This window comes from Flavobacterium sp. 103 (assembly GCF_003096795.1).
GTDB lineage: Bacteria > Bacteroidota > Bacteroidia > Flavobacteriales > Flavobacteriaceae > Flavobacterium.
In genome coordinates, this window is sequence record NZ_QENX01000001.1 from 3,724,900 (window position 1) to 3,782,570 (window position 57,671).

Consider the following 57,671-nt stretch of genomic DNA (forward strand, 5'->3'; position numbering starts at 1 on the left):
AAAGAAGCTCTAATAAAGGCTGAAACCGAATTGAACGTAACAGGAATTGTAGCCGATCAAGCGGATTTAAAATCAATTGATAATTTGGTTAGCGAAGTAAAATCTAAATTTGGAAAGTTGGATATTATTTTCTTAAATGCAGGAACAGCTTCTTTTGCTCCGTTAGAATTTGCTTCAGAAGAACATTATGACAGCATTATGAATGTGAATGTAAAAGGAGTATATTTTACGGTTCAAAAATTGCTTCCTATTTTGAATGACGGCGGGTCAATAATTTTTAATACTTCAATTAATGCCAATATAGGTATGCCAAATTCAAGTGTATATGCTGCGAGCAAAGGTGCAGTTTTATCTTTCAATAGAGTATTAGCTACCGAGCTTGCACCTAGAAACATTAGAGTAAATGCCATTTCTCCTGGTCCGGTTGAAACACCACTTTATGGAAAGTTAGGATTAAGTAAAGAAGAAGTTGAAGGTTTTGGATCAGTTTTGGGAGATAAAATTCTTTTAAAACGTTTTGGAAAAGCTTCTGAAATCGCCAAAACAGTTGGCTTTTTAGCTTCAGATGATTCTTCATTCATAACAGGAACTGAAATAGTTGTTGATGGTGGACTTACCGTAAATTCAGTGGTTTAATTTTTTGCTTTAATTTCAGAATGAACGTTCCAATTTGATATCTTTGTACATCTATAAAAATCAAGTTTATGGCAAGATTAAAAGAATTCAATGAAGAAGATGCTTTGGATAAAGCAATAGAAATTTTTTGGAGCAAAGGGTACAACGGGACATCAGCACAAGATTTAGTATCACATTTAGGTCTAAGCAGATCCAGTCTTTACGATACTTTTGGAGACAAACATTCCTTATTCATTAAGGCTTTGCAACGTTATCAGAAAAAATCATATGATGATGTAGCCAGTCTTTTACAAAAATCGACAAATATCAAAGAAACGATCAAAGAAATGTTTGCTCAGGCAATCATTGAAAGTTTTGAAGATAAAATTACAAAAGGATGTTTTATGGTCAACAGCACCGTTGAATTGGCGCTTCACGATGCTGAAATCGAAAAAGTGGTCAATGATAATAGGCTAAAGATGGAAGAAATTTTCTTTCTGGCTGTCAAAAGAGGGCAGGAACTAAATCAAATTTCATCGGCAACGGATGCAAGATTATTAGCCCGTTTTATATTTAATAATTATTCGGGCATAAGAGTTTTGGCTCGTTCAAGCGGAACACCAAAACAGGTTTTCGATGATGTGCTGAAGGTTTTGTTATCCGTGCTATAGTATTCTAATATAATTGTAAGCCACCCATTTTTTGGGTGGCTTTTTTTTTGAGTTAAAGAAAACCATTCGTCAAATAAAATTGTTTAAGATTCGCTAGCGTGTTTTTGATAATGGAAAATCGGGAGAATGCGGAGAAGATACACTTTGCACAGCTTGAGAATTCAAACGTTTGTAAATACTAATTTTATCATAAATCTATAGTGTTCTGGAAGTGTGTTGAGAATAAACGGGTAACAATAGCGTTCTTAAATAAAACGATATTATGGGTTTATTTGATTTTATGATAGTGGAAATCGCTATGGATTTGGGGACGGCCAATACTTTAATAATTCATGATGGAAAGATTGTTGTGGACAGCCCTTCCATTGTGGCAAGGGATATTAGAAACGGTAAGATAATCGCAGTAGGTAAAGAGGCCAGTTTGATGCAAGGTAAGACACACGAGAATATTAGGACGATCCGGCCTCTTAAAGACGGGGTTATCGCAGATTTTGATGCCTCTGAGAAAATGATCAGCTGGTTTATAAAAAATATACCTGATTTAAAGAAAAGCTTTTTTACTCCTGCACTCCGAATGGTGGTATGTATTCCGAGTGGCATTACCACGGTGGAAAAAAGAGCAGTAAAAGAGTCCTGTGAACGAGTAAACGGAAAAGAAGTGTTTTTAATTCATGAGCCAATGGCTGCTGCGATAGGAATTGGTTTAGATGTGATGCTGCCTAAGGGGAATCTCATAGTGGATATTGGTGGAGGGACTACAGAAATAGCTGTTATTGCCCTTGGAGGAATAATTTGTGACAAATCTATAAAAATTGCAGGTGATGTTTTTACCAATGATATATTGTATTTTATGAGAACACATCATAATCTATATATTGGAGAAGCTTCCGCAGAAACGATAAAAATTGAAGTTGGCGCTGCAATGGAAGAACTTGAAGATGCTCCTGCTGATTTAACTGTTCGTGGAAGAGATATGCTTACCGGGAAGCCTAAAGAAGTTTTGGTTACTTTTAGGGAAATAGCAAAAGCTTTGGATAAATCAATACAAAGAATTGAAGATGCCATTATGGTGACGCTTTCTCAGACACCACCTGAACTGGCTGCAGACATTTATCATACGGGTCTGTATCTCGCAGGAGGAGGGGCAATGCTTCGAGGTCTTGACAAAAGGATTTCGCAGAAGACGGATTTACCCGTATATATTGCAGAAGATCCTTTGAGAGCTGTGGTTAGAGGTACAGGAATTGTTTTAAAAGACATGGATAAATATAAAACTGTATTGATAAAATAAGTTCGTTATTACTTCCGTAGCATTGAGTTTTTGGAATTAATCACTTTATTTGTAATAGGATTTACTGCAAATGAGTTATCTATGGGGTCATCTTCTTTTGAACAAGATGCTAGAATAAGGACAGACCAATCGTCAATAGAGTAATTACTTTTTTCATGATTATCTTTACTAATAAGTTTTATTAAGAACAGCTAGATATATGTATATAATTTTTGTTCAGATGTGAAAACCATACTTCCTGTTTTTGTAAACTTAAATTATATGTAAAAATTGCTACTTTACTTCTTTTTTATGCTGGGTTTTAATAGTCATTAGCTAAAAAAATATCTAGAAAGAGGTTTATTTTTTTAGTTTTATTTCATGGATATCTCTTTTCAGTTCTAGAAACATTTCTTTTACTGAATCGGATTCTGTGGTTAGGAGTTTAGCGTCGTCTCTTCCAATATGGCATACATATTCCCAAATCTCCAAAATATCAGAGAGTTTGATTTCGTATGGGCTGTAAATAATATTATCTGAAACGACAGTTACCGAATCATCGTTTTTATTCCCGAGCCGTTTATAGGTAATCCCCTCTCTGGAGGTAATGAATATATAGGTTTTGTTCTGTTTTATTTCCCCCAGATTGTCCACATATTTTCCGACCACAAAGGATTTATTGGTGTGTGGCGGCATAGAATCGCCATTAATAGGGAAAGCTCTCATTTTGCCTGAACCTAAAAACGGAAGTGCTATCTGTTGCAGGTTTTCTATGTATTCGGCATCAGCATAACCACTAAGATAACCAGCTTGTGCTTTGTGTGGAATAATTTCAATGAGGTTGTTGCCGTCTTGATCGACGGTTATGGGCAAAACAATTCGGTTGTCTTCCAATTGCATTAAATTATCAATGGATATTTTACGAAGATCAACTGTTAAAAGCAAATCGATGCTGATATGATAATACCGTGAAATAATCACCAGCGTTTCTGCAGGCGGCGTGTTTTTTCCGTATTCATATTTCTTGTAGCGGTCAAGTGGCAAAGTCATTCCGTTTGCCACTTCTTGTTGGGACAAATTTCGTTTGCTTCTCAGCCATTTTAGATTGTCAGAAATATACAACATACGTTAAAGGGATTTTAAGTCACTACAAATATAAGCAACATAGTGATTTAACGTCCTAATTTTGCTAAATAATTTTGGATCAAAGCAGTTACAAGAACAAGAATAATATTCACGTTAGATACTTTATGAAAAAGCAGGAATATGCCATAGTGGATATAGAAACGACAGGAGGCAATGCCAGAGGGAGCCGTATTACAGAAATAGCGATTGCTATTCATGACGGGACTAAGGTTATTGACCGTTGGGAAACACTTGTCAATCCGCAACAGGAAATACCGCTGGCAATTTTTGCGCTTACCGGAATTAATAACGATATGGTGCGTAATGCTCCCATCTTTGATGATATTTCCGAAAAAGTTTTGGAGATGCTTACCGACCGTATTTTTGTGGCGCATAATGTCAATTTCGATTATTCTTTCGTTCGGCATCAATTGGAAAAGTCTGGATTTAAATGGACAGCCAGAAAATTATGTACCGTTCGTGCCGCAAGAAAAATTAAACCCGGATTAGGCTCTTACAGTTTGGGGAATCTTTGCAATTCGTTAGATATAAGTTTAGAGAATCGGCATCGCGCTGGTGGTGATGCAGATGCGACCGCCATATTATTTTCTAAATTATTGGAATGGGACAGCGAGGGAGTGATGGATAAGATGATTCAGAAAACGGCACAGGATCAGCGCCTGCCTCCTAATTTACCTCCTCAGGACTTTGAGCAATTGCCTGAAAAAATAGGAGTGTATTATTTTTATAATCAACTAAATAAAGTTGTGTATGTTGGAAAAGCGGTTAATTTAAAAAAGCGTGTGGCTTCACATTTTAGCGGTCATAACGTAAATGCACAAAGGCAGAATTTCTTGAAAGATATCTACGGAATTTCCTTTGAGGTCTGCGCTACTGAATTGATGGCGCTGTTGTTGGAATGTGATGAGATTAAAAAGTTGTGGCCTGCTTATAACAGGGCATTAAAACGTTTTGAATCTAAATTTGGATTGTTTCAATATGAAGCCCGAAATGGGTATAAATATTTGGCAATTGGAAAACTAACCAAATTTCAGACCTGTATTCAGGAATTCAATAGCCAATATGATGGAATAGCAGTATTGCAAAACCTTGCTCAAGAGTTTAAAATTGATTACCGATTTTGCCAATACGGTATGTCAATAGTTGGAGAATTTTTTCCAAAAAAAGATTTGACAAATTTGCCGGATGTTACCCATCACAACGAGAAAATCGAAAACGCGATTGAGTTTTTATTAAGTAACAGAGCAAGTTTTGTTATTATAGACAAAGGAAAATCTATAGAAGAAAACAGTTGTATTTGGGTTGAAAATGGGCATTTTTATGGAATGGGATATTTTTCGTCAGATATTGGATTTGCTGAATTGTCGGAGATAAAGGATTATCTAACGCCTTGCCGGAGCAACCAATACATCATGCATCTCATTTATGCTTATGCCGAGAAATACCCAGGAAAAGTAAAACGTCTCTAAATGATAGAAACATAAAAATAAAATGGCACACGTATGATTCTCTTTAACGACACTGAAATGTTTTCACAAGGCACAGCCGGCAAAAAAATATTTGACGCAACTGATGCTGACGTAATGTTGATTGATAGTTTTTTCACCAAAGAAGAATCTGATAATTATTATAACATTTTATTAAACAATACTCCATGGCGTGAATACGAAATGCCGATGTATGATAAAATAGTTACTGCTCCGCGTATGATTGCCTGGTATGATGAAAGTGAGGGCAATTTTGGTAAATCAAATTGGCCTAAGGAATTAATAGCCATTAAAGCCAGGGTTGAAAATGAAACCAAAATAAATTTCAATGCTGTTTTACTGAACTTATATAGAAATGGAAAGGACGGAGTTTCTTGGCATAGCGATAAAACGCAAAGCGAGAATAAAAACATGAATATTGCATCTGTTACTTTTGGTGAAACCCGAATATTTAGGCTGCGTCATAAATTTCTAAAACATATACCACCGCTTGAGATTCCTTTGCACCATGGTTCTTTCCTATTAATGGCAGGAAAAACAAATAGTTTCTGGGAACATCAAGTACCTAAAACAGCAAGAGACGTGCTTCCACGGATTAACCTAACTTTTAGGAAGGTTGGAATATAAAGCAGATAAATACTAATATCATGCCTCTGCAAAATTCCGAAATTTTTAATCCAGACAGATTAGAGAGATTCAACCTTGCAGACTTAATATTTTCTAGAGATACCGCAGTTTTTCTTCTTCAATATCCAAATAATGCATTTGTCTTCGTATAATTGACTCGTCAAGACTTTGATCTTCTCTGTTTTTATTGATGAGCCAATGCCTTTGCTGATTTAATAAATCCAGATAAATAACTTTCAGATCTTCACCAATTGATTCGTCATCGATTCCATTACTGTGCTGTTCCCATTTCAAAATAAGATGTTGTAATGGAGGATTACTTTCTACTTGATCACCATAATTGGTTTTTAAGTAATGTGTTGCAAATTCAGCTAATTCCTGTCGGATGTTATTATAGACTTCATTGCGGGATAAGGTATCGTCATCATTATCGGTTAGAATTTTTTTAATAAAATAGGGTAATGTTAATCCTTGAATTAATAAGGTCAAAAGAATAACAATGAAAGTGATAAACAGGATGAGATTACGCTGTGGGAATCCGTTGCCGTTATTGAGATAAACAGGTATTGATAAAGCTGCAGCCAGTGAAACTACACCGCGCATTCCGGTCCATCCAAGTATAAAAGGCACTTTATAACCCGGATTTTTGCTGTCAGCAACAGTGATAAAATTACGGGCAATGAGTGTTACAATTACAGCACCATAAGAAGACAGAATCCGGCTGATAATCAGAACAACCGTAATCATCACACCATATCCAACTGCAACGGTAATACTAATATTCGCTTCTTCAAGTCCTTTGGTAATTTGAGGCAGATCTAATCCAATCAGCATGAAAACAAATCCATTAAGTATAAAACAAAAACTTTCCCAGACGTTTACTCCCCGAATGCGGGATCTGCTGTTAAGAAAACGATGTCTGTTATTAGACAAAAGCAGTCCGCCACTCACAACTGCCAATACACCAGAACAGTGAACCTCTTCGGCTGCGAGATAGATAATATAAGGAGTTAGCAATGTCAGCACGCTGTCTGCATTTACATCAGTTGGCAGGAATTTATGAGCTTTCATAAAAATCCACCCAATGAGTAAACCAATTGACACCCCGCCAAAAATCATCCAGCTAAAACTCGTCGCAGCTTTGTAAAATATAAACTGCTCGGTTGCTACAGCAATCATCGCAAATCTAAAAATAATTAAGGATGAGGCATCGTTCAGCAGACTTTCGCCTTCTAAAATAGACGAAATGGTTTTAGGGACTTTAACAAATTTTAAAATAGCACCGGCACTTACAGCATCCGGAGGTGAAACAATTCCGCCTAACACAAATCCTAATGCCAATGAAAATCCGGGAATAACATAATTAGCAACTAATGCTACCGAAATCGCTGAGACAAAAACGACCACAAAAGCAAAGCTTGTTATAATGCGTCTCCATCGCCACATTTCTTTCCACGAAACCGTCCATGCAGCTTCATATAGTAACGGAGGCAGGAAAATAAAGAATATCAGATCGGGTTCAATGTTTATTACTGGTATGCCAGGAATAAAACTTATGATCAAACCCGCCAGAACTAATAGTATAGGGTAGGCTACTTTTATTTTATTAGCAAGCATAATCAGCAATAAAATAACGAGCAGTATACCAAGATAAAAAGGGAAATTTTCAAGCATTTGTTTAGGTTTTAAGAACAGTTTCTTGTTTTGGCTTCTGTATTCAATAAAAATGTTGCCGCTATTTAAAATAAGGTTCAAATGCTGTTTGAATAATAGACTTATCCGTATCAAAAAAATCATTCTTCGGCTAAATTAGTCAAATTAAATTGAATGTGGCCTGCAGCAGATGTGCTTGTCTTTATTTTATTAAATCATCATATTTTAAAAGATTGAGTTAAAGAAAACCATTAATCAGATATAATTATTCAAGACTCAAAAATGGATTCTCTTTAGCGTTATATCGCAATTGTTTTATGGGCGAAAACAATCCAAACGGTGTTCCTTTGCACAAGATGTTAAATATTTTGTTATAACTATTAGATACTCTGATAATTGATATTGAGAGGCAAGTTGTTAGTGATTTTGTAAAAATAATTTTATGGAAGTATTAATAAAAGACAAGTTATTTTTTATAAAGCAGATGAATCTATTGTGATAAAAAATGAGCGTTTATAAGGGTTATTTGTTTGTAATAGGCTGAAAATCAAAAAAAATGACTAACTTCGGTTTACTATAGCTGTATATGTTTTAATCAAATTTTCATGAGACTATTTTGAAATATCTTACGGTATTAAATTAGTAAAATATGAAACGAATCTTAATTTGTGCCCCAATCTTAAAGGCGTACTGGAGAAGTTAATTTGTGTAAAAAAAGCATAAAATAATTTTGATGCTTTTGATTTAGGTTGGATGGTACATTGTCTTTTTTTATTATAAAATTTATAAAGCATTTGACCGAATAATTCGGAGAGGTTAGTTATTTAAAATTTTTATTGCTTATTTTTAGAAGCCGATTTGTTTATTTTTAATTGTAGTCACAATGAAAAAGCAATACTTATTAATTATTCTGATCTGTATTTCGGGTTTTCGATCATACGCCCAATTACAGATTTCTGCCAGCGGAACCAATTACCTTATAAATTTTGATACTAACGTGGCGGGAGTTAACAACGGCGCTTTTCAGGGTACGGGTTTCAGTCCTACCCCAGTTGTAGGGCAATTAAATTCGAATGCCTGGTCAACCACAGGTATGTCAGAGGGTTCTTCTGGTTTTGGCGACACAAATACTACGGGTGATTTTTCCAGAGGAGTTAGCGAAGGAGAGATTGTTGTTGGTGGTTTTTATGCCTTTGATGTTGCCGATAAAAATAAAACAAATTACACACTTGGTTTTCAGCCAACCCAAGATGATTTTACTCCCGGATCCATTACTTTAAAAATACAAAACACTACAGGGCAATATATAAATGCCATCAATTTGGCATTTAAGATCTGGGATTTTAATGATTTCGATTATTCTACAAAACTTAGTTTTGCCTATTCGTATGATAATATCACTTTTGTAGATGTACCAGTGCTTAACTACAGTTCACCGGCCGTATTTGTTGCGGATCCTTTTAAAGGTGGACCAAAGTGGGAATCAAATGATATCGGAACAGTCATTAATGATTTGGCGGTTGCCAATAATGGTTTTTTTTATTTGCGTTGGACTTCTGATGATTCTAATACCTTAACAGCCGAACCCCGTGATGAAATAGCGCTTGATGAAATTAATATAGTTGTGTCAACTGTTTCAAATCCGCCTCCATTGATTGAAAATATAGTGTATACTAAGTACCCGACCACTAGTGATGCTATTACGATTACCGCCAATGTGAGCGATGTAAATGGAACCGTCTCCTCAGTGAAACTGAAATACGGAACAAGTACTGGTTTGTATACTGAAACTCCGCTTATGACCAATACTTCGGGGAATCAATATTCATATACCATTCCTGCAAATACTTTTGTTAATAACAGTTCGGTGTTTTTTGCGATTGAAGCGAGTGATAATGCGGCTGCTATTGGAGTTTCAAAAGAATATTCAGTTGCCGTGCGTAATGCAGTGACTACTACTTTGCCCTATACTGAACCCTTTGAAAGCAGCTTAGGTGATTGCTACCCAATTAGTGTTACGGGTTCCAAAAATAGCTGGTACTGGTTCAAAGAAAAAAAGGATAAAGTTGCCGAAGCCTCCGGGTACAATAGCGGCGAAGCAGAAGAAGACTGGCTTGTTTTACCCGGTTTTGATTTAAGTACAGGACTAACCGAAGTGATGGATTTTAAGACTTGGTATAACTATGGACTCGATGATGTAGGTACTTTTGATTTAATGTACTCGATGGATTACCCTGGAACAGGAAGTCCCGAAGGGTACACATGGATTTCACTCCCTTTTCAGAAACCACCGAGTAAAAAAGAATGGTACTATTCAGAATTAGTAGAACTTCCCCCTTTTATTAACGGTAGAGTTTACTTAGCCTTTAAATACACTAACCCGAACTACGAATACCGTACCTGGAGAGTAGATGATATTCACATTAGCAGCTCGAATGTTGCTTATCCGCAACCAACTAATTATCCAACAAATTTTACAGCAACAGCAGTAAGTGCCTCCGAAATTAGTACAACTTGGACAGATGCGTTAGGTCCTGATTTACCTTTTGGCTATCACATACAAGTGAATACAACCGGTGTTTTCACTCCACCTGTCGATGGTACTTCGGTTCCCCCAGATCCCGATTTGAGTGATGGAGAAGGCAGTGTAAATATTTTTCATGGAGGTTTTGAAGAGGCGTCATGGACTGGTTTGCTACCAAATACTACCTATTATTTTATTATATATTCTTATTCCAATTCGGGGGATTTAATCAATTTTAAAACAAATGGTACTCCACCAACAGCCAATGCAATCACCAACGCAGGAAGCAGCGCGCAAGAAGGAGATGTAATTATTACCGAATTTATGGCAGCCCCAGGAAGTGTTGATGATACTTATGGTGAGTGGTTCGAAATTTTTAATACAACCGCTGCAGATATAAATTTAAATGGTTGGCTGATTGAGAGTTTTGACGGTGTGAACAATATACAACACACCATTAGCGATCCAACATTAGTTATTAAGGCTAAAAGTTTTCTGGTACTTGGGATAAACCCAGATCCTATAACTAATGGTGGTGTACCTGTTGACTATACTTTTAAAGATATTTTCTTCGGTAACACGAATGACTACATACATATTCGTTCCGACAGCCGTCTTCTAATTGATCGTATTGATTGGGACTCATCTTTAGGTTGGGATATTAGGACCGGTCAATCGTTGATTTTTGTGGGCAATCCATTAACGGATGATAACAACGACGTGCTCAACTGGATTCCGTCTTTAGTTAGGGAGAAAGGGTACAATAATACTACTCAAAGTGACTTAGGATCTCCTAGAACCAATGGCTTATTTCAGAACCTGATCGATGCGACCACCTGGACAGGAACCGGAAATTGGAGCGAAGGAAATAAACCCGGACAAACAAACTGGAGTAATGGTTCGCCTGGATCGAATGTGCAGGTAACCATTCAGGGAACTGCAACAATTGATTTGCCAAATGTTTTTCCAGCGAAATGCGGGAAATTAATCGTTGATCCCACAGGCACTGTGATTCTTCCACCCAAGAAAGCGCTTACCACTAAATAAAACAATGGAAAAACCAATGGAAAAAGTAACGAAAAAATATATTCTGGTCATTTTGTTGATGGGAATAGTCGTGCAAGGATGGTCGCAAGGAAAAGTAATTATACAATCGGATGCAACGGGTACCGGAAGTTTAATTGTTGGGACACAAAGCAGTGGTTTAAACGTTGTGGTAAACGGATTTATTCCAAGTTCGAATTGGCATATTATTTCGCCATCGGCTACTGGTCAGCCATTGGGAACCTTTGTTAGTAGTAATGGAATAGTTAATAATGCAACTTTTGGGAATTATGATTTGTCTCCTTTAGACGAGGCATCAAATAATTGGACACCCTTTACACAGAGTTCCAATAACAGTTCTATGGTAGTTGGAAAAGGATACGCAATACGAAAAACCGCCACAGGTGCAGTAACTTTCTCAGGAACAATAAATACCGGAACAGTCGCTGTTCCAATCACAAAAAGCAACCTGGGCTGGAATGCAGTTGGTAATCCGTATACTTCAGCATTAAAAATTAAGGGAGCCGATGGGTTTCTAACCAAAAACCAGTCAGCGATGGATCCAAGCTTTTCAGGGGTTTACATCTGGAGTCAGTCGCTGGGACAATATGTTGTTATTACTCAGGCTGGTTATGCTTTTCCTGCACCTGGAGGAGAAACCGAACTTAATGAGAGTGATATCGCAGTAGGGCAGGGATTTGTAGTAAAGGCAATTGCAAATGGAACAGTTACTTTTGATAACTTGATGCAAGAACATTCATCTATAAGTGGAATATCCTATTTATCAGATTCCAGTTCATGGCCTGCAGTTAGAATAACAGTTACTGATGATAAGAAAAAAAGCAGTACCGTTGTTGCATTTAATAATGAGATGACAAAAAATTTGGATCCGGCGTATGATGCAGGTATGTTCAAAATGAATGATGGAATGGATCTTTATACACAGTTGCTGGATGACAATGGTGTTGATTTTGCGGTTCAATGTCTTCCGCTAAAGGATTATCAAAGCTACCGAATTCCGTTGGGGCTTGATTATCCTGAAGGTGGACTAGTCCGGTTTACTGCGGAAACGGTTGATTTGCCCGAAGGAATGGAATTTTATATTGAGGATAAAACGACAGGGGTTCTCTCACGAATCGACAGTGATAAAACGGGATATTCGGTTACCCTTCCAGATAAATTTAAAGGAACCGGACGATTTTACCTGTTGGCACGCCAAAAAGGATTCAGATAACAAATACTAAAAGAATCCATAACAAATCGGGCGTTCAATTATCATTTTTACTACCAGGCTTTTATAAAATTTAATATTTTAAATTAAAACAAAATTGGGTAAGCTACAGGAATATAATCCATTAACATCGGTTTACGAACCATTGCTGCATATCGTGGCGAATATTTCTTTTGCATTATACCTGCTTTTGTTGGAAAACCATCGTGAGCCATTTTTTCAAATAGTTTTGATTTTTGGTGGTTTTAGTATCTTGTTTAATAAGCTAGTCACTTTAAAACCGATAAGCTTATGAAACGAGATAGACTTTCTTTAAAAAATAATTTTGCTTTATTACTTGCAGTTGTGCTGGTTTTTCTGATTCAGCAAACTGCAATGGGACAAATTCAAGGCTTGACTTCTACAACTCCTGTATGCTTAGGAGAATCTTCTACTATAACAGTTTCCTCTGATGGTTTTCTTGCAAATGTCTCTTATACTGTTACATATTCTTTAAGTGGAGTAAATACAGCTACCGATATAACAATAGGTATGTCTGGAACATCGGCAGGAACACGTACTTTTATAGTTCCGACAAATTCGTTAACTTCTTCAGGTACCACCACAGTTACAATTACACGAATTAATGCAGGTGACATTACAGCAAACAATACAGTGAATATTACTGTTCTTTCTCCATTTACAGCAGGAGCAATTGCAAATACCGGTGAAACGATTTGTTCGGGGAATATACCAACCCTTACAATTGGAAGTACAACCGACGCCAGCGGTGGCGACAATTCTATTATTTATCAATGGCAGTATAGTACTGATAGTAGTTTTTTAACTGATGTAACAACAATTTCAGATAGCAATTATGATCCAAATTCGCCACCTCCACCAGGCCGATCGGGGTCGGTTAATGGGGCTACTTATTTGCCAACGCAAACATTGGCACAAACTACATACTATCGTCGTCAGGCAAAGGATGGAAGTTGCAATACTACATTTACAAGTTCATCCGAAGTATGGACTGTAACTGTCAATCTAGCACCCGATCTTTTAAACTTCTCAACTGACGCTTCCGATGCCTGCGCAGGTTTACTATCTCAAATAACTATTTCTTCAACAACACTTGCCGATGGAAATTATAATGTGACTTATGTATTGTCTGGTGCAAATTCAGGTACTGAAACCAAAAGTGTTGCATTTAGTGGGGTTAGTGGGACTTTCAACACAGTACCATTAAATGTTTTTGGTAATACAACAATTACAATTACCAATATCGAAAGTGGCGGATGCAGTACAGTGCCTACCACCGGCCAGTCCGATATTTTTGTGGTTAATGAAGTTGTTACTGCATCTGTTTCCATTTCAACAGATTCTGACATTGTTTGCTCTTCGCCTTCAACTAAAACTTTTACGGCAACCACTATAAATGGTGGGCCATTTACCTTATACGAATGGAAAGTAAATGGTGCTATTATTGCTAATTCAATCAGTAATGTTTTTACCTATTCCGTTTCTGTGGGTGATAAAGTAGTGTGTGATGCGACCTCTATTAAGCCTTGTGCGATCCCAAAACCAGCGACGAGTAACGAAATAACAATGGTAGTCGACACCATAGTTCCAATCATTAGCTGTCCTGCAGCTGTTACTGTTTCGGCTGATGCAGGTTTTTGTACAGCTTCGAATGTTTCGCTTGGAAATGCACTCACAACCGACAATTGTGGTGTGGATACATTAACAAATGATGCTCCTGTCAATTTTCCAATTGGAACAACAACCGTTACCTGGACGGTAACGGATGTTAATAATAATCAAGCTAGCTGTACCCAAAGCGTAACGGTAACCGATACCGAAAAACCAGTGATCACTTGTCCTACCGATGTAAGCGTAGTCGCCGATGCTGGATTGTGTACCGCTTCCGCTGTGGCTTTAGGTACTGCAACCGCAACCGATAATTGTTCAACAGGAGCTGCTTTGGTAATCACCAACGATGCGCCACCAACATTCAATATTGGAACCACGACAGTGACTTGGACCGCAACCGATGCAGCAGGAAATACCACTACTTGCCAACAAAGCGTAACGGTAACCGATACCGAAAAACCAACCATCACTTGTCCGATTAATGTCAATGTAGTCGCCGATGCTGGATTGTGTACCGCTTCCGCTGTGGCTTTAAGTACTGCAACGGCAACCGATAATTGTTCAACAGGAGTCGATTTGGTTATCACCAATGATGCACCAACAATATTCAGTATTGGAACAACAATAGTGACTTGGACAGCAACCGATGCAGCAGGAAATACCGCTACTTGCCAACAAAGCGTAACAGTAACCGATACCGAAAAACCAACGATTACTTGCCCTTCGAATGTGAGTGTACTAGCCGATGCAGGATTATGTACGGCAACAGGTGTGGCTTTAGGTACAGCAACGGCAACAGATAATTGTTCGTCAGGAGCCGCTTTGGTAATCACCAATGATGCACCAACCACATTCAATATTGGAACCACGACAGTAACCTGGACAGCAACCGATGCGGCGGGCAACACCCAAAGCTGTACCCAAACCGTAACGGTAACCGACACTGAAAAACCAACCATCACTTGCCCTTCGAATGTGAGTGTAGTAGCCGATGCAGGAGTATGTACTGCAACTGGTGTGGCTTTAGGCACTCCAACCGTAACCGATAATTGTTCAACAGGAGCCACTTTGGTAATCACCAATGATGCACCAACAATATTCAGTATTGGAACAACAATAGTGACTTGGGCAGCAACCGATGCAGCAGGAAATACCGCTACTTGCCAACAAACCGTAACAGTAACCGATACCGAAAAACCAGTGATCACTTGTCCTACCGATGTAAGCGTAGTCGCCGATGCTGGATTGTGTACCGCTTCCGCTGTGGCTTTAGGTACTGCAACGGCAACCGATAATTGTTCAACAGGAGCCGCTTTGGTAATCACCAATGATGCGCCACCAACATTCAATATTGGAACCACGACAGTGACTTGGACCGCAACCGATGCAGCAGGAAATACCACTACTTGCCAACAAAGCGTAACAGTAACCGATACTGAAAAACCAACGATCACTTGCCCTTCGAATGTGAGTGTAGCAGCCGATGCAGGATTATGTACTGCAACTGGTGTGGCTTTGGGCACTCCAACCGCAGCCGATAATTGTTCAACGGGAGTCGATTTGGTTATCACCAATGATGCACCAACCACATTCAATATTGGAACCACGACAGTAACCTGGACAGCAACCGATGCGGCGGGCAACACCCAAACTTGTACGCAAACCGTAACAGTAACCGATACCGAAAAACCAACGATTACTTGCCCTTCGAATGTGAGTGTAGTAGCCGATGCAGGAGTATGTACTGCAACTGGTGTGGCTTTAGGCACTCCAACCGTAACCGATAATTGTTCAACAGGAGTCGATTTGGTTATCACCAATGATGCACCAACAATATTCAGTATTGGAACAACAATAGTGACTTGGACAGCAACCGATGCAGCAGGAAATACCGCTACTTGCCAACAAAGCGTAACAGTAACCGATACCGAAAAACCAACGATTACTTGCCCTTCGAATGTGAGTGTACTAGCCGATGCAGGATTATGTACGGCAACAGGTGTGGCTTTAGGTACAGCAACGGCAACAGATAATTGTTCGTCAGGAGCCGCTTTGGTAATCACCAATGACGCGCCAGCAACATTCAATATTGGAGCAACAACAGTTACCTGGACAGCCACCGATGCGGCGGGCAACACCCAAAGCTGTACCCAAACCGTAACGGTAACCGACACCGAAAAACCAACCATCACTTGCCCTTCGAATGTGAGTGTAGTAGCCGATGCAGGAGTATGTACTGCAACTGGTGTGGCTTTAGGCACTCCAACCGCAGCCGATAATTGTTCAACAGGAGTCGATTTGATTATCACCAATGATGCTGTTGAGCCATTCAATATTGGAACCACGACAGTAACCTGGACAGCAACCGATGCGGCGGGCAACACCCAAACTTGTACCCAAACTGTAACGGTAAGCGATACCGAAAAACCAACGATCACTTGCCCAGCTAATGTAAGCGTTGCAGCCGATGCCGGAGTATGTACGGCAACAGGTGTGGCTTTAGGCACTCCAATCGCAGCCGATAATTGTTCAACAGGAGTCGATTTGGTAATCACCAATGATGCACCAACCACATTCAATATTGGAACCACGACAGTAACCTGGACAGCAACCGATGCGGCGGGCAACACCCAAACTTGTACGCAAACCGTAACAGTAACCGATACCGAAAAACCAACGATTACTTGCCCTTCGAATGTGAGTGTAGTAGCCGATGCAGGATTGTGTACTGCTTCTGGTGTGGATTTGAGCACTCCAACCGCAGCCGATAATTGTTCAACGGGAGTCGATTTGGTTATCACCTATGATGCACCAACAATATTCAATATTGGAACCACGACAGTAACCTGGACAGCAACCGATGCAGCAGGAAATACCGCTACTTGCCAACAAAGCGTAACGGTAAGCGATACCGAAAAACCAGTGATCACTTGTCCTACCGATGTAAGCGTAGTCGCCGATGCTGGATTGTGTACTGCAAATGGTGTGGCTTTGGGCACTCCAACCGTAACCGATAATTGTTCAACAGGAGCCGATTTGGTTATCACCAATGATGCTCCAATCACATTCCCATTAGGAGCAACCACAATAACCTGGACCGCAACCGATACGGCGGGCAACACCCAAACCTGTACGCAAACCGTAACGGTAAGCGATAATCAAAAACCAACCATCACTTGCCCAGCTAATGTCAGCGTTGCAGCCGATGCAGGATTGTGTACAGCAACAGGAGTAGCTTTAGGCACTCCAATTGCAGGGGATAATTGTTCAATAGGAGCCGCTTTGGTAATCACCAATGATGCGCCGGCAACATTCAATATTGGAACAACAACAGTTACCTGGACCGCCACCGATGCGGCGGGCAACACCCAAACTTGTACCCAAACTGTAACGGTAAGCGATACCGAAAAACCAACGATCACTTGCCCAGCTAATGTAAGCGTTGCAGCCGATGCCGGAGTATGTACGGCAACAGGTGTGGCTTTAGGCACTCCAATCGCAGCCGATAATTGTTCAACAGGAGTCGATTTGGTAATCACCAATGATGCACCAACCACATTCAATATTGGAACCACGACAGTAACCTGGACAGCAACCGATGCGGCGGGCAACACCCAAACTTGTACGCAAACCGTAACAGTAACCGATACCGAAAAACCAACGATTACTTGCCCTTCGAATGTGAGTGTAGTAGCCGATGCAGGAGTATGTACTGCAACTGGTGTGGCTTTAGGCACTCCAACCGTAACCGATAATTGTTCGTCAGGAGCCGCTTTGGTAATCACCAATGATGCACCAACAATATTCAGTATTGGAACCACGACAGTAACCTGGACAGCAACCGATGCAGCAGGAAATACCGCTACTTGCCAACAAACCGTAACAGTAACCGATACCGAAAAACCAGTGATCACTTGTCCTACCGATGTAAGCGTAGTCGCCGATGCTGGATTGTGTACTGCTTCCGCTGTGGCTTTAAGTACTGCAACCGCAACCGATAATTGTTCAACAGGAGCTACTTTGGTAATCAGCAATGATGCGCCACCAACATTCAATATTGGAACAACAACGGTAACCTGGACAGCCACTGATGCGGCAGGCAACACCCAAAGCTGTACGCAAACTGTGACGGTAAGCGATACCGAAAAACCAACCATCACTTGTCCTACCGATGTAAGCGTAGTCGCCGATGCTGGATTGTGTACCGCTTCCGCTGTGGTTTTAGGTACTGCAATGGCAACCGATAATTGTTCAACAGGAGCTGCTTTGGTAATCACCAATGATGCGCCGCCAACATTCAATATTGGAACAACAACAGTTACCTGGACCGCCACCGATGCGGCGGGCAACACCCAAACTTGTACCCAAACTGTAACGGTAAGCGATACCGAAAAACCAACGATCATTTGCCCAGCTAATGTCAATGTAGTCGCCGATGCTGGATTGTGTACCGCTTCCGCTGTGGCTTTAGGTACTCCAACAGCAACCGATAATTGTTCAACAGGAACCAATTTGGTTATCACCAATGATGCACCAACAATATTCAGTATTGGAACAACAATAGTGACTTGGACAGCAACCGATGCAGCAGGAAATACCGCTACTTGCCAACAAAGCGTAACAGTAACCGATACCGAAAAACCAACGATTACTTGCCCTTCGAATGTGAGTGTAGTCGCCGATGCTGGATTGTGTACTTCTTCTGGTGTGGCTTTAGGTACTGCAACGGCAACCGATAATTGTTCAACAGGAGCCGCTTTTGTAATCACCAATGATGCGCCACCAACATTCAATATTGGAACCACGACAGTGACTTGGACCGCAACCGATGCAGCAGGAAATACCACTACTTGCCAACAAAGCGTAACGGTAACCGATACCGAAAAACCAACCATCACTTGTCCGATTAATGTCAATGTAGTCGCCGATGCTGGATTGTGTACTTCTTCTGGTGTGGCTTTGGGCACTCCAATCGTAACCGATAATTGTTCAACAGGAGCCACTTTGGTAATCAGCAATGATGCGCCAACAATATTCAATATTGGAATAACAACAGTTACCTGGACAGCCACCGATGCAGCGGGCAACACCCAAAATTGTACGCAAACCGTAACGGTAAGCGATACCGAAAAACCAACCATCACTTGTCCGATTAATGTCAATGTAGTCGCCGATGCTGGATTGTGTACCGCTTCCGCTGTGGCTTTAGGTACTGCAACAGCAACCGATAATTGTTCAACAGGAGCTGCTTTGGTAATCACCAATGATGCGCCACCAACATTTAATATTGGAACAACAACGGTAACCTGGACTGCAACCGATGCGGCGGGCAACACCCAAAGCTGTACGCAAAGCGTAACGGTAACCGATACCGAAAAACCAACCATCACTTGTCCTACCGATGTAAGCGTAGTCGCCGATGCTGGATTGTGTACCGCTTCCGCTGTGGTTTTAGGTACTGCAACGGCAACCGATAATTGTTCAACAGGAGTCGATTTGGTTATCACCAATGATGCACCAACAATATTCAGTATTGGAACAACAATAGTGACTTGGACAGCAACCGATGCAGCAGGAAATACCGCTACTTGCCAACAAAGCGTAACAGTAACCGATACCGAAAAACCAACGATTACTTGCCCTTCGAATGTGAGTGTACTAGCCGATGCAGGATTATGTACGGCAACAGGTGTGGCTTTAGGTACAGCAACGGCAACAGATAATTGTTCGTCAGGAGCCGCTTTGGTAATCACCAATGACGCGCCAGCAACATTCAATATTGGAACAACAATAGTGACTTGGACAGCAACCGATGCAGCAGGAAATACCGCTACTTGCCAACAAAGCGTAACAGTAACCGATACCGAAAAACCAACGATTACTTGCCCTTCGAATGTGAGTGTAGTCGCCGATGCTGGATTGTGTACCGCTTCTGGTGTGGATTTGGGCACTCCAACCGCAGCCGATAATTGTTCAACGGGAGTCGATTTGGTTATTACCTATGATGCACCAACAATATTCAATATTGGAACCACGACAGTAACCTGGACAGCAACCGATGCAGCAGGAAATACCGCTACTTGCCAACAAAGCGTAACGGTAAGCGATACCGAAAAACCAGTGATCACTTGTCCTACCGATGTAAGCGTAGTCGCCGATGCTGGATTGTGTACTGCAAATGGTGTGGCTTTGGGCACTCCAACCGTAACCGATAATTGTTCAACAGGAGCCGATTTGGTTATCACCAATGATGCTCCAATCACATTCCCATTAGGAGCAACCACAATAACCTGGACCGCAACCGATACGGCGGGCAACACCCAAACCTGTACGCAAACCGTAACGGTAAGCGATAATCAAAAACCAACCATCACTTGCCCAGCTAATGTCAGCGTTGCAGCCGATGCAGGATTGTGTACAGCAACAGGAGTAGCTTTAGGCACTCCAATTGCAGGGGATAATTGTTCAATAGGAGCCGCTTTGGTAATCACCAATGATGCGCCGGCAACATTCAATATTGGAACAACAACAGTTACCTGGACCGCCACCGATGCGGCGGGCAACACCCAAACTTGTACGCAAACCGTAACAGTAAGCGATACCGAAAAACCAATAATCACTTGCCCAGCTAATGTAAGCGTTGCAGCCGATGCCGGAGTATGTACGGCAACAGGTGTGGCTTTAGGCACTCCAATCGCAGCCGATAATTGTTCAACGGGAGTCGATTTGGTTATCATCAATGATGCTGTTGAGCCATTCAATATTGGAACCACGACAGTAACCTGGACAGCAACCGATGCGGCGGGCAACACCCAAACTTGTACGCAAACCGTAACAGTAACCGATACCGAAAAACCAACGATTACTTGCCCTTCGAATGTGAGTGTAGTAGCCGATGCCGGAGTATGTACGGCAACAGGTGTGGCTTTAGGCACTCCAATCGCAGCCGATAATTGTTCAACGGGAGTCGATTTGGTCATCACCAATGATGCACCAACCACATTCAATATTGGAACCACGACAGTAACCTGGACAGCAACCGATATTTCAGGTAATACGGCTACTTGCGAACAAACTGTAACGGTAAGCGATACCGAAAAACCAACGATCACTTGCCCTTCGAATGTGAGTGTAGTAGCCGATGCAGGATTATGTACTGCAACTGGTGTGAATTTAGGTACTGCAACGGCAACCGATAATTGTTCAACAGGAGTCGATTTGGTTATCACCAATGATGCTGTTGAGCCATTCAATATTGGAACCACGACAGTAACCTGGACAGCAACCGATGCGGCGGGCAACACCCAAACTTGTACGCAAATAGTTTCTGTTTTAGGTATAGTCGATGCTGTTAATGATACAGCAGGTCCTATTAATGGATTAAATGGAGGAGATGCGGGTATAAATATCTTGGATAATGATATTCTAAATTGTACTGCAGTAATTCCTTCTCAAGTGAAAATCGTTTCTGTAGCTACAACAGAATTAAAGATTAACAATGATGGTACTGTAACCGTGACACCAGGTACAGCTGCAGGAATATATACTATAAATTACCAGATCTGTGAAATACTAAACCCGTCAAATTGTGATACCGCTAAAGTAACAGTAACAGTAACAGGTGCAACAGATACAATTGATGCTGTAATCGATATACTAGCACCAATTAATGGAACATCTGGAGGCACAACCCAAAGTGTATTTGCTAATGACACCTTGAATGGTCAATTATTTTCACCAGCCGATGTTATTTTAACTTCGTTGCCATTAGCATCAGGATTAAGTTTAAATCCTGATGGAACTATAAGCGTTGCGCCACTAACAGCACCCGGAGTATATCCATTAACTTATACTATTTGTCAAGTTGCAAATCCAATAATTTGTGATACGGCAACAACAAATGTTATAGTAACTTCAATAGATGCTGTTGCCTATGTGAGAGAACCAGAGATTGGTACTACAGGAGGGACAGTTTTATCTGTATTTGATAATGATACTTTAAATGGTTTACCATTTTTACCTGCAGATGTTATTTTAACTTCGTTACCATTAGCGTCAGGATTAACATTAAATCCTGACGGAACTATAACCGTAGCTCCTGGAACAGCAGCAGGAAGATATCCATTAACGTATACTATTTGTCAAGTTGCTAATCCAACAATTTGTGATACAACGACAACAAGTATATTAGTTACTGCTGGTACGCCTTCTCCAAGTGTGAGTATAACTAAAGATGGTACTTATGTGGATAACAATGGAGATGGACGAACAAATGTGGGAGATTCGGTTTTTTATAATTTTGTTGTTACAAATACTGGAAATGTTCCGCTTTTTGAAATTATTGTTACAGATATAAATGCAATAGTAACAGGAGGCCCTATAGATATTCTTGGTGTTGGATCCTCAAATGTCTCAACTTTTACTGCGATTCATAATATTACGCAAGCTGATATCGATGCAGGTCAGGTAGATAACCTTGCTTTAGTTAAAGGTAAACCTATTGTAAGTTCTCAAATAACGGCTACTTCGATAGATCCAACACCTTGCGTAACATGTACTCCAATTGATCCAAATTGTAGTTCTTGTACTATCGTACTATTAAGCAATTCTCCAAGTATTTCATTGATCAATAAAGCTGAATTTAATGATAGTAATAGAGATGGAATAGCGCAAGTAGGGGAAACAATTATCTATAAATATACAGTTATAAATACTGGTAATGTAACACTATCAAACATTACAATTTCGGACCTATTACCAGGTGTTATAATCACGGGAGGACCAATTGCTCTTGCACCTGAGCAATCAGACTCAGTCACTTTTGTAGGTACTTATACACTAGTATTGCAAGATTTATTGAATGGAAGTGTGACAAATCAATCAATTGTTTCAGCTATAGATACTGAAGGAAATTCAATTAGTGATTTATCAGACAACGATGATGGTTTTGGTGATGATCCAACTGTTATTGAAATTAATGGATGTGAGATAAAAGTGTATAATGCTCTAAGTCCAAATGATAGCTCAGGAATTAATGATGCTTTGATTATTAGTGGGATAGAATGTTATCCTAATAATTCAATAGAAATTTATAACAGATGGGGCGCTTTAGTTTTCGAAGCAAAAGGATATGATAATGTTACAAATGTTTTTAAAGGAGTTTCTGAAGGAAAAGGAACTATTGGTAAAGATTCTAACTTGCCTGACGGAACCTACTTCTATCTTTTAAAATATTCGAATTCAACTGGTGATAGTTTCCATAAAACAGGTTATTTGTATATTGAAAATTAATGGACTTGGTCTAATTGGTCTTTATTTTTAAATTGAATATAATCCCTATTGATATTGTTGATAAAGTTGTCAATGAATGCAATGAAATCAAGTTTTTTAAAAATTTTGTCTTAGAAAAAGTATTTAAAAGGAAAATTATTATTGGCCTTTATCCTCTCACAAATATGGATTATTTGACCGTTTTTGAAGAATGGAAAAAGAAGAATTAGTAAATTTTAAACTTTAAATTTGACAATCTCAAATGTATCTAGTCAGAAGCAAGAAATTTAATTGGGTTAATTTATCCCGAAAATTTCATATTTCGAAATAATTAATTTTGTCGTATCTATTGGTCTATTCATAATAAAAAAAAACCTTAAACTCCTGATTTACAGTGTGTTTAAGGATTTTTGTAGTGACCTTGACTGGATTCAAACCAGTAACCTCTTGAGCCGTAATCAAGTGCGCTATTCAGTTGCGCCACAAGGCCATTTTGCTTACTTGTTCATTGTTTACAATGTTGTCTACTGAACTTGTTTGCGGGTGCAAATATAGGAATAAATATGTATCTTGCAAGTATGAAATCGTATAAAAATGAAAAAATATGAGCTTGAAAAAATATATACGTGATATTCAGGGTTTTCCAAAAGAAGGAATTGTGTTTAAAGACATCACTCCCTTGCTAATTAATGCAAATGCGAGGAAAGAATGCTTGGAAATATTGGTTTCTACAGTAAAAGACAAAAAAATTGACAAGGTAATTGGAGTTGAAAGTCGAGGTTTTTTCTTCGGGATTCTTTTGGCGGAGGAATTGAATGTAGGTTTTGTTCCAGTTCGGAAACCCAATAAATTGCCTTTCGAGACTATTTCTGCCTCTTATGATTTAGAGTATGGTACTGACACGCTTGAAATTCATACCGATGCTATACAAAAAGGAGATAGAGTTTTGATTCACGATGATGTTTTGGCTACCGGTGGAACAGCAAAAGCGGTTTGCGAATTGGTGGAACGATTGGGAGGCGTAATTGTACAGTGCAATTTCCTAATGGAAATCACTTTCTTAAACGGAAGAGAAAAGATTGCAGGAAACGAGATTTTTGCGGCGATGACGTATTAGTTTTGTGTTCAGTAGGCAGATTAATAGGTGACAGTAGGCAGTATTTAGAATCTGCATTCTGCATTCTTAATTCTGCATTCTAAAATTTTAACCAAGCGCCCTTGTGGTAACATAATAACGATAGCCAATAATTGCCATTTGCCATTTTTTGGCTTTGGACACATCCAATCTTTGTTTAGTAAAGCTTGGTAAAATAAGTTTGTTGACTTGGGCAAGGATTTTAAACATAGCTTGATTTTTTTTCAAAGATATAAAAAAAGACGGTCTTGATGAGTGACCGTCTTTTTTATTGATTTTTAGTGAATACCGCCGCTATTTGTTTTCTTTTTCTGATTTGGATTGGTATTCTTCCATTTGTTTTTCATAAACTTCCATTTGTTTATCAAAAGCCTCCATTTGTTTATTGAACGGCTCCATTTGTTTGTCAAATTCAGCCATTTGTTTGTCAAAAGCTTCCATTTGAGGTTCTAGTTTTTTCATTTTGGCGTCATACTCTTCCATTTTCTTTTCGAAATCTTTCCAAGCCTTTTTATCTCCGTTTATTGGGTCTCCTTTTGGTGCTTTTGGCGCTTTTGGAAAAGCAGGAGCTTTAATTTTTGAAGGTAGGGTAGGAGGTGTTGGTGGTGTAGGAGGGACTGGTGCATTTATATCCTGAGAAACTCTATTTCGGGTAATAATTCGAATAGTTTTCCCGTCTTTATTCACGTCCATTCTTTCGATTGTTCCTTGGTCTAAATTGTCTAATTCGTTCTGGTCTACTTTTTTATCATTGATATAGATATCATTTTCGCTGCCTATTTTTGCAAACTTTTTTGTAATGATTCTGATTTCTTGTTTGTCATTATTCTTGATGACATTCATAGTGGCAATATCTTTTGGATCCAATTTATCCATTTCGGTTTTATCTGATTTTGCTCCATCAATAAAAATGTTGGTATCATCAGGAATATTGATATTATGGGATGCTACGTTATTACTTAGGGTTAATTTATCGGTCTTTCTGTTCTCTTCGGTAACGATTCCAATATTTGTGGTTCCATTATCATTTTTAGAAATGGCTATTGCAAAATCTTTTATCGGTTCGCTGCTATTCACTTCTGTAACTGTGGCTGCTTCTTTTCCTTTTTGCAGTTTAATTTTTAAACCAATTAATTCATTATTTGAGTTTCTTTTAATTTTAGAGAATGTGGTTTGTATGCCATATTTTTCTTTTAGAATTTCGGCTTTTTCTTTTAATTCCGCTTCCGTAGTATTTTTTGTGATTTTATAAACATCTACATCATCAGAGGCTGATTGTTCTACTTTTGGGTTCACATTTTTTTCCTTTGCAATCACTTCCATTTGGAATAAAAATACAAAGGCAATTAAAGCCGGAAGTACCAATGCATACTTCCAGGAATTCCATTTTTTTGATTGATTTTTGTTTAACATAACGATTCGTTTTTTGATTAATGATTGATAAAAATGATTGGTAAGCACAACACAATTCTCGTGTGTTGTTATTTTTAAAAGCGTGAGTTGGTAGGCTTTTTTGTCAGATATGTTTTTGGTGGCTTCACTGTCGGCGATGAATTCCAGATTTTGTAAAATGACATTTTTGTACAACCAAATAAACGGATTGAACCAAAAAAGGATGCAAAAGAAACGCGTGATTAGGACGTCTATCGTATGGTATTGCTCGCTGTGCACTTTTTCATGCTCCAAAATACTTTCCATTTCAGACTCGCTGTACAATGATGAGTTGTAAACAATGGTATTGAAATAAGAAAATGGAGCAATGTTTTCTTTGAGGTCAATGAATTTATGGTCGGCTTGTTGATGAATGGTTTTTCCTTTTAAAACATTATTGAGGTTATAAAAGTCTAATGCAAACTGGGCTAAAAACAATACTATTCCAATTATATAAGCAGCGCCCAAAACGAGATACCAATTGATTTCAAAGCTTTCCTCTTGGACAGGTCTGATGGGAAGTTTGGACCAATCAAAATTACTTGGGGCCGGTTCTACCCAAACAATTGTAGTAAAAACTATCCATGGCAAAATTGCAGATGTAAACAAACCTGCTAAAAGAAACCAACGATTTGCTGTAAAAAAAGTCTCTTTTCGCAATAGGAAATAATAAGCGATATAGAACATTCCAATTAGTCCGCTCGATTTTGCGATATATATGAATAGTGTTTCCATTTTTATTGCTTTTGTTCGATCATAGATAGGATTTCACGCAGTTCGGCTGCCGATATTTTCTCTTCTTTGGCAAAAAAGGAAACCATATTTTTATAAGAGCTATTAAAATAATTATCGATAGCGGTACTCATAAAACCTTTTCGGTAATCTTCAATACTTACAATTGGGAAATATTGATGCGTGTTTCCAAAGGCATTGTGATTTACATATCCCTTTTCTTCCAGATTGCGAATAATGGTCGATAAGGTGTTGTAATGCGGTTGGTCTTCGGTGATTTCGGCCATCACTTCTTTTACGAATGCTTTTTTGAGCTTCCATAAAATGTGCATGATTTCTTCTTCTTTGTTTGTTAGTTTTTGCATGATGATTTTATTTGAAACAAACTTACAACTATATTTCTAGTTTACAAACTATAAATATAGTTATTTAACTAAAATTTTAGTTTTGTATTGATTTTACTGAGATTGGAATGTGTTTTTTAGCTTAAAAGGTTTTGGAAAGCTGTTAGGATGTATGTATAGAAAACGATAAAAGCAAAAAATATCTTTTGAAATATAATAGTTGTGGTTTACCGTGTGAGGGGTAGGAGCAAGCTACCGAAGTAGCGCGTATGACCCGACAGCATTATGTAAGTGGGCCGAATAGGCGGTTTGTATATTTGGCCCATTTATATAATGGTGACACACCCTAATTATTATGTAGATGTTATTTTTGTTCTTTGTGAATAATTTTATTGAGCCAAATACAGCAAAGGAAGGATAGTGCACCCAAAGTTCCCATGATAAACCAATTGACTTGATAATTATAATGTGCAATGATTTCCAAACCTGTTTTGGAACTGACTATATGTGCTAGACTGAAACTCATGGTATAGAAGCCCATATATTTTCCTTCTTGACCTTTTGGCGCGCGGTTGAGGGCAACGGCATTGACAAATGGGAAAGAAAAAATTTCTCCAAAGGTGAGCAATATGATGCTAATGGTTAAGATTCCGACCCAAGAATCGAGTAACAAAACGTAATATCCAAGTGTTATGAATAGCGATCCAATTGCAATGCTTTTTATTTTGTTAGTTTTATTTCTTTCCAACCTGCTAACAATCGGCATCTCTAAAAGGAAAACCAATAGTCCGTTGATGGAAAGCAACATTCCGGTTTGGAATTCACTGAGTCCGAATTTTTCGCTGTGATATAAGGGTAAAGTCGAAAATATTTGAAGAAAAACCATGAAAGTTACAAAACTGATAAAGAGAAGTAACCAAAAAGGTTTGTCTTTGAAGACCGATTTTGGAACTGTTTTGGTTATCGAATGATCTGTGGCAGCAGGTATTTTCTTTTTTTCTTTGATGTAGAATGCAAAAATCAAAATCGCAATGATGCAGGTGCTCCCATCGACCCAAAATAGGCCTTGGTATCCCATTCCTATTATAATCAATCCACCCAATGCCGGGCCAGCCGTAAAGCCTAGATTTACAGCCAAACGAATTAAAGACAGCGCACGAACTCGATTCTCGGGTTTTGCATATACGCTCAGTGATACAAACATGGCAGGACGAAACATATCGGAAATAGCCATAATGACAAACATCCCAAAGCATAATCCCCAAAAGGTTGTTATATATTGCAGCAAAATAAATAGGATTCCGCTCGTAAAAAGGCTAAAAATCATGATTTTATAAAACCCAATTTTATCGGTCAATTTTCCTCCTAACCACGAGCCCAACATAGAACCCAATCCAAAAGCAACCATAATCCATCCCACTTCGCCATAGGTAAAATTCAAATCTTCCTTTAAATATTTGGATAAAAAAGGCAGCACCATAGTACCGGCTCTATTGATAAAAGTGATTAGGGCAAGTATCCAAACTTCGCGTGTGAATCCTTTAAAATTATTTATGTAGCGACCTAGGGCAGTTTTGAGCATTAGAAATTTCGAGTTTTTTCAAAGGTAAAAACTTAAATGATTAACAGCAAAGAACGCAAAGAATTTCACAGAGTTCGCTAAGCTTTGCGTTCCCAGCGCTTTCTTTGCGCTCTTTGCGGTTAATTTTTTTATGGTATATCATTTTTAAACTATTTTTGCTTAAAATTTAAGGATATGAGAGTTATACTGACTTTGGTTTTAATAGCATTATTTAATATTGGCTTTGGACAAGAAAAATTTGATACAGCAGCTGTCGAAAAATTTCAAAAAGATATCAATATAGAATTTTCCGACGCAAAGACAAGTCCTTTACTGCCTGAAGATTTGGCCCATTTCAAGACATTGGATTTTTATCCCATAAATGAGAAAGCCTTTGTAGTTGCACAATTCATTAGAACTGAGAATGAAAAACCTTTTGTGATGCCAACTACTGGCACCAAAAGGCCAATGTATGTAAAATACGGTGAAGCTCATTTTCAGTTAGAAGGAAAAGAGTTAAAACTAAATATTTATCGCAATATTGAACTTTCCAAAAAAGAAGAATACAAAGACCATTTGTTTTTGCCGTTTTCGGATTTGACCTCGGGAAAAGAGAGTTATATAGGCGGGAAATACATTGATTTGAAGATTCCAGCCGGAAATACCATCGTTATTGATTTTAACCAATCTTACAATCCCTATTGTGCATACAGTTATAAATATTCATGCCCAAAAGTACCATTGGAAAACGATTTGTCTATAGAGATCAAAGCAGGTGTAAAGAAGTTTCATGACTAATGAATTACTTTAATTTGCATACCCACAAGTTAACGAATCAGGACACAATCTTGGAACTCGTCAATCAATATCCACAGGAATTTGATGCTGGGATTCCGTATTATTCCATTGGGATTCACCCCTGGTATATCAATGAAGAAAGATTGGAGACCGATTTGCAAATAATAGAAAGCAAATTACAGGATTCAAATTGTCTCGCTCTAGGCGAATGTGGATTGGACAAACGTATCGAAATTCCGTTAGAATTGCAGCAAATGGTTTTTGAAAGACAATTGCTTTTGGCACAAAAACAAAATAAACCTGTTGTGATTCATTGTGTGGCTGCTTTTCAAGAGATAATTGCGCTCAAAAAAAGATTAAAAATTACGGTTCCAATGCTGATTCACGGTTTTTCAAAGAACAAACAAGTGGCCAAAGAACTCATCAATAACGGATTTTATATCTCATTCGGGAAATATTTACTACGTAATCCTGAATTGGAAACGGTTTTTCAAAGTATTCCCAATGATCGATTTTTTTTGGAAACGGATACAGTGGAAGAAGGAATTGAGGAAGTGTATACCCTGGCGGCCCGATATAAAAAATGGAATATGGATGAACTGCAACAACAAATAAAGAGTAATTTTGCAGCAGTTTTTAAAAAGCAACTTTAAGAATAAAAATAAAAAGAATTGATATGGCAGAGTGGACAGAAAGAGCCGAACTATTATTTAAAAAAGAAGGATTACAGAATTTGCAAAATGCTCATGTAATGGTCGTAGGACTTGGCGGAGTAGGTTCTTTTGCAGCAGAATTTTTGGCTAGAGCTGGAGTGGGTACGATGACCATTGTGGATGGCGATGTGGTGGATATTACCAATATAAATAGACAATTACCTGCTTTACATTCTACAGTAGGACAGTCTAAAGTAGACGTTGTAGGCGATCGATTAATGGATATTAATCCTGAATTGAATTTGATTCGACTAAAAGAATTTCTTTCGCCAGAGCGTGCTTATGAGATTGTGACCAATGAATATGATTATGTTTTGGATTGCATTGATAGCGTAACACCAAAATTGAATTTGATTATTTCTGCCAAAAGAAAAAAGGTCCGAATCATAAGCAGTATGGGAGCTGGAGGAAAAATGGAAGCTTCCAAAGTGAAAGTTACCGATATTGCCAAAACGGTAAATTGCTATTTTGCCAAAACAATCAGAAAGCGTTTAAAGAAAGAGAAAATCAATAAAGTGAAAGTAGTTTTTTCTTCTGAAATTCAAGATGAATCCAGTCTGCGCATGACAGATGGTTCCAATTTTAAAAAATCGTTTTATGGAACCAATAGTTATATGCCAGGATTATTTGGCTTGTATGCTGCCGAAACAGTGATTCGATATTTGCTTAAGAAAGAAGGAAGGGTTTAAAGTTTAAAAGTTTATGATGGTTTAAGGTTTAACATCATATTAAACGATTTTCATCAAACAATTTTAAACTTTTAAACGATTTTAAACAAAATTTTAAACAAAATTTTTCAAATGATACAAACCGTAATTTTCGACATGGATGGTGTAATTGTAGATACAGAACTCGTACACCGTTATGCTTATTACAAACAATTTGGCGAACTGAATATTGTGGTTCCAGAGGAAATGTATACTTCTTTTACAGGATTATCGACTCGCAATACTTTTCAGAAATTGAAAGAGTATTTCCAGTTGGAACACGAAGTGGAAGATTTGATTTTGAGAAAAAGATCCATTTTTAATGATGCTTTTGATAATAAAGAAGACTTAGCTTTGTTGGAAGGAGTAGAGAATTTAATTAAAGATTTTCACCAAAATGGAATGCAATTGATTGTGGCTTCATCAGCTTCAAAAGTGACGATTGACAGAGTTTTTCGCCGTTTTGATCTGCATCAATATTTTTCGCATATCGTAAGTGGTGAAGATTTTCCTAAATCAAAACCGCATCCTGCTATTTTCCTCCATGCGGCTTCCTTATCAATTGCTCCAAAAGAAAACTGCATCGTTATTGAGGACAGTACCAATGGTGTCAAAGCGGCCAAAGCTGCTGGCATTTTTTGTGTAGGATATAATAGCTTTCATTCCAAAGATCAGGATTTGTCACTGGCTGATGTTGTTGTGAATCATTTTGATGAATTGAACTTTGAGAAAGTATCACAGTACTAATGAGTTTATAAATTAAACATATATCGAATTTCAAAACAGTAGAACATGCTTTTAAAAAAAAGATATTTTACTTTTTGGAGTATTATTTTTTGATTTTCCATGATAGTAGTTTTTTATAAAGTTGACTATTGTTAAAAATAATCACGTCATTATTAATTAAATTTGATTTAATTACAATACAAACTTAAACTTGAACCTCTTTTCTGTTGTTACATAATTTTTTATAAAGCTTATATGATTTATTAGTTTGCTGTTGGATTGCTTTTTTTGTTTTTGCAGAGATGGAATTTAAAGAAAACAGTATAATAACTATTTTTTGAATTAAGGAAATATTAACATTTAAAGCTTTTTGAATTTGTAAATTTGAGGAAACACTTAAACCAATAATAATGAAAAAAATACTTTTTGTTTTAGCATTTATTATAGCGCCCTTTATCACTGAGGCTCAATTGAAAACTCCTCAAGCTAGTCCTAAAGCGACTGTTTTTCAAACAGTTGGATTGACGGATGTAGAAATAGTTTATTGCAGACCAGCAGCAAGAGGAAGAGCGGTATTTGGAAATTTAGTTCCTTTTGGAAAAGTTTGGAGAACAGGTGCCAATGAAAATACAACTATATCTTTTAGCGAAGATGTAGTAATTGATGGTAAAACTTTGCCTAAAGGAAAATACTCTTTGTATACAATCCCTAAAATAGAAAGCTGGGAAGTAATTTTTTATTCTACCACAAACAATTGGGGAAATCCTGAAGTATGGAATGAGGCTAATGTAGTGTTGAGAACTACGGTAAAAGAAGATGCATTGCAAAAATCAGTAGAGTCTTTCACAATTGGTATTGGTAACTTGACTGCAGATACTGCTACCTTGGATATGGCTTGGGAAAACTCTTCTGTTTCAATGAAATTTACGGTTCCTACTCAAAAAGAAGTATTAGCAAATATTGAAAAAGTATTGGCGGGACCAACATCTGCTGATTATTTTTCAGCTGCACAATACCTTTATCAGTCAAATGGTGATAACGCAAAAGCAATGTCTTACATGGATAAAGCTATGGAATTGAGTACTGAAAAACCGTATTGGTACACTCGCCAAAAATCATTGATTCAAGCAAGAGCAGGAGACAAAAAAGGTGCTATTGAAACCGCAAATCTATCTCTTGTAGCTGCAGAAGCTGCAAAAAATCAAGATTACGTAAAAATGAATAGAGAAAGTATTGCGGAGTGGAGTAAAAAATAAGGCTCACCAAACAGCATTCGGACTAATTATTATATTAAAAATCCCGTTTCGTCTATAGGGCGAAACGGGATTTTTTAATAAACTGTTTTATTATTTTGATATTAATTTACACCATCACATAAGGTTTTTAGAGTAATTGAATAATCTGGATTTAAGGGTTCGTTGGTTTGTGCTAATCTTTGAGAACCTGTATTTGCCGGACATGCAATGTCATTGGTTGCATCATAAATAAGACTTTTCCCTTTTAGACTAATGATAAGTTCTTTGGGAACATAAATTTGAACTTTGGTAACTGAATAACCTGAAGGAATATATCGAACGTAATAACCATCAGGATGCAATGTCCAAATACCACTAGGATAATCTGTTCTTGGCGGTGCAAAACCAGCAAGAATGGCATACTTTTCCATTTCTTGATAGGTATAGTTTCCAGAGGTTATTAAGCCACGAATGTTGTTTTCGGCCTCAAATACAGTTTGTACACTTTCGGGTAGTTTTGCTTTGGCTTGATTGATAACATCATCGGGTAAAAAACCGAGAGCACCATCTTCCAGTTGCATTAATTGTTTTTTGGTTAGTAGGGTTACAGCGGTCAGTTTTACTTCAGTACTAAAATCAATGAATTTTGTTTTGGCAATGATTGCCCACAGTAAAATTTGGATGTCATGTTGGTGTATTTCGGGATGATTTTCAGCACTTTTTAATATAGCTGTAACAATTTCTTTTTTGGATCCGTTGGTAGGTGCGTACATATAGCCATCTCCTTTTGATGGTGCAAATGTTCCTGCATGCAAACAATAACTTTTATTGGTCATTTCATAATAACCGGCACAAAGCACAAATCCTCCATTGGGTGCTTTAGGCAATAGATATAATGGTTGAGCGACTTCTAATTTGAAAAAATTAGGCATTTGTGAGCCCTCTTTATTTACATCTTCAAAAGCGGTTGTTATGGCTGCAGGTTTTTTGAATAGCTTATCAATGCCAAGGCTAGAAGCTCCTAGTTTTAATAAATCGGTTGAAATACCAAATTGAGCATAAGTAGTATTACTGCAAAATAATTGAAAAAATAGGGCTAAGCAAATAAGTTTTATTGATTTCATTATTAAATGGTTGGTTATAATTTACGTGCCAAATTTAGATTTTTTTAAATTATATTTTAGTATTATTTGTATTATTTTTTTTATAAATAATTTAAGAAAATATTGTAATGTGTTGTATTTTAGAGAAACACTGCAGTGCTTCTCTACAGATGATTATACTAAAAAATCCCGAATCATGTAGAAACGGGATTTATTCGATATTGATTGTATTATAAATAATTTTATGGCGTTATATTTTCTACCAATGTTGTTTGTTCTTCGGTTTTGAATATTGTAGTTTGCAACATATAAGATAATACAATAGTGAGGAGGGCTCCTATAAAATTGAGCCATAAATAGCCTAGTTTTTCTGCACCGCTCGGATAAATGAAGTTGGTGAAATAGTATATAATAAAAATGGCTATTTGACTAATTATTGCACTGTAGTAAATTGATTTTCCGCGTATTTTTTTGGTATAAAAACCAACCAGAAAAATCCCTAAAACAGTACCGTAAAATATAGAACCAATGATGTTTACGAGTTGGATTAGATTTTCAAAAAGCGTGGCAATGCAGGCAAATGCAATAGCAATGATTCCCCACATTAGTGTGAAAAGTTTTGAAGCATTCAGATAATGTTTTTCAGTTTTTTCTTCTTTGACATTGCGTTTGTAAATATCAATGGCTGTTGTTGATGCCAATGCATTTAGTCCGGATGCGGTAGAAGACATCGCTGCTGAAATGATTACCGCCAGTAATAAACCAATTAGACCTTTGGGCAAATAGTGGAGTATGAAATAGAAAAAGACATAATCTTTATCATTTGTTTCGGCTTTGTTATCTGCTTTTGAAATAATCTCTCTGGCTTTGGCTCTTAATTCTTTTTCTTTGAGTGCCAAATCGACCAACTCTTTTCGAAGGGTAGGATTGTCATAATCCTGATTGAGCTGATCTATGTACAATAGATTTACGACTTTTTCATCTTCAGATAATTTGTTTAAATCTTTTTGTAAATTTTGATATTCGCCTTTGTATTTTGAATTTTCAACTGTTATTTTATTGTTTGGGTTAAAGTTCAAAGGCGTTTCATTGAATTGAAAAAAAACGAAAACCATTACTCCAGTTAGTAAAATCAAGAATTGCATAGGTACTTTTAAAAGTCCGTTCATGATTAATCCCATTTGGCTTTCGCGAACGGATTTTCCAGACAAATAGCGGCCAACCTGTGATTGATCGGTTCCAAAATAGGCTAAGGCAAGAAAGAAACCACCTGTAATTCCGCTCCAAAAAGTGTATTTTTCATCTAAATCAAAAGAAAAATTCACGATATTCATTTTCTGATTGGCTCCTGCAATATGCATAGCATTGTCAAAAGTCATATCATTAGGCAGATAATCGAGAATAAGAAAAAAAGTAATCAGCATCCCAGATAAAATCACGAACATTTGTTGTTTTTGAGTGACATTTACAGCTTTTGTTCCTCCCGAAAAGGTGTAAATAATAACCAAAATACCGATAATGATATTCATGTACGTAAGATTCCAACCCAATAGTGCCGACAAAATTATAGAGGGAGCATAAATGGTAATTCCGGTTCCTAAACCTCTTTGGACCAAAAACAAAACTGCGGCTAATGAGCGCGTTTTTAGGTCAAATCTTTTTTCTAAATACTCATAAGCAGTATAGACTTTGTATTTGTGATAAATAGGTATAAAAGTGAGGCATATTACTACCATTGCAATTGGTAATCCAAAATAGAATTGCACAAATCCCATTCCGTCATGATAAGCCTGTCCTGGAGTCGAAAGGAAAGTAATGGCGCTGGCCTGTGTTGCCATAACCGAAAGTCCTACAGTAAACCATGGAGTTTCGTTGCTGCCCAGAATGTAATCTTCAACGTTTTTACTGCCCCGTGTTTTCCAAGCTCCATAAATTACGATAAATAATAGTGTTATTATCAGTACAATCCAGTCAAATAATTGCATAGGTTAAGAGTATAATTTCATAATTAAATAAAAAACAATGATAAACAGGGCATTGGCAACCAGGACTAAGGTATAGTCTTTTGACCAGATTTTAGGTTTTTTTGAATCCATGTTTTTTGTTTTTAAGGTTTCATTTTTTGGTTAGGAATACTTACGGAAGATTTTATCGAAATCATATTCGATAACAATTTATAGGCTCCGGGAACTCCTTCCGGTAATTCTCTAAAAAGACTCAGACCTGTATAAATATAATTTCCTTTTCCGTACGGAGCAATTAACAAAGCGCCATTCTTTGGACTTTCTCCTTTGTCGTTTGAGGACAGAATAGGAGTGAAGGCTTTGTCAAACTCTTTTGGATAATACAATCCCTGTTCCTGTTTCCATCCTTTAAAATCACTTTGGGTAATTGTATTTGGATAATTCAATGCAGGATGATTGGGGGCAAGAAAACGGACTTCAGCATTTTCTTCAGTTACTCGATCGTTAGAAATTGTCAATGGATAAGGAGCAATTTTTGATGTTATTAAATCCCTGTTAGTGTTGTATTGTACAATCATTGTTTTTCCGCCTTTTACAAAATCAAATAAAATATCCTGTTTGTTTGCCAATGCGTCAATAGTATTGTAAGCACGCACACCAGTCATGACAACATCAAAAGTGTCAAGTCTCTCGGGAGTAATATCTTCCGGTTTTAGGAGGGTCACTTTGTAACCCATTTGAGTCAAACTTTTTGGGACTTCGTCACCTGCTCCCATGATATAGGCAATTTTTTCCTCATTGGTTTTCAAATCAAATCGGATGCACTTTACCTCAGAAGTTTTTAAAATCTGTTGTTTTGTAATATGGTCATAATTAATGTTGATTTGCTCCTTGTCAAATGTTACACCATCAATAGTTGCTATGCTTTTTCCAACAATTTCGCTCATTTGTGCTGGAGGCGAAACTTCAAAATAAATGGTTTGTTCCATTCCTTTTTTATCCAATTGAAAAGGTATAGATTGGGGAGAAACTTTCCAATCTTTTGATAAATCCAATTTTAAATTTCCTTTAAGGTCATTTTTTCCCGCCTTTATCGTTACGCCAACATATTTAGGTTTGGTATCAGGAAAAAGCAATACTTTATCTTGAATTGTCGTAGTAACTTCGGGAACAATATCCAAAAAATTATACATTTCACCTTTTACATCATCATTGTATTTGTAAACAATAGTTCTTTCGAATGGGATTTCAACACCATTAATTTTTACATTAAAAATAACTTTAGCTTCTCTAATAATATCAGGAATTCCAATGTTTTTTTGATCTTCCACGGTGTACAATCCTACTGTTCCTTTTTCTTTTAACCAATAAGGTTGCGTGTAGTTTATTGATTGAGGTAATTGTAAATCTAGAGCACTGTTTTGTAGTGTGTTGTTTTTTAGATCGGTGTTAAAAACCGTATTTTTTTGCTCGGGTAGAGTCGTAACACTTGCTAATTGCATGGCTATTGGACTTCTATTTATAGCTTCCAAATTCAGTTTTACAACACTTCCAGGAGTTGCTTCTTGGGAGTTGGAAACAGCTTCCAAATACAAACCGGAACAAGCTGCGATGATTTTTTTTATTTCTTCAGATTTTACTATTTTCCAATGATTTTCATCCAAGGCTTGAATCATCGTATATGCTTTTATTAAGTTTGGAATACTAGCCGAAGGATTTTTAAAATCATATTGATTGGCAATAACGGTAATCAATTCGCCAATTGCTTTTCCGCCTTTTACACGGTTCCAACTCGTATCGATTCCTTCAAAAAGTGATGATTTGTCTTTTAAGGGTTCACCTTTTAGAAATTCCAGATATTCGGTGTCTTCACCACGAGTCCCGGTACTTCCAAATCCTTGTGATTTATGACTACTGCGACTTAAAGCCGCTATTTCCTGATTGGATTTCCCCAGCGTAGGGTAGTAAACACCAGTTGGAATTGCAACTAAATTGGATTTATTGGCTGCATCAAATTTTTCTTTGCTACCATAAAACCACCATGAAGTATTAAAAAAAACACGTTTGGGTTGCCAAGGTTGTACAAGTTGTAATTGTTCCGGAAAAGAAGCAGGATTATTGGCCAAATCAAAACCTTCTACACTCAGCATTGCCGAGGAGGTGTGATGTCCATGAGTAGTTCCTGGCGAACGATGGTCAAAGCGATTGATGATGACATCTGGCTGGAATTTGCGAATCGTCCAAACAAGGTCTGCCAATACTTTTTCTTTATCCCAAATCTGTAATGTTTCTTCCGGGTTTTTGGAATAACCAAAGTCATTGGCTCTGGAAAAAAATTGTTCGCCACCATCTATTTTTCTTGCTTCAAGAAGTTCTTGTGTTCTTATGACACCAAGTAGTTCCCGTAATTGTGGACCAATTAAGTTTTGACCACCATCTCCTCTGGTTAATGATAAATAGCCAGTTCTCGCATGAATTTCATTAGCCATAAATGAAATTAAACGGGTGTTTTCGTCATCAGGATGTGCGGCGATATAAAGTACAGTCCCCAGAAAATTAAGCTTCTGAATTTGATTATAGATTTCTGCTGAATTCGGTTTTTGAGGCTTTTGAGCGTATGTTATCTGTATAGAAAGGACTAAAACTAAAAATGATTTAAAAAAAAGCTTTCGCATATAACAAGATTTATTATTTCTAAAAAAAATAGAATTGTAAGTATTAGTTCAAGTCCAAAAGTACTAATTAAATAATGGGAATATTTAGCTATAATTCCAAAAGTTATGTTAATGTTTGATATTTATTAGGACAATTTTTAAAAAATGTACGACATAAAGATTAACAAATTTGAAATAAAATATTAGTTTTCTATGTCAATTATTTAAAATTAGAATGCTAAATTTGAGAATGTTATAATGAAAATATTCATTAGAATTTGAAATTGTCCCTTTGTCTACAATTAACCTAACCAGAATGAATATGCAATACGAGGAAGATGTTTTGAAAAATGGTTTTGAGCAAATAACGATTGTTCAACCCGATGATTTTGAAGGCAAAGTTACCACTACGCTAATCCGAAAAAGAGGTTCTTCAAAAGCTACTAAAGCCATTTTATGTATTCATGGTTTTAATGATTATTTTTTTCAAGATGTTATAGCCGAAGAATTTTTAAAGAAAGACTATCATTTTTATGCCTTGGATTTAAGGAAATACGGGCGATCTATTCTGCAAAATCATAAGGCGAATAATGTGAGAGACTTATCCGAATATTATGAAGATATTGACAGTGCTTTGGCCATTATTAGAGAAGAGGGAAGTCAAAAAATAGTATTGTACGGTCATTCAACAGGTGGATTGATTATAACTTTATATGCTTCGGATCGAAAAGAGAAGGCACTTTTTGATGTATTGATATGCAATAGTCCTTTCTATGATTTTAATGTGCCTTGGATTCAAAAGAAAACAGTTATTCCTGTACTTTCCTTTTTGGGGAGATTAAATCCAAATATTACTTTGCCCATCGGATTTTCAAAATTTTATGGTAAAAGTTTGCACAAGAATGATTTTGGGGAATGGGATTACAATTTACAATGGAAACCCCACGTTGCGCCTTCAATCAATGCGGGATGGATAAACGCAATACATGATGGGCATTTGAAAATTGCAAATGGGATTTCAGTTCATAAACCGATTTTAATTTTGCATTCTATTAAATCAGTAAATCCAAAGCATTGGGATGAAGAAATGTTTGAGGGAGATGCTATTTTGAATGTAAATGACATTACCGAAAAAGCAAAATTTATTGATTCTCCCCACAAAGAAGTTATTGGCTTCAGAAATGCTATACACGATTTGGTATTGTCCAGAAAGCCAGTACGGGATATTGTCTTTAAAACTATATTCGAGTGGTTGGATAAGTATTTGAAAAATTAATTTTTATGCTTAAATAAAAAAAAAAGCTGCAAACATTTTGATCTGTTGCAGCTTTTTGAATTTTATGAGAAAGATTATTTTTTTAATTTATTTTCAGTATCAGTGTAGTTTCCTGTTATTGAAATATTGGAGGCTTTATTTACTTTACCATAGATTGTGATTGATGAACCAGAACCTATGAATTCAATGTTTGAATTACTATTTAAAGTCAAATCTCCCCATATCACTACAGAACCTTCAATTTGTAATGTTGCATTACTATTAACTGTTAAAACAGTTGGATTTGCTTGTTGGTATTTTCCTTGGCTCAATGAGCCATTCATTATGAATTTACCCTTGCTGTTTATGGTAAGATTGTTTTGAACAGAGATAGAACCACAATGTGTAAGAACTGAATTTGAATTTATGATGATTGAATTTATGGCTGTAGAACCATAAAAACCTTTAGTTTCGTTTGAGTTTAAAATCAAATCAGTCCCTAAATTATAAGCAGGAAGTCCTGTGCATGAATTTACTGTTGGAGCAGATGGTTTTTCCATTTTGATGATTTTCAATCCGCCTTTACCGCTGGCAACATAAATATAATCACCGCTTGTTTTCACATAATTAGCAGATCCATTGATTCCTACAGTTCCGACTAGAGTTAATTGATCTCCTGTTTTGTAAACATTAAGTCCATTTCCTCCATTAGCGACAAAAACATAATCTCCATTTACTGATACAGCATTAGTAACCACATCATCAGGTTCTGTTGTTGCAGCTGGAGTTAATGAAATAGTTTGAATTTTGGTTCCCGTAGTCATGTTGTAAACTCCTAGTCCTTGATACCCTTCAGATACCAATACTTTATCGCCTACGAAATCAATTGTTCTTTTGGCGCCTTCAGCATCATCTTTCCAAGAAGAAAAAGATTTTATCAATTCTAAGTTGGAGGCGTTATAAATGTTAATTCCTTTTGTACCGCTTAACGTTATTACCTTATCGTTATTGATAGCAACCGTTCTTAGATCTTCTATTGCTTTACTGCTTACTATTTCTTTGGTTGAATTGTCAAATTTGAATAAACTTCCAGTATTTCCAGATACGGCAAAATAATTACTAGTATTGGCAGCAACATCTGTGGTTACAAAGCTAGCAATATCGGTTGTTGTTAAACTGTTGGTAAATGTTCCACTAGAAGTCAATTGCATGTTCATTACAATGGCTGGTGATTCTAATGCAACATTTTTATCTGTATTTGTCGCTCCTGCAATTATTAATTTACCATTGCTATACACTAAGGAAGTAATATCGGTATCAGGAATTAAAGCCGACATCACTAACTTTGGTTTGTATGGATCAGAAACGTCAATCATGTCAATGGCCCCGGAATACTCGCTCCCTTGTAATGTGTAAGCTACATAAGCATAATTACCATTTACTGCAACGTGATTAGCCTGTAACGTCCTTCCTTGACTGTCTTTTGGTGCATTGAATTCAGCAATTTGTGTTAGTGGTAATTGAGCCGATTCGGTAACCAAACTTTTCCTTGTTGATGGATTTACAATCGAGATAACCCCCGAATTGGTTAAATCCAAACGTTGATTTAACTGAGTTTGATTATCATTGATTACAATCGCATTTTTATCTGGATTTGTTTCTGTATTGGAATCATCCTGATTTGTACAAGAAGTAATAAAAGCTAAGGTTATGATTGAAAATAATAAAATACGTTTTTTCATGTTTTTGTAAAAGGATTATTGTTTAAAGTCGTGCTAAATTTTCCGTCTGAGTATTCTTTTAATGCTTAGTTTGAAATATTTTTATGCTATAACCAATAACTATGCCAAAATCTGATTAAATACTTTTTTTTATCGATTAAATACTTCATTTCTATTATTTTATGTTTTTTTTTATAAATAATTTATCACAAAAAAAGAGTGCCGTTTATAGCACTCTTTTTGTTGAATTAACGATATATTGAATTAATGTTTTCCTTTTCCATTATGGCCTTTTTCGCCATGGTTATCGTGGTGATCATTACCATGATGGTCGTTATGATTATCATTATCATGGTGATCATGATCATCATAACGTACTTGGTACTCACCTCTACTTTTTTGAGGTTTTCCTTTGTATCCTTTATAGTATTTCACTTTGTGGGTGTTATAATAAGCATAAGGGGTATGACCGTGGTAATCAGTCAAAACTACTTTGTAACCATGGTATAAGTCGTAGTTTCTACAATGGCTTGGTAAATATCTGGAACGAATCCATTTTCCATTTCCAAAGTAAATATACTGTGCCAATCTGATGTCATAGTAAACTTGAATATCCGGTAAATAGTAATACTCCACTTCGTCGTAACCGACAGGTCCCCAAACAGGAACAGGAGCAGGGGCTGGGGGAGGAGGAGGCGTTCCTACATGTACATTTACGTTTGGCGTTCCTATATTTACATCAACAGAAACCTGGGCCTTTGTTGAGCTCACCGTAAAAAACAGGATTGCGATAATAAATAATTTAATTGTTTTCATTGTATTTAAATTTAGAGTTGGGTTTAATTTTAAAAAATAATATTTAATCGACCGTTAATCGGTAAACTCATTATTATTGTTTATAGGTTTTTTAATAACTGAAATTCCTTTTTGAAAGAATAAGTTGTTAGGATAAATAACTATTTCTCCTTCTTTTGAGCGGATTGTTACGTGAAAAGCACCAATATCTTCTATTTCGCCTTCCACAAGATAATCTTTGTCATGGATTAAGATAACGTCTCCAATCTTGAACGGAAACGAAAAAAACAAAATAATTCCTGATGTAATATTACTCAAGATAGACCATTGTGCAAACATCGCTACTCCAATTACCGTGGCAATTGACGAAAGTGTAATGAGAATATCTTTGGCTTGAACTCCCCAAATTAATATTAAGGTGATTAAAGCCAAAATATTGATAAGGATATTAATGTATTTTATAACTAAATTGGTTCTTCGTTCAATAATTTGGCTTGACTTGGCATATCGTCTCACTAATTTTGAAACAACAGTGCGGGACAAAATGACAATCAAAATCAATACTCCAGTACTTATCTGCTCTTTAAGATATTGATCAAAAAAATCCATTAATTTTTTATGTTTTTTATAAATTACTTAAATAATCGTAAACTTTATCTGTCGGCATCCCCATAACATTGGCATAGGAGCCTTCAATTTTTGAAACTCCAATAAATCCAATCCATTCTTGAATTCCATAAGCTCCTGCTTTATCATACGGTTTATAATTTTCCAAATAATAAAGAATAGCTTCATCAGTTAACGCATTGAAGGTAACTTTTGTTGTCTCGTATATCAAATTTGAAGATAAATTTGTCTTGAAACAGACCGAAGTTATGACTTCGTGCGTCGCATTTGATAACGATTTCAATATTTCAAAAGCATCCTGATGGTTCTTAGGTTTACCTAAAGCACAATTTTTGTGCCAAACAATAGTGTCACTCGTGATTAAAATTTCATTGTTTTGCAATTCACCTTCAAAAGCGCTGGCTTTCAGTTGTGCGAGATAGTTAGTGATTTCCTCTGCTTTCAATTCGGGTGGGAAAATTTCTTCGATTTCTTTAAGCCGAATTTCAAAATCCAAGTCCAAATCCTTAAAAAATTGTTGTCTTCTTGGAGAACCGGAAGCTAATATAAGTTTGTAGTTTTTGAGTTTTTCTTTAAGCATGGTGTAAAATATTATAGGTAACAATCGCAATTGAAAACAATCCAAATAAAATAATTAATTTTAAAACAGTGCTCAAATGATGAAAATGTTCACTTTTTTTGGCATCCACCATTTTTACCGAAAAATAAATTAATGGAGCTACAATACCTATTAAGGCATATATTGTTGCTAAGTATAAATCGAATGCAAAAAAGTAGTTTTTGATGTAGAATATTACCATAACCAATGGAATCAAACTCAAAGCTAACACTAATTTTGATGTTCTGCTGATGCCTAAAGCAATGGGTAATGTATTCATTCCTTGGTTGTAATCGCCATTCACATCTTCGAGGTCTTTTACAATTTCTCTAATAAAATTAATGACAAAGGCAAATAATGCATAGTCCAAAAGAATAGAAAACAACTCAGCCATAATGATTTGATTTCCGGGATTGATAACAGGCAATAGGTCGAAAATCCCAATGATAAGCACGCTGAAAGCCAACAATAATGCCACAATAAAGTTTCCTATTAGTAACATCTGTTTCAGACTTGTCGCATAAAGATACAAGGTGGCCGAAATGATTATAAAGATAGCTGCAAATCCAGGTCTTGCAATCACATTTGATAAATAGAATCCAGAGCCAACTCCTAAAACGGTGCAGGCAAAATAAACATTGTAAGCATTGGTTTCGCTAATGCCTTTGCCCACTACAACCTGATTAGGTTTGTTGTCATTGTCGGTTGCCTGATCCATGATATTATTAATTACATAGCCTCCAGCTGCAATCATAACCGTTGCAAATACCAACAAAAAGTATTGCCAATCGTTAAGCGCCAAAGGAATATTTTGATAATTCAAAAAACCATATCGAAAAAGCAATTGCATCAAAGCAAGCATCAACAGGTTTTGGTAACGTATTAATTTGAGGTATTTCATGTTCAATATTTGGTTGTGGGATATGAGTTACGAATTCACAGAAATCTAAAATCTGCAGTCTTAATTCTTAATTCTGCAATCTAAAATCTTAATCAAGTTTCCCGTCAAAATAAGCCATCCATTTTCCTTGCACTTTCATCACTTGTTCAATCACATCACGAGCGGCACCTTTTCCTCCTTTTATGTGAGAAATATAGCTCGAAACAGCTTTGATTTCGGGACTTGCGTCTTGTGGGCAAGTAGGCAATCCTACCAATTTCATTACGTGATAATCGGGGATATCGTCACCCATGTATAAAACTTGTTCCGGATTGATTCCATAAACATCAGTATATTCTTTGAACGTTTTCACTTTATCTGGAGTCCCCAAATGGATATCGGTAATTCCTAAATTGCGAAGTCTCACCCTTACGCCTTCGTTACTTCCGCCCGAAATAATGCAAACATGGTAACCACTTTCTATAGCTGCTTTCATGGCATAACCGTCGCGGATGCTCATCGTTCTCAGCATCTCTCCTTCATTGGTAACAAAAACAGAACCGTCCGTTAGTACGCCATCTACGTCAAACACAAACGTAGTAATATCATTCATTATTTCTTTATAGCTTTTTGCCATGATTTTGTATAGATTGGGTTAATATTTTATAAATAGTGGATTGATTTTCATTCGATAAAAAAGATTCATGTGCTTCAATAGTCGAAATATCATTGCGTTTGGCTGGACCAGTTTGGGCATCTTTTGGCGAAAGCGTCAAGAGTTTCTCGGCAGTTTCCAAAATCAATGGTTTCAAGATATCAAAAGGGACATGATTCTCTTGACAAATATCGTTTCCTAATTGGTACAAATAATTAGTGAAGTTGTTGACAAAAACAGCGGCCACATGCAACGCTTTTCGTTGGTGGGAATCGATTTTGTAAACATTGTCAGAAATGGATTGTGCTACTTTTTCCAATAGTATATAATCGTTATCAAGCTGTGTTTCCAAGCAAAAAGGGATAGTTTTAAAATCAATTGCTTTCCCTTTGGTGAAAGTCTGTAACGGATAAAAAACGCCTTTTCGATTCTTATCATTCAGTGAAGTCAAAGGTGCACTTCCCGAAGTATGAACGATCAATCGATTTTCAAAAGGTAATTGAGTAGAAACGCTGGCAATGGCATCATCAGATACTGCAATGATGTACAAATCGGCTTCCACCAAAGCATTCCAATCATTGGTAATTTTATTGGAATCGAGATTGGGACTAATGTCTTTTTGAGTTCTTGAAAAAACCTGAATGATTTCGACCACATTGTTTTTTGCGAAAGCGTCAATCAGGTGTTGCGCCACATTTCCGGAACCGATAATCGTTATTTTAATCATTTGGCAAAATTAGCAAAAAAAATGAAGTGTTGGTTTCAATTTTTTAATCTCACAATAACTGGAGTATGTATGGTTTATTGCTTTATCTCTAAAAAAAGACGCTTAATTTTGGATTAAATTAACAATTGGGTCCTTAAAGAAGTGGACATTTTTGAGTACTTTTGCGACACTTTATTAAACGAAATTTACTCCCAAATGGATAAAAAATTATTCTCTGTCCTATTTTCTACCCGATTGATGGCTTTATTATTCTTGACTTTTGCAATTGCAATGGGAACAGGAACTTTTATCGAAAGCAAATACAATACCGATACAGCTCGAATTTTAGTTTATAATACCTGGTGGTTCGAAGCTATCATGGGATTTTTCATGATTAACTTCATTGGAAATATCAAGCGCTATCAGTTGCTTAAAAAAGAGAAATGGGCAACTTTAATGCTGCATTTGGCTTTTATATTTATCATAGGAGGAGCTTTTATTACTCGTTACATCAGTTTTGAAGGAATGATGCCGATTCGCGAAGGCGCTGCAGAGAATCAGTTTTATTCTGATAAAACATTCCTGACTCTTTTTGTTGATGGAGAATACAAAGGGGAAATGAAACGCAGGGTTTTTGAGAAACCTCTTTTGTTATCGCCAGTAACCGACAATGATTTTAAGATGACAGGTGATTTTGCAGGAACCCCATTTGAGGTACACTACCAAAATTTTATTATGGGTGCCAAAGAATACGTTAAACCAGATCCAAAAGGAAGTTTGTATTTTAAACTGGTTGAAGCAGGTGCTGGTGGCCGTGAAGAACATTTCCTGAAATCGGGCGAAGTGCAAAACATTCACAATGTACTTTTTGCCTTGAATAAATTTACTGAGGGAGCAATCAATATCAATACCACAGGAGAAAGTTACACGATTCAAATGCCTTTTGAAGGAGATTTTATGCGAATGGCTGACAAACTACAAGGAAAAGTGGTGAAAGATGTTGTCCAGCCTTTGATGATGCGTTCTTTATATAGTATTGGAGATATTCGTTTTGTTTTTCCGGAGCCTGCAGTTACGGGAGTAATCGACTATGAATCCAAAAATGATTTTAAAGAAAAGAATCATGAAGACGCATTGGTAGTGATGCTTAGTGCAAATGGAAAAGAGGAAATAGTGACGTTAATTGGTTCCAAAGGGAAAACTGGGGATTCTAAAACAGTTAAAATTGGGGCGAATGAATATACGTTTTTCTATGGAAGCAAAGCTTATGTCTTGCCATTTAAGATTAAATTAAATGATTTTATTGCTCAAAAATATCCAGGAACTGAGAAAAGCTATTCTTCTTTTGAAAGCCAAGTTACTGTTCAGGATTCGACGAAACCGTTTGATGCCAGAATTTACATGAATCATGTATTGGATCATGAGGGTTATCGCTTTTTTCAATCTTCATTTGATCCAGACGAAAAAGGAACAGTATTATCTGTAAATCACGATTATTGGGGAACAACAATTACTTATTTAGGATACTTTTTACTGTTTTTTAGTATGATGGCTATTATGTTTACCAAGCATTCCCGTTTTGCCGATTTGAAAAGAAAATTAGATGTTGTCAAAGATAAAAAAGCAAAGCTAATCACGATTTTGGTATTGTTTATGAGCCTAACCGGTTTTGCACAAGAACATAATCATGATCATTCAAATGAAAAGGCAGGAGATTCACATGCTGAAAACACGGGGCACGTTAGGATAAAACCAACGCAAAAACAATTGGATTCGGTATTGACGGCCTATACCGTTACGCCGGAACATGCAGCAAAGTTTGGTAGATTGATTATTCAGGATGCCGGAGGTAGAATGAAACCAATCAATACTTTCTCATCTGAATTGTTGCGAAAAGTAAGCCATTCCGATACTTATAACGGAATGAATTCGGATCAGGTATTTTTGTCAATGACACAAAGCGCACAATTGTGGATTGAAATTCCGCTTATCTATATTAAATCCGGAAACGACAGCATCCGTAAGATTATCGGAATTGATTCTAAAGATAAATACGCGCCTTTTATTTCTTTCTTTGACGAAAAGGGAAATTATAAATTATCACCATATCTTGATGCTGCTTACAAAGCCGGAAATCCAAATCAGTTTGAGAAAGATTTTGTAGAAACGGATAAGAAAGTAAACTTGATGGAATCTGCCTTGAGCGGAAGCATCTTGAGAATTTTTCCGATACCAAATGATCCAGGCAATAAATGGATTTCGTATTTGGAATTAGAGCATGCCGGTCTAAAAGGAATGGATTCGACATACACTAAAAGTATATTGCCACTTTATTTTGGAACATTAAGTCATGCCATAGAATCCAAAAATTATAAAACTGCAGATGATTTACTGGAAAGCATCAACGGTTTTCAAAAGAAGTTTGGAAGTAAAGTAAGACCAAGTGACGATAAAATTAATCTTGAAATCGCATATAACAAATACGATTTGCTTCAAAAGTTGCCTTACGCTTACTTATTTGGGGCAATATTGATGCTATTCTTTACTATTCTTAAAATCTTTAAGGAGTCCAAAGTTTTGAATGTTTTAGTGAATTCAATGCATATTTTTATTGCGGTGCTTTTCGTATTGCATACCATTACATTGTGTGCTCGCTGGTATATTTCGGGACATGCACCTTGGAGTAATGCTTACGAAGCTATTGTATATGTGGCTTGGGCAACAATGTTCTTTGGATTGGCTTTTGATATTAAATCGAAATTGACGGTGGCTTCGGCGGCGTTTGTAACAGCAATGATACTTACGGCAGCTTATGCAAACTGGATTGATCCAGAAATAGCAAATTTACAACCTGTTCTTAATTCGTATTGGTTAATGATTCACGTTGCAGTTATTGTTGCAAGTTATGGACCATTTGCTTTGGGAATGATACTTGGTTTTGTGTCACTTCTTTTAATCTTTTTTACGAATGAAAAGAACAAAACGAAAATGGATTTGAATATTAAAGAAATCACGTACATCAACGAAATGTCACTGACAATAGGTCTGATTATGTTAACCATTGGAAACTTCCTTGGGGGACAATGGGCCAATGAAAGTTGGGGACGTTACTGGGGTTGGGATCCAAAAGAAACTTGGGCATTAATCAGTATTATGGTATATGCATTTGTGATTCATGCTCGATTTGTACCTTCTTTAAGAGGTAAATGGACTTTCAATTTAATGAGTATGTTTGCTTTTATATCTATTTTGTTTACTTATTATGGGGTAAACTTCCATTTGGTGGGATTACATTCCTATGCAAGCGGTGAAGCCCATTCATTGAGTTGGATTTGGTATTCTTTAGGCACAATATCTTTAATAGGAGCTATTACATATCCAAAATACAGAAAGTTTTATAAGAAGTAATTTTTAGAACTAATTTATATTCTAGTAAGGTTCGGCATCGTGTTGGACCTTATTTTTTTGTTTCATGTCAAAATGGTTATTTATTTTTTTTTAAAATAATACAAAACTTACGTTTAATTAAAAAAATGGTATTTTGTAGATATAATTTGCTTTTAAATGAATTTTGGCACGGTGTTTGAAAAGTTACTCATAGATAGTTCTATGACTCCAAGATATTGTAGATTAGGTTGGTAGGTTGGTTTACATTCAAATATCTATAGAATTATCGATTACAATTAGTTAGTAAGATGCTCCTTTATGGAGCATCTTTTTTTATACAATATAACGAAATTGTAGAAGCCGCTTTTACGTATTTTATTTTGACTAGACTGACGCAAGATTAGTTAATCGATTATTTTTTTTTAAAATGGATTCTAAAATAGTTTATTGAAATATTAATCTTATGTTTTATTTTAAATAGTGTATTTTGTAGATTTTATTTGCTTTTAATAGAATTTTGGCACAGTGTTTGAAATGATGATTGTAGATGATTTTATTAGGTTTGGTTATCCTAAGTATTTATAGGTTAGTAAGTTGGTTTTTACAGAGTATCTATAAAAGTTATCGGTTACAGTTAGTTAGTAAGATGCTCCAATAGGAGCATCTTTTTTTTTTACTACTAAAACTATTAAATCAATCTAGAAGATTTCGAATGCTATTTTGGAATTTGAATACAATGAATTTATTGAATACACTATTGATTATGATATTCAAAAGATCAAATTTTAAGTTGATATGTATTTCAAATAAAGTAATGTTAAACTTATTTTTAATATAAAATAATGTATTTCAAAGGTTTAAATTGTTTTTAATTGAGGTTTTGGCATAGAGTTTGTAATCTGTTAATAGATGATTTGATTAGATTTTACAAATTTTAAATTTGAGAGGTTAGGTTTAAAGTTAGTTTAAATGGGGAAAATCTAATAATGGTTGGTTGTTATTTAGTTAGTTAGAAAAATGCTCCCAAAAGGAGCATTTTTCTTTTTTGTTTTGTCGAAAACAATGCAACTGATAAAATAAAAATTACACTTTTCCTAAAGTATATAATTGATCCATCGTTGGACTTAAACTTCCTCCTGCAGGTTCTAATGTAATTCCAAAAGCTTCTGCGTTGCCACCATCTTGAACCGCAAATATTTTTTGATTATTAGTATCGAAATTCTCTAATAGCCCGATGCTTGTCGGTGTTAAAGGATTCAGTTTTAAAGCCCAAACTTGATAAACCATTCCTTTTGGTGGTTCAGGTAATCCTGCGGCATCCACATAAACAATTTTGGTTTCTTTATTCCAATAAACTTTCGCAAATGACTTAGGATTTACTGCCTGTCCGCTAAGGGCCACTACCGTATTTTTTTGATCTCTAATTACTGCCAGACTAGTTTCGGCTGCTTTATTTTTTTGATCTAAAAGGTTTAATTCTTTAGCTAGTTTCTCTTTTTCGTTACCAATAGATACAATTTGGTTGTTAGTTTGTCCCAGTTTTTGGTATTGATAACCAATTCCAATCAACAGTACAACAGCAGCAGCCCAGCCCATATATGTGGACCAATTTCTTGGTTTCATTTGGATAACACCCGAATGTTTCAGTTCGAGTTTGGCTTTTATCTTTTCAAAATTGGAAACCGAATGGAAAGGCGAAAAGCTTGACGATAAAGCAACAATTCCTTTTTCAATAGCAATGATTTCATCGTTTACTTCAGGATGATTTTTAGCCATAGTACTCACTTCTATGTTCTCGGCTTCACTAAGTAAACCGTAAACATAAAGTTCTAAAATGCCTGATTCTATATATTCTTTTGTATCCATTATAGTTTCAAATAAAGTCTTAAATCGTTAATACAATTTCTGTTTTGTGTTTTTACAGTTCCAAGGGGAATCGCCAATTCCTCTGAAGCTTCCTGTTGAGTGTATCCTTTAAAAAAAAGTAAATCTATAATTTGAATACATTTTGGCTTTAGCTTTTTGACAAATTCCTGAATCCCGATTGCATCAATTTTATTGACCAATTTATTACTGTCGTCTAATAGATGTACGAAATTATCGGAAGAAAGGTTTTTTTGACTGTCATTAAAATTTTTGGATCTCAATTTATCTATTGATGTGTTTCGGGCGATATTGAGAATCCAAGTATAGAACCTCCCTTTACTTTCGTTATAGGAATCGATATTTTTCCATATTTTGACAAAAACTTCTTGGAGTACATCTTCAGCTTCTTCTCTATTTTTTACTAACACGTTAATTACCGAGAACAGACTTTTGGAATACATATCATAAAGATAGGTAAATGCTTTTTCATCTTTCTGGTGAATTAAAACTAACAATTCATCTTGGGTCATATTATCTTTTTTAGTGGTTACAAACATATACAATTCCATTAATAAATAGAAGATTATATTTCTTGATGCAACAACTCTATATTTTATTATTAGAATTATGATTTTATTTTGTTTTTAAAATACTGTAAATCAGATATATGAAAAATATTTTAATTTTTTATTCACTTTTTTAAAACCAAAACGCATCCAATCCCGTAAATGCTTTTATAACTATTTAAATTATAACAAAATGAAAAAAACAAAAATGATTTTAGGTCTGTCACTAGTGGTGATCTCAGGCTTAATTTTAGTAGCAGCGGATCACATTGATGCTCCAGGAACTTCAAGTGGTGATGCGGGTGACATTACAGATGTGTACACTTTCCAGGGTCAAGACACCAATAATTTGGTTTTTGCTGTAAACACACAAGGCTTATTAAGCCCAAATGCAACTGGAGCAGCAACATTTAAAGAAAATGTGATGGTAGAAATTAACATTGACAACACGGGTGACAATGTTGAAGATTTGGTAATTCAAGCGATTAAAAGAGGAGACAAAATGTACTTCTTCGGACCTTATGCTCCTACAACTACAGGAACTTCCAGTATGATCAAAACAAGTGCAGCTTCTGGAGAAGTAGCTATTTCAACTTATGGAGCAATGCCTGTTACAGCTTCGCAAAACGGAATGAAATTTTTTGCAGGACCAAGAGACGATCCATTCTTCTTTGACCTTGGACAATTCAAATCAATTCTAGCAGGAACAGCAACAGGTTTTAATAATCCAGGAACAGACACTTTTGCTGGAACCAATGTACTTTCAATAGTTGTTGAAGTTCCAAAAGCAATGTTAGGTACTTCAAGTACATTAAACATTTGGGCAGAAACCAAGAAAAAACAATAATTAATTTACTCTTCTTTTAAATATAATAGATATGAAAACAAATAAATTCAAAATTATAACTGTTGCATTAGTTGTCGCTTTTATCTCGGTGAACTGCGATAATAATGACAATAATACTAATGATGGTGTGCAAAGTATGGATTTTTCAGGCACTTATGTACAACAAGATCAAATGGCCAGACCAGCAATTAACACAGTTTTTATTGCTTCGGGACAACCAAAAGATGATTTCAATGCGGCTATACCTTCTGCGATGGGAGCCAAATATCAGTCTGTTTTTCAATCTAGGTTGATGGCATTAAATGCTGGTTATACTACCAATGCTTTAGGACAAGATGCTGCTGCATTTACAGGTCTTTTAGCTACAGATGTATTGAATGTTTCTAAAACTGCCAAAACTACTTTCTTTGATGGAACCAATGTTTTAACAGGAAGAGCATTAGCGGATGATGTTATCGATGTAGAGTTATTATTGATTTTTGGTGGGCCAATGGGTACATCAAATGCAGGACTTACTTCAGATCATGTTAATGCAAATGATAAAGCATTTACAGCTTCATTTCCATACTTAGCAGCTGCTTGGTAATATTTTATATAAAAAGCAGAGTGAGTTTTGGACTGCTTGCTCTGCTTTTTTATTTCAAAACGAACAAACAAACAAATTTGGATTATGAAAAATTTAAAAATACTACCATTATTGGCTTTCTTCGTACTATGTCTTAGTAGTTGTACCAACAAACCGCCTCAAATAACCAACACTTTGGATTATGAGAAATATCTAAACATAAAAGACAATAAATCTATTGATTTTGCCAATCGGGAGATTAATTTTTGGCAAACAAAAATTGATGCGGCTCCCAACCAAAAGATGTATTTGGGTATGTTAGCCTCAAATTATGGTACTCTTTTTCAATATACGGGAAACATAAAAGATTTATACAAATCCGAAGAATTGCTGACACAATACAATGAAGCTTATAAATATTCTCGTGTGTCGACCATTCGGTCATTGGCACGAAATTATATTTCCCAGCATCGTTTTAAAGAAGCTTTGAATCTTGCCAATAAAGCGTTAGCCATTGGCGAAGCCCGAAAAGAAACCCAAAAATTACTTTTTGATGTGCAAATGGAAGTGGGGAATTATCCTGAAGCTCTGAAAAACCTAAACGCCATTCGTGACATGAATGATTATGATTATTTAATTCGTTTGGCCAAATGGAATGATCATAAAGGCGATTTGAAAACCGCTATTACTTTTATGGAAAAAGCAAGAGACATTGCCATTGAAGATGATGATAAAACTTTGAAAATCTGGTCTTATTCTAATTTAGGTGATTTTTATGGACATGCTGGCAGAATACAGGAATCGTATGATAGTTATTTGAAAACACTGGAAATTGATCCTAATTATTCGTATGCCTTGAAAGGGATTGCCTGGATAGTTTTTTCGCACGAAAGAAATACCACCGAAGCGAACAGAATTATTACGGCTATCGCCAAAAAACACGATACACCAGATTTTTATTTATTGAAATCACAAATCGCACAATTCAGTGGAGATAAATCAAAGGAAGTGGCGAATAGAAATGCTTATTTTTCAATGCTCAAAAAGTACAATTACGGAGCGATGTACAATAAATACAATGTTTTGATTTATGCCGATGATAAAACTACCGCTTCAAAGGCACTCGAAATTGCTAAAGTCGAAATTGATCACCGACCAACTCCGGATTCTTATGATTTATTGGCTTGGTCGTATCTAAATTTGGGGCAAAAGAAAAAAGCTTTGGAAATTGCCCAAAAATATGTGGTTGGTAAATCCTTTGAACCTAAAGTACAATATCACTTGGCAATGATTTATAAATCAAATAATATTATCGAAAAAGTAAAGCCAATCAAAGAAGAATTATTGGGCAGCGCTTATGAATTAGGGCCAACTTTGGAAAAGAAGGTGATGCAATTGTAATTTAGAAATGAAAAAATATACACTAGTTTTTCTGGTTCTATTTGGTTTAAATGCATTCAGTCAGATTCAAAAAGGGTTTGTTATGGATGAAAATGGAAAACCAATTGAAAATGCAACCATTACCAATCCAAAATCGAATACGCATTCACATTCTGATGAAACTGGAAATTTTAGTATCGATAAGTCCAATGTAGGAGATGTTCTGAATATAAGCGCATTGGGACATAAAAAAACGGACTATATTATTACCAATTCTGAAATAAGTGTTTTGATGGAAAGTGATAGTTTTAAACTTGAGGAAGTGGTTATTCAGTCAAAAATATCAGCAATAAATGTGATTTCAAAAATTGATTTGGAAACGACTCCTGTAAATTCATCGCAGGAAATATTGAGAAAAGTTCCGGGATTGTTTATCGGTCAGCATGCTGGCGGAGGAAAAGCGGAACAAATCTTTTTACGTGGTTTTGATATCGATCACGGAACAGATATAGCGATTAATGTAGATGGTATGCCAGTAAATATGGTTTCGCATGCACACGGGCAAGGGTATGCCGATTTGCATTTTGTAATTCCGGAAACAGTCGATAAAATTGATTTTGGAAAAGGAACGTATTACGCAAGTAAAGGTGATTTTGCAACGGCTGGATATGTTGATTTTGGAACAAAAGAAAAACTGGATTTTAGTAGCATTGGGGTGGAAGTAGGACAATTTAATACCTTTAGAACGGTGGGTTTGTTTGATCTTTTGGGAAACAACAAAAAACAAAGTGCCTATATCGCCACTGAATATATTCTTACCGATGGCCCATTTGATTCGCCTCAAAATTTCAACCGAATCAATTTGTTTGGAAAATATTCATTTGTTTTAGAAGATAATAGCCGGTTTTCTATTATTGCTTCTCGTTTCACCAGTAAATGGGATGCGTCAGGGCAAGTGCCTCAGCGTTTGGTGGATGCTGGAACGATTTCCAGATTTGGATCGGTAGATGATACCGAGGGAGGAGTTACTTCGAGATCTAATTTTAATGTTTCATTCCGCAAACCAATTGATGAAAATACGTTTTTGAAAGCGAATACCTTTTATTCGAATTATAAATTTGAATTGTTTTCGAATTTTACTTTTTTCTTAGAAGATCCTATCAATGGAGATCAGATTAAGCAAAAAGAGGATAGAAATTTATATGGAATCAATGCGGAGCTGAATAAAAACATCAATAAAGAATCGGTTGATTTGTTATTTCAATTGGGTTTTGGCGTTAGAAACGATGCGACAACAGATACTGAGTTGTCCCATACGTTGAATAGAAGTACCACTTTGGAAGCAATCAAATTGGGAGATATAGATGAGTCAAATGTTTTTAGTTATTTGAATACTGAGATTCGTTTGGGAAAATGGTTGATCAATCCTGCAGTTCGATTGGATTATTTTAAATTCGGTTATCAGGATAAGTTGGCGGTTAATTACAAAACGCAGACCGAAAGTCAAGTAAAAGTGTCTCCAAAATTGAATTTTGTTTACTCCCAAAACAATGATTTGCAATTTTATCTTAAAACCGGAACTGGTTTTCACTCGAATGATGCCAGAGTTGTGATAGCAAATAATGGAGAAGAAATTTTGCCAACAGCTATTGGTACTGATGTGGGTACGATTTGGAAACCATTTCCAAGGTTAATTATTAATTCGGCTTTGTGGTATTTGTATTTGCAACAGGAATTTGTATATGTTGGCGATGCGGGAGTTGTAGAACCAAGTGGAGAAACAAGACGAGCCGGTTTTGATTTGGGAATTCGCTATCAGTTGAGTGATTATTTCTTTTTCAATTTTGATGCTAATTATACGCATGCAAGAAGCATTAATGAACCAAGTGGACAGAATTACATTCCGCTGGCTCCAGGCTTTACCTCGACCGGTGGGTTAAGTTTTCAAAATTGGAAAAAGTTTTCAGGGGGATTACGTTATCGCTATATGAATGACCGCCCAGCCAACGAAGACAATTCGATAGTGGCAAAAGGCTATTTCATAACCGATTTCAATGTCAATTATACTTTCAAAAAAATAGTTTTTGGCGTATCGGTTGAAAATTTATTTAACTCGGAATGGAATGAAACTCAGTTTGCCACAGAATCCAGATTAAAGAACGAAACCGCCAGTGTGGAAGAAATTCATTTTACACCAGGAACGCCATTTTTCTTAAAAATTGGAGTTATCTATAAATTTTAGTCCTAATTTAATTTGTTTGTTTGAAAACCCAGAAGCTTTATTGATACTGGGTTTTCTTTTTTAATTAACTTTTGTTCAAGTAAAATAATTTATGAGAACACAAATAAATGCGTAATTTTATATAAAAATATAAAACATATGAAAAAATTAGTAGTAGCAATCTGCGCGATGGTCTTTTTTAATATCCAAATTCAAGCACAAGTGAAACAAAACATTTATCAATTTAAAGTAGAAGACTTATACGGTAAGACTTTTGATTTTTCCACACTAAAAGGCAAAAAAGTAATGATTGTCAATACGGCTTCAAAATGTGGTTTGACACCTCAGTACAAGGATCTCGAAGCTTTATATAAAGAATATGGATCTAAAGGTTTTGTGATTGTAGGCTTTCCAGCCAATAATTTTGCTTCGCAAGAACCTGGAACTAAAGAAGAAATTGCCACTTTTTGTCAACAAAATTATGGAGTTACTTTTCCAATGATGGACAAAGTTTCTGTAAAAGGAGCTGACATGTGTGCCGTTTATCAATTTTTGACCCAAAAATCTAAAAATGGTTTACAGGATTCTGAAGTGCAATGGAATTTTCAAAAATACCTTATCAATGAAAAAGGCGAATTGGAAAAAGTAATTTCTCCAAAAACATTACCAACAGATCCTGAAGTGGTAAAATGGATTAAAGGATAATTTTTTAAAGAAAAATCAGTTATAAAAAGAGTTTGCTAGTCAAACTCTTTTTTTGTGGACTATATTTATGAAAAACTAAACTACCCTTTAGCAATAACCTCCTTAACCGCAGCTTCATAATTGCGAATACTTTTTGATTTTTTAATGTTTTTATGAACTTTGTGGGGATTTGAAAATATAACCGAAAAGTATTCCCATAAATGATGCATTTTCAATAGAATATGCGTTTGTCCAGATAATGACGTACTGTATCCTTCATAAAGTGTATCATGAAAAGCACTGAATAATTCCATTTTGTTCTTAGGGTATTCAGCAGAATCACTTTTTATCATACTCGGTAAAAATGGATCAGCAATCAAGCCTCTACCAATCATCCAATGGTCTATGGAAGGAAAGCGTTGTTGCATTTCGTGAAATTTAGCCACCGAAGTAATATCACCGTTATAATATAGTTTATGCTTAGTGTTGTCAATGCATTGCTGAAACGCATCCAAATGAACACCTCCTTTATAAAGCTGTTTCCCAATGCGGGCATGTATTGCAATATTCTTAATTGGGTATTTGTCCAAAATAGGCAAAACATCAAGGATTTCTTCGGTAGTATCATATCCCAAACGCATTTTC

Annotated in this window: 41 protein-coding genes and 1 tRNA gene (2 of these 42 only partly in view); 21 read left to right on the forward strand and 21 right to left on the reverse strand. The window is 36.3% G+C overall.

Going from position 1 to position 57,671, the window contains the following annotated elements:
- From C8C85_RS15850 to C8C85_RS15860, 3 genes are all read left to right on the forward strand, one after another.
- Window positions 1-636, forward strand: the 3' portion of a protein-coding gene (locus C8C85_RS15850) for a glucose 1-dehydrogenase (RefSeq protein ID WP_116797940.1). It extends 117 nt beyond the left edge of the window; the window shows 636 of its 753 coding nt (coding positions 118-753); its start codon lies beyond the left edge, outside the window; its stop codon occupies window positions 634-636.
- A gap of 68 nt (window positions 637-704) precedes the next feature.
- Window positions 705-1,286, forward strand: coding sequence for a TetR/AcrR family transcriptional regulator (locus tag C8C85_RS15855; protein WP_116797941.1), 582 nt, complete (start codon window positions 705-707; stop codon window positions 1,284-1,286).
- A 262-nt stretch (window positions 1,287-1,548) separates the two neighbouring features.
- The gene (locus C8C85_RS15860; RefSeq protein WP_116797942.1) at window positions 1,549-2,577 is read left to right on the forward strand and encodes a rod shape-determining protein; all 1,029 of its coding nucleotides are present in this window, start codon (window positions 1,549-1,551) and stop codon (window positions 2,575-2,577) included.
- A gap of 339 nt (window positions 2,578-2,916) precedes the next feature.
- On the opposite strand, the gene C8C85_RS15865 is transcribed toward C8C85_RS15860, so the two are convergent.
- On the reverse strand, window positions 2,917-3,681 hold the full coding sequence (locus C8C85_RS15865) for an XRE family transcriptional regulator (RefSeq protein ID WP_116797943.1): 765 nt from the start codon (window positions 3,679-3,681) through the stop codon (window positions 2,917-2,919).
- A 125-nt stretch (window positions 3,682-3,806) separates the two neighbouring features.
- Here C8C85_RS15865 and C8C85_RS15870 point away from each other — a divergent pair, with 125 nt between their 5' ends.
- Together C8C85_RS15870 and C8C85_RS15875 are read left to right on the forward strand one after the other, a co-directional pair.
- A complete protein-coding gene (locus C8C85_RS15870) occupies window positions 3,807-5,171 on the forward strand; it encodes an exonuclease domain-containing protein (protein ID WP_116797944.1) in 1,365 nt (454 codons plus the stop codon).
- A 33-nt stretch (window positions 5,172-5,204) separates the two neighbouring features.
- The gene (locus C8C85_RS15875; RefSeq protein ID WP_116797945.1) at window positions 5,205-5,816 is read left to right on the forward strand and encodes an alpha-ketoglutarate-dependent dioxygenase AlkB family protein; all 612 of its coding nucleotides are present in this window, start codon (window positions 5,205-5,207) and stop codon (window positions 5,814-5,816) included.
- A 93-nt stretch (window positions 5,817-5,909) separates the two neighbouring features.
- Here C8C85_RS15875 and C8C85_RS15880 read toward each other — a convergent pair whose 3' ends face one another.
- Window positions 5,910-7,490: a Na+/H+ antiporter gene (locus C8C85_RS15880; RefSeq protein ID WP_116798512.1), complete on the reverse strand. Its 1,581-nt coding sequence runs from the start codon at window positions 7,488-7,490 to the stop codon at window positions 5,910-5,912.
- 862 nt (window positions 7,491-8,352) lie between these two features.
- Between C8C85_RS15880 and C8C85_RS15885 the strand changes: the two genes are divergently transcribed.
- The gene (locus C8C85_RS15885; RefSeq protein ID WP_116797946.1) at window positions 8,353-11,040 is read left to right on the forward strand and encodes a lamin tail domain-containing protein; all 2,688 of its coding nucleotides are present in this window, start codon (window positions 8,353-8,355) and stop codon (window positions 11,038-11,040) included.
- 4 nt (window positions 11,041-11,044) lie between these two features.
- On the forward strand, window positions 11,045-12,271 hold the full coding sequence (locus tag C8C85_RS15890; RefSeq protein ID WP_116797947.1) for a hypothetical protein: 1,227 nt from the start codon (window positions 11,045-11,047) through the stop codon (window positions 12,269-12,271).
- An 83-nt stretch (window positions 12,272-12,354) separates the two neighbouring features.
- On the opposite strand, the gene C8C85_RS18655 is transcribed toward C8C85_RS15890, so the two are convergent.
- Entirely contained in the window at window positions 12,355-12,483 is a 129-nt protein-coding gene (locus C8C85_RS18655) for a hypothetical protein (protein ID WP_262498026.1), read from the reverse strand.
- 76 nt (window positions 12,484-12,559) lie between these two features.
- Here C8C85_RS18655 and C8C85_RS15895 point away from each other — a divergent pair, with 76 nt between their 5' ends.
- Window positions 12,560-23,191 (forward strand): HYR domain-containing protein, encoded by a 10,632-nt coding sequence (locus C8C85_RS15895; RefSeq protein WP_116797948.1) that lies wholly within the window; start codon window positions 12,560-12,562, stop codon window positions 23,189-23,191.
- Window positions 23,192-23,586: 395 nt separating this feature from the next.
- Here C8C85_RS15895 and C8C85_RS15905 read toward each other — a convergent pair.
- Window positions 23,587-23,660 (reverse strand) — tRNA-Arg (locus tag C8C85_RS15905).
- 114 nt (window positions 23,661-23,774) lie between these two features.
- Between C8C85_RS15905 and C8C85_RS15910 the strand changes: the two genes are divergently transcribed.
- Window positions 23,775-24,287: an adenine phosphoribosyltransferase gene (locus C8C85_RS15910; protein WP_116797950.1), complete on the forward strand. Its 513-nt coding sequence runs from the start codon at window positions 23,775-23,777 to the stop codon at window positions 24,285-24,287.
- An 87-nt stretch (window positions 24,288-24,374) separates the two neighbouring features.
- Here the strand turns inward: C8C85_RS15910 and C8C85_RS15915 are convergent, their stop codons facing one another.
- The 4 genes from C8C85_RS15915 to C8C85_RS15930 all read right to left on the reverse strand — a co-directional run bounded on the left by C8C85_RS15915 (window position 24,375) and on the right by C8C85_RS15930 (window position 28,394).
- Entirely contained in the window at window positions 24,375-24,515 is a 141-nt protein-coding gene (locus C8C85_RS15915) for an SsrA-binding protein (protein WP_116797951.1), read from the reverse strand.
- Between the two features lie 84 nt (window positions 24,516-24,599).
- Window positions 24,600-26,471: a M56 family metallopeptidase gene (locus C8C85_RS15920; protein WP_116797952.1), complete on the reverse strand. Its 1,872-nt coding sequence runs from the start codon at window positions 26,469-26,471 to the stop codon at window positions 24,600-24,602.
- A gap of 2 nt (window positions 26,472-26,473) precedes the next feature.
- Window positions 26,474-26,833: a BlaI/MecI/CopY family transcriptional regulator gene (locus C8C85_RS15925; RefSeq protein ID WP_116797953.1), complete on the reverse strand. Its 360-nt coding sequence runs from the start codon at window positions 26,831-26,833 to the stop codon at window positions 26,474-26,476.
- A 343-nt stretch (window positions 26,834-27,176) separates the two neighbouring features.
- Window positions 27,177-28,394, reverse strand: a complete 1,218-nt coding sequence (locus C8C85_RS15930) for an MDR family MFS transporter (protein ID WP_116797954.1) — start codon at window positions 28,392-28,394, stop codon at window positions 27,177-27,179.
- Between the two features lie 174 nt (window positions 28,395-28,568).
- Here C8C85_RS15930 and C8C85_RS15935 point away from each other — a divergent pair, with 174 nt between their 5' ends.
- From C8C85_RS15935 to C8C85_RS15960, 5 genes are all read left to right on the forward strand, one after another.
- A complete protein-coding gene (locus C8C85_RS15935; protein WP_116797955.1) occupies window positions 28,569-29,171 on the forward strand; it encodes a DUF1684 domain-containing protein in 603 nt (200 codons plus the stop codon).
- Window positions 29,171-29,824 (forward strand): TatD family hydrolase, encoded by a 654-nt coding sequence (locus C8C85_RS15940; RefSeq protein WP_116797956.1) that lies wholly within the window; start codon window positions 29,171-29,173, stop codon window positions 29,822-29,824. The genes C8C85_RS15935 and C8C85_RS15940 overlap by 1 nt, the downstream gene beginning before the upstream one ends.
- Before the next feature lie 23 nt (window positions 29,825-29,847).
- Window positions 29,848-30,573, forward strand: coding sequence for a ThiF family adenylyltransferase (locus C8C85_RS15945; RefSeq protein WP_116797957.1), 726 nt, complete (start codon window positions 29,848-29,850; stop codon window positions 30,571-30,573).
- A 111-nt stretch (window positions 30,574-30,684) separates the two neighbouring features.
- Window positions 30,685-31,338 carry an HAD family hydrolase gene (locus tag C8C85_RS15950; RefSeq protein ID WP_116797958.1) on the forward strand — a complete coding sequence of 218 codons (654 nt, stop codon included), beginning with the start codon at window positions 30,685-30,687 and terminating at the stop codon, window positions 31,336-31,338.
- 389 nt (window positions 31,339-31,727) lie between these two features.
- Window positions 31,728-32,573, forward strand: a complete 846-nt coding sequence (locus C8C85_RS15960) for a DUF2911 domain-containing protein (protein WP_116797960.1) — start codon at window positions 31,728-31,730, stop codon at window positions 32,571-32,573.
- A 101-nt stretch (window positions 32,574-32,674) separates the two neighbouring features.
- Here the strand turns inward: C8C85_RS15960 and C8C85_RS15965 are convergent, their stop codons facing one another.
- The 3 genes from C8C85_RS15965 to C8C85_RS15975 all read right to left on the reverse strand — a co-directional run bounded on the left by C8C85_RS15965 (window position 32,675) and on the right by C8C85_RS15975 (window position 38,294).
- Entirely contained in the window at window positions 32,675-33,676 is a 1,002-nt protein-coding gene (locus C8C85_RS15965) for a hypothetical protein (RefSeq protein ID WP_116797961.1), read from the reverse strand.
- A gap of 221 nt (window positions 33,677-33,897) precedes the next feature.
- Window positions 33,898-35,640: a sodium:solute symporter family transporter gene (locus tag C8C85_RS15970; RefSeq protein WP_116797962.1), complete on the reverse strand. Its 1,743-nt coding sequence runs from the start codon at window positions 35,638-35,640 to the stop codon at window positions 33,898-33,900.
- Between the two features lie 122 nt (window positions 35,641-35,762).
- Window positions 35,763-38,294, reverse strand: coding sequence for a PIG-L family deacetylase (locus C8C85_RS15975; RefSeq protein ID WP_116797963.1), 2,532 nt, complete (start codon window positions 38,292-38,294; stop codon window positions 35,763-35,765).
- 271 nt (window positions 38,295-38,565) lie between these two features.
- Here C8C85_RS15975 and C8C85_RS15980 point away from each other — a divergent pair, with 271 nt between their 5' ends.
- The gene (locus tag C8C85_RS15980) at window positions 38,566-39,549 is read left to right on the forward strand and encodes an alpha/beta hydrolase (protein ID WP_207786939.1); all 984 of its coding nucleotides are present in this window, start codon (window positions 38,566-38,568) and stop codon (window positions 39,547-39,549) included.
- Between the two features lie 74 nt (window positions 39,550-39,623).
- Here the strand turns inward: C8C85_RS15980 and C8C85_RS15985 are convergent, their stop codons facing one another.
- The 7 genes from C8C85_RS15985 to C8C85_RS16015 all read right to left on the reverse strand — a co-directional run bounded on the left by C8C85_RS15985 (window position 39,624) and on the right by C8C85_RS16015 (window position 45,531).
- Window positions 39,624-41,270 (reverse strand): hypothetical protein, encoded by a 1,647-nt coding sequence (locus tag C8C85_RS15985; protein ID WP_116797965.1) that lies wholly within the window; start codon window positions 41,268-41,270, stop codon window positions 39,624-39,626.
- Window positions 41,271-41,513: 243 nt separating this feature from the next.
- Window positions 41,514-42,065 (reverse strand): hypothetical protein, encoded by a 552-nt coding sequence (locus tag C8C85_RS15990; RefSeq protein WP_116797966.1) that lies wholly within the window; start codon window positions 42,063-42,065, stop codon window positions 41,514-41,516.
- A 54-nt stretch (window positions 42,066-42,119) separates the two neighbouring features.
- Window positions 42,120-42,653 carry a mechanosensitive ion channel domain-containing protein gene (locus tag C8C85_RS15995; protein ID WP_116797967.1) on the reverse strand — a complete coding sequence of 178 codons (534 nt, stop codon included), beginning with the start codon at window positions 42,651-42,653 and terminating at the stop codon, window positions 42,120-42,122.
- Window positions 42,654-42,669: 16 nt separating this feature from the next.
- Window positions 42,670-43,251, reverse strand: coding sequence for a Maf-like protein (locus C8C85_RS16000; protein ID WP_116797968.1), 582 nt, complete (start codon window positions 43,249-43,251; stop codon window positions 42,670-42,672).
- Window positions 43,244-44,170 carry a geranylgeranylglycerol-phosphate geranylgeranyltransferase gene (locus tag C8C85_RS16005; protein ID WP_116797969.1) on the reverse strand — a complete coding sequence of 309 codons (927 nt, stop codon included), beginning with the start codon at window positions 44,168-44,170 and terminating at the stop codon, window positions 43,244-43,246. Before C8C85_RS16005 ends, C8C85_RS16000 begins: the two co-directional genes overlap by 8 nt.
- A gap of 88 nt (window positions 44,171-44,258) precedes the next feature.
- The gene (locus C8C85_RS16010) at window positions 44,259-44,786 is read right to left on the reverse strand and encodes a KdsC family phosphatase (RefSeq protein WP_116797970.1); all 528 of its coding nucleotides are present in this window, start codon (window positions 44,784-44,786) and stop codon (window positions 44,259-44,261) included.
- Window positions 44,770-45,531: a Rossmann-like and DUF2520 domain-containing protein gene (locus tag C8C85_RS16015; RefSeq protein ID WP_116797971.1), complete on the reverse strand. Its 762-nt coding sequence runs from the start codon at window positions 45,529-45,531 to the stop codon at window positions 44,770-44,772. The genes C8C85_RS16010 and C8C85_RS16015 overlap by 17 nt, the downstream gene beginning before the upstream one ends.
- 195 nt (window positions 45,532-45,726) lie before the next feature.
- On the opposite strand from C8C85_RS16015, the gene ccsA reads away from it, so the two are divergent.
- On the forward strand, window positions 45,727-48,918 hold the full coding sequence (ccsA, locus tag C8C85_RS16020; RefSeq protein ID WP_116797972.1) for a cytochrome c biogenesis protein CcsA: 3,192 nt from the start codon (window positions 45,727-45,729) through the stop codon (window positions 48,916-48,918).
- 1,062 nt (window positions 48,919-49,980) lie between these two features.
- On the opposite strand, the gene C8C85_RS16025 is transcribed toward ccsA, so the two are convergent.
- Both C8C85_RS16025 and C8C85_RS16030 read right to left on the reverse strand, forming a co-directional pair.
- Window positions 49,981-50,763, reverse strand: coding sequence for an anti-sigma factor domain-containing protein (locus tag C8C85_RS16025; protein ID WP_116797973.1), 783 nt, complete (start codon window positions 50,761-50,763; stop codon window positions 49,981-49,983).
- A complete protein-coding gene (locus C8C85_RS16030) occupies window positions 50,763-51,293 on the reverse strand; it encodes an RNA polymerase sigma factor (protein ID WP_116798513.1) in 531 nt (176 codons plus the stop codon). The genes C8C85_RS16025 and C8C85_RS16030 overlap by 1 nt, the downstream gene beginning before the upstream one ends.
- A gap of 229 nt (window positions 51,294-51,522) precedes the next feature.
- Between C8C85_RS16030 and C8C85_RS18660 the strand changes: the two genes are divergently transcribed.
- The 5 genes from C8C85_RS18660 to C8C85_RS16055 all read left to right on the forward strand — a co-directional run bounded on the left by C8C85_RS18660 (window position 51,523) and on the right by C8C85_RS16055 (window position 57,047).
- Complete coding sequence (locus C8C85_RS18660; protein WP_116797974.1) at window positions 51,523-52,176, forward strand: DUF4331 family protein; 654 nt, start codon at window positions 51,523-51,525, stop codon at window positions 52,174-52,176.
- Between the two features lie 31 nt (window positions 52,177-52,207).
- Complete coding sequence (locus C8C85_RS18665) at window positions 52,208-52,762, forward strand: DUF4331 family protein (protein ID WP_116797975.1); 555 nt, start codon at window positions 52,208-52,210, stop codon at window positions 52,760-52,762.
- An 84-nt stretch (window positions 52,763-52,846) separates the two neighbouring features.
- A complete protein-coding gene (locus C8C85_RS16045) occupies window positions 52,847-54,142 on the forward strand; it encodes a tetratricopeptide repeat protein (protein WP_116797976.1) in 1,296 nt (431 codons plus the stop codon).
- Window positions 54,143-54,149: 7 nt separating this feature from the next.
- Window positions 54,150-56,363: a TonB-dependent receptor gene (locus tag C8C85_RS16050; protein WP_116797977.1), complete on the forward strand. Its 2,214-nt coding sequence runs from the start codon at window positions 54,150-54,152 to the stop codon at window positions 56,361-56,363.
- A gap of 168 nt (window positions 56,364-56,531) precedes the next feature.
- Window positions 56,532-57,047 carry a glutathione peroxidase gene (locus tag C8C85_RS16055; RefSeq protein ID WP_410501046.1) on the forward strand — a complete coding sequence of 172 codons (516 nt, stop codon included), beginning with the start codon at window positions 56,532-56,534 and terminating at the stop codon, window positions 57,045-57,047.
- Window positions 57,048-57,127: 80 nt separating this feature from the next.
- On the opposite strand, the gene C8C85_RS16060 is transcribed toward C8C85_RS16055, so the two are convergent.
- Window positions 57,128-57,671: the 3' portion of a tRNA dihydrouridine synthase gene (locus C8C85_RS16060; protein WP_116797979.1), read on the reverse strand. It continues 401 nt past the right edge of the window; only the last 544 of its 945 coding nucleotides appear in the window; the start codon falls outside the window, past its right edge — the gene reads right to left on this strand; the stop codon is at window positions 57,128-57,130.

What these genes read in the sequence shown, in the direction of transcription:
- C8C85_RS15855 (WP_116797941.1), top strand. Translation starts at nt 705, where the DNA reads ATGGCAAGATTAAAAGAATTCAATGAAGAAGATGCTTTGGATAAAGCA.
- C8C85_RS15860 (WP_116797942.1), top strand. Translation starts at nt 1,549, where the DNA reads ATGGGTTTATTTGATTTTATGATAGTGGAAATCGCTATGGATTTGGGG.
- C8C85_RS15865 (WP_116797943.1), bottom strand. Translation starts at nt 3,681, where the DNA reads ATGTTGTATATTTCTGACAATCTAAAATGGCTGAGAAGCAAACGAAAT.
- C8C85_RS15870 (WP_116797944.1), top strand. Translation starts at nt 3,807, where the DNA reads ATGAAAAAGCAGGAATATGCCATAGTGGATATAGAAACGACAGGAGGC.
- C8C85_RS15875 (WP_116797945.1), top strand. Translation starts at nt 5,205, where the DNA reads ATGATTCTCTTTAACGACACTGAAATGTTTTCACAAGGCACAGCCGGC.
- C8C85_RS15880 (WP_116798512.1), bottom strand. Translation starts at nt 7,490, where the DNA reads ATGCTTGAAAATTTCCCTTTTTATCTTGGTATACTGCTCGTTATTTTA.
- C8C85_RS15885 (WP_116797946.1), top strand. Translation starts at nt 8,353, where the DNA reads ATGAAAAAGCAATACTTATTAATTATTCTGATCTGTATTTCGGGTTTT.
- C8C85_RS15890 (WP_116797947.1), top strand. Translation starts at nt 11,045, where the DNA reads ATGGAAAAACCAATGGAAAAAGTAACGAAAAAATATATTCTGGTCATT.
- C8C85_RS18655 (WP_262498026.1), bottom strand. Translation starts at nt 12,483, where the DNA reads ATGGCTCACGATGGTTTTCCAACAAAAGCAGGTATAATGCAAAAGAAA.
- C8C85_RS15895 (WP_116797948.1), top strand. Translation starts at nt 12,560, where the DNA reads ATGAAACGAGATAGACTTTCTTTAAAAAATAATTTTGCTTTATTACTT.
- C8C85_RS15910 (WP_116797950.1), top strand. Translation starts at nt 23,775, where the DNA reads ATGAGCTTGAAAAAATATATACGTGATATTCAGGGTTTTCCAAAAGAA.
- C8C85_RS15915 (WP_116797951.1), bottom strand. Translation starts at nt 24,515, where the DNA reads ATGTTTAAAATCCTTGCCCAAGTCAACAAACTTATTTTACCAAGCTTT.
- C8C85_RS15920 (WP_116797952.1), bottom strand. Translation starts at nt 26,471, where the DNA reads ATGGAAACACTATTCATATATATCGCAAAATCGAGCGGACTAATTGGA.
- C8C85_RS15925 (WP_116797953.1), bottom strand. Translation starts at nt 26,833, where the DNA reads ATGCAAAAACTAACAAACAAAGAAGAAGAAATCATGCACATTTTATGG.
- C8C85_RS15930 (WP_116797954.1), bottom strand. Translation starts at nt 28,394, where the DNA reads ATGCTCAAAACTGCCCTAGGTCGCTACATAAATAATTTTAAAGGATTC.
- C8C85_RS15935 (WP_116797955.1), top strand. Translation starts at nt 28,569, where the DNA reads ATGAGAGTTATACTGACTTTGGTTTTAATAGCATTATTTAATATTGGC.
- C8C85_RS15940 (WP_116797956.1), top strand. Translation starts at nt 29,171, where the DNA reads ATGAATTACTTTAATTTGCATACCCACAAGTTAACGAATCAGGACACA.
- C8C85_RS15945 (WP_116797957.1), top strand. Translation starts at nt 29,848, where the DNA reads ATGGCAGAGTGGACAGAAAGAGCCGAACTATTATTTAAAAAAGAAGGA.
- C8C85_RS15950 (WP_116797958.1), top strand. Translation starts at nt 30,685, where the DNA reads ATGATACAAACCGTAATTTTCGACATGGATGGTGTAATTGTAGATACA.
- C8C85_RS15960 (WP_116797960.1), top strand. Translation starts at nt 31,728, where the DNA reads ATGAAAAAAATACTTTTTGTTTTAGCATTTATTATAGCGCCCTTTATC.
- C8C85_RS15965 (WP_116797961.1), bottom strand. Translation starts at nt 33,676, where the DNA reads ATGAAATCAATAAAACTTATTTGCTTAGCCCTATTTTTTCAATTATTT.
- C8C85_RS15970 (WP_116797962.1), bottom strand. Translation starts at nt 35,640, where the DNA reads ATGCAATTATTTGACTGGATTGTACTGATAATAACACTATTATTTATC.
- C8C85_RS15975 (WP_116797963.1), bottom strand. Translation starts at nt 38,294, where the DNA reads ATGCGAAAGCTTTTTTTTAAATCATTTTTAGTTTTAGTCCTTTCTATA.
- C8C85_RS15985 (WP_116797965.1), bottom strand. Translation starts at nt 41,270, where the DNA reads ATGAAAAAACGTATTTTATTATTTTCAATCATAACCTTAGCTTTTATT.
- C8C85_RS15990 (WP_116797966.1), bottom strand. Translation starts at nt 42,065, where the DNA reads ATGAAAACAATTAAATTATTTATTATCGCAATCCTGTTTTTTACGGTG.
- C8C85_RS15995 (WP_116797967.1), bottom strand. Translation starts at nt 42,653, where the DNA reads ATGGATTTTTTTGATCAATATCTTAAAGAGCAGATAAGTACTGGAGTA.
- C8C85_RS16000 (WP_116797968.1), bottom strand. Translation starts at nt 43,251, where the DNA reads ATGCTTAAAGAAAAACTCAAAAACTACAAACTTATATTAGCTTCCGGT.
- C8C85_RS16005 (WP_116797969.1), bottom strand. Translation starts at nt 44,170, where the DNA reads ATGAAATACCTCAAATTAATACGTTACCAAAACCTGTTGATGCTTGCT.
- C8C85_RS16010 (WP_116797970.1), bottom strand. Translation starts at nt 44,786, where the DNA reads ATGGCAAAAAGCTATAAAGAAATAATGAATGATATTACTACGTTTGTG.
- C8C85_RS16015 (WP_116797971.1), bottom strand. Translation starts at nt 45,531, where the DNA reads ATGATTAAAATAACGATTATCGGTTCCGGAAATGTGGCGCAACACCTG.
- ccsA (WP_116797972.1), top strand. Translation starts at nt 45,727, where the DNA reads ATGGATAAAAAATTATTCTCTGTCCTATTTTCTACCCGATTGATGGCT.
- C8C85_RS16025 (WP_116797973.1), bottom strand. Translation starts at nt 50,763, where the DNA reads ATGGATACAAAAGAATATATAGAATCAGGCATTTTAGAACTTTATGTT.
- C8C85_RS16030 (WP_116798513.1), bottom strand. Translation starts at nt 51,293, where the DNA reads ATGACCCAAGATGAATTGTTAGTTTTAATTCACCAGAAAGATGAAAAA.
- C8C85_RS18660 (WP_116797974.1), top strand. Translation starts at nt 51,523, where the DNA reads ATGAAAAAAACAAAAATGATTTTAGGTCTGTCACTAGTGGTGATCTCA.
- C8C85_RS18665 (WP_116797975.1), top strand. Translation starts at nt 52,208, where the DNA reads ATGAAAACAAATAAATTCAAAATTATAACTGTTGCATTAGTTGTCGCT.
- C8C85_RS16045 (WP_116797976.1), top strand. Translation starts at nt 52,847, where the DNA reads ATGAAAAATTTAAAAATACTACCATTATTGGCTTTCTTCGTACTATGT.
- C8C85_RS16050 (WP_116797977.1), top strand. Translation starts at nt 54,150, where the DNA reads ATGAAAAAATATACACTAGTTTTTCTGGTTCTATTTGGTTTAAATGCA.
- C8C85_RS16055 (WP_410501046.1), top strand. Translation starts at nt 56,532, where the DNA reads ATGGTCTTTTTTAATATCCAAATTCAAGCACAAGTGAAACAAAACATT.